Origin of the sequence: Kitasatospora sp. NBC_01300 (genome assembly GCF_041435235.1) — a bacterium.
GTDB lineage: Bacteria > Actinomycetota > Actinomycetes > Streptomycetales > Streptomycetaceae > Kitasatospora.
Genome location: NZ_CP108408.1, coordinates 1535389 through 1592888, shown reverse-complemented (window position 1 = coordinate 1592888; position 57500 = coordinate 1535389). Strand labels below are relative to the sequence as shown.

The following is a 57500-nucleotide window of genomic DNA, read 5'->3' as shown; positions in this document are numbered from 1 at the left end:
CCCGGCCCGAGAGCCCGGCGTGGGATCCCCACCGCGACGGGCGCGTTCCCGGGCCTGGAGTCCCCCGAGCCCGGAGCCCCCCGGTCGGGCGGCCTTCCGCCCGGCCCTTCCCCGCCGCGGCGGGTGGGCTCATGGGTTCAGGCGCGCTCGCCCGTCACCAGCTCCGGACCTGCCGGATGATCCGCCGCTTCAGCCGGACCGTCCTGCTCCCGTCGGGGAACAGCCTCAGCCGGTCGAGCTCCCAGTGCCCGTACTCGGCGTGCTCGGTGAGCAGTTGGCGTGCCGCATTGCGCGTGGTGCCGCGCGGCATGCGCAGCGACTGGTACTCGTACTCCGGTTGCCGGACCGGCTTCGGTGGGGTCAAAACTCTCCTCCTGAGGATCACCTGCACGCAAGCCTACGACCTGCCTCGGACAGTCGGCCCGGGTATTTCCGGTCGTCCTCCCGGCCGTCCGTCCGACCCGGCGGGACGCCCCGGACCGGCCGGGGCGCGCCGACCCGCCTGACAGTGCATCAGTTCCGTTGTTCCTCCGGACGGGATACCCCGATCCCGGCGCGCGAAGCGGCACCCGATCGGCCCCGCGCGGCCCGGCCGCACGCCCTTCGCGCCGGGCATGCGCGGGGACAGAACCACGCGGATCGGACATCAGGGGGGAAGTTGCGGTGAAATCGCGGGTGTAGGTGACAACCGCTGTGCGTACCGACACCGCGGGGAGATAGCGTCTGCACCATGTCTGATGCCGCGCAGCCAACCATTGCCGAGGTACGCGCCGCCGCCGAGGCGGTCAAGGCCGCCATCGACCGTCATCTGGAAGCGGTGTCGAGCCCCAGCGCAGCGGACGATCCCGCTGTGTCCGCCGCTTACGAGCAGCTCGCGACGGCGGCCATCGCCTACGACCAGATCCTCTACGAGGTCTACGACGAGGTCACCCCCTTCGAGATCCCCGGGGACGAGGGTCCGGGCGGCTACCACGGCCCCGAACAGCCGGAGGCGATCAGCGTGCTGATCCGCCGCGACTACCACGTCGCCGACCCCAAGCGGCTGCGCGCCCAGGCCGAGCGGCTCGACGAGTCGCTGACTCCGGGCGGGGGCGGCACCAGCGGGGTGAACGCCGCGATCGGCGTGCTGTTCGGCGAGTACGAGCCGGACGAGATCGCCGCCCGCAGCGAGGAGTTCGGCCTGGAGGAGGCGGACTCGACGCTCTGGGTCGCGGCGGCGGAGCCGACCGAGCCGGGGGAGTGGCTGCCGGAGCCCTTCGAGCACGCCGACCCGCAGATGCTGATCTGCCGGTTCGACGTGAGCGAGGTCTACGACGACGAGGACCCCGACGACTGAACCGTTCGTCGTGCAGACACCCGGAGGGCGGGCCCCACCTGTAGGGGGCCCGCCCTCCGCGCGTTCCGCTGACACGCTCTAGTACGCCGAGGCGGCGTTCTCGGCGAGGATCGCCCGCAGCCGGGTGGTGCGCGGCTGCGCCGGGCGCTCAGTGACGGCCTGGGCGAGCGCCGGGCCCGCCGCGTGCACCACGGACAGGTGCCGCTCGCCGCGGCCGAAGGCGGTGTAGACCCACTGCCGGGTGAGCGCCGGGCCGGCGTCCTCCGGGAGCACCACGACCGCGCCCGGCCAGCGGCGGCCGAGTGCCTGGTGGACGGTCAGCGCCCAGCCGTGCCGCAGCCGGCCGGCCTGGGCGGGCGGGACCGTCCGGCGCGAGCCGTCCGCGTACGCCAGGTGCAGGCCGGTGGCGTCGCCGTCCAGCACCCGGGCCGGGCGGGTGACGCCGGGGGCCGGGGAGTCGACCACCCGGTCGCCCGGGTCGAAGCCGCCGAACCGGCCGGGCCCCGGGTTGAGCCGGGCCTTCGCGGCGGCGTTCAGCGCCCGGGTGCCCGCCGGGCCGCCGTGGCCGGGGGTGAGCAGCACCACCTGCTCGGCGGGGATGCCGAGGGCGCGGGGGATGGAGTCGGTGAGCAGCTGGAGGGCGCGGTGGACGGCTTCGCCGCCGTCCTTCGCGGTCAGGATGACCACCTCCTTGTCCGGCGCCTCGACGGGCTGGAGCTCGCCGATGCCGACGCCGGAGACCAGCTCGCCGATCGGGCCGAAGTCCGGGGTGCGGGAGGCGACCGCCGGGCAGACCTTGGCGGCCAGCAGGTCGGCGAAGAACCGGCCGGGGCCGGCCGACCAGAGCTGGCCGGGGTCGCCGCTGAGCACCAGCCGGGTGCCGTCGGCGAGCGACTCCAGGACGGTGGCGGCCAGTTCGACGTCCAGCAGCGGGGCGTCGAGGACGACCAGGACGTCCAGGGCGAGCGTGCCGTCGGAGGAGCGGCCCGGCCCGGCGGCGCCGGAGAGCAAGTCGGCGAGGGTGATCACGGCGGCCGGGGTGTCGGTGAGTGCGGCGAAGGACTCCCGGCCCTGGTCGGTCCAGGTGGCGGCCCAGGCCCGCAGCCCGAGGCCGCCGGCCGCGGCCAGCAGCGCGGCGGGTTCGGCGCGGGCGGCCTCGCCGCCGGTGTGCAGCACCAGGGCGCTGTCGGCGACGGCCTGGATCAGGGCGGTCGCGGAGGAGGACGGCGCGGCCTCGGCGGCAGCCGCCCACGCGGTCGGGCCGGGCGCGGCGGGGGCCTGCGGAGCGTCCTCCACCGTGGCCTCCGTCGCGTCCTTCGCCGTGGCCTCCGCGGGGGCCGCGCCCGAGTCGGAGTCCGCCTCGGAGTCGGAGTCCGCCTCGGGGTCGGAGCCCGGCGTGGAGTCGGCCGCGGACTCGGCGTCCTCCGCCGGATCCTCCGCATCCTCCGCCGCCGCGTCCTCGTCGCCCGGCTCCGGGTCCTCGCCCGGCACGAAGGTCGACATCAGCCGGACCAGCCCGTCCGCGAGGCTCTCCTCGGCCAGTGCGAGCCGCTCCAGGGCGAGCAGCGTCCGGGTCGGCGGCTCCTCGTCCTCGTCGCCGCCCGCCGCGTGTGCCTCGGGACCGGTCAGCTCCTCCTGGAACGGCATCGCGCGCCCGTCCAGGACGGCGGCCTGGATCGCCGCGGCCGAGTCCGGCAGCCCGTGGCGGTCGAGCCCGGCCGCGATCTCGGCGACCTCGACGGCGGAGTGGCCGCGCAGCGCCGCCTGCTCCAGCAGCCACGGCACCAGTGCCTGGGCGCGGCGCGGGTCGCCGGGGCCGGCGGCGGGGCCGAGCAGGCCGCGGGCGAAGCCGTCCGCGTGTTCGGGGCGGACGCCGGGCAGGGACAGTACGGCCCACGGGTCGGAGCGCAGCTGTTCGGCGGCGCCGTCGCCGAACTCGGCCACTGCGGCGGCCGCGAGATCGGCCGGGGCGCCCCCGGCGATCAGCACCTCGGCGGTGTCCTTGAGCGCCTGCGCGCGCTGCTGGTCGGGCTGCGCGGAGGCCGGGGCCGGGGCCTTGGCGTCCTTGACGTCCTTGGCGCCCTCGGGAGCCGCGGGCCGGCCCTCGCCCTCCGGCGGTGCGGCCTGCGGGCCGACGCTGCGGATCCGCTGCGCCAGCTCGGCGATCGCCGCCGCCTTCTCAGCCGGGCTCGCCGTCTCAGCCGTGATCGCCGTCTCAACCGAGCTCGACTTCTCCGCCGGGCTCGCCGACTGCGCCGGGCTCGCCGACTGCGCCGGGCTCGCCGACTCCGCCGGGCTCGCCGTCTCAGCCGTGATCGCCGTCTCAACCGAGCTCGACTTCTCCGCCGGGCTCGCCGACTGCGCCGGGCTCGCCGACTCCGCCGGGCTCGCCGACTCCGCCGGGCTCGCCGAGACTGCCGAGGTCTCCTCCGGAGCGCCGTTCTCCGTGTCACTCATCGTCCGCTCCAAGAGTCACTCCACTGCGTGTTCAGCTGAACGAGGGGGGCTACAGCTCGCTCCACCCCTGGTCCGGGTAGCGGTGCACCGGTGACGAGATGTCGTCCAGCGCACCACGGATCTCACCCGGAAGCGTAAGCGCCTCCACCGACAGCGCCGCCTGCAGCTGTGCCACCGTACGGGCCCCGACCAGCGCGCTCGCCACTCCGGGCCGGTCCCGGACCCAGGCGAGGGCGACCGCGAGCGGGCTGCTGGCGAGGCCGTCGGCGGCCGTGGCGACGGCGTCGACGATCCGCCGCGAGCGCTCCCCGAGGTACGGCTGGACGAACCCGGACAGGTAGGGCGAGGCGCCGCGCGAGTCCTGCGGGACGCCGTGCCGGTACTTGCCGGTGAGCACCCCGCGCCCGAGCGGTGAGGAGGCGAGCAGCCCGACCCCGGCGTCCGCCGCGGCGGGCAGCGCCTCGCGCTCGATGCCGCGCTGGAGCAGCGAGTACTCCAGCTGGGCCCCGGCCAGCGGTGTGCGCCCGTGGTGGGCGCGCTGCCAGGTGGCGGCCTTGGCGAGCTGCCAGCCGCTGAAGTCGCAGACCCCGACGTACCGGGCGCGCCCGGAGGAGACGGCGATGTCGAGGGCGCTGAGCGTCTCCTCGGCGGGCGTCAGGGGGTCGAAGGAGTGGACCTGCCACAGGTCGACGTAGTCGGTGCCGAGCCTGCGCAGCGAGGCGTCGAGGGCGGCGAGGAGGTGGCCGCGGGAGCCGTCGAAGCGGCGGGCGGACTCCGGCACGCTGCCGGCCTTGGTGGCGATGACGAGTTCGGAGCGGGGGACGAGGTTGTCGGTGAGCCGGGAGATCAGGTACTCGGCGCCGCCGTCGGCGTACACGTCGGCGGTGTCGAGCAGGGTCCCGCCGGCGTCGACGAACTCCTTGAGCTGCTCGGCGGCCTCGTGTTCGTCGGTGTCGCGGCCCCAGGTCATGGTGCCGAGGCCGAGCCGGGAGACCTGGAGACCGGTACGGCCGAGGTGACGTTTTTCCATCGGACGGGCCCTCCACTGGCCGGTGGCACCGGGCGCCCCGGTAGCCCTGAGAACGCGCAGGTGGGGAGAGCGCTCCCCACGTCGGCTGAGCGTAGCGGCCGGTGTCCGGGCAGGGGTGGCGACCCGCAGAACGATCACCGGGCCCGGGCGGCGGCGGGTGTGACCCAGACCACCACTACCGGTCAGTAGCATGACCGGCGAGTGCGCGGCTACCCTCGCCACCAACCCTCACCGACTGGAAGGTTCGGCACATGCGACTCGGAATCAACCTCGGCTACTGGGGTCTCGGCATGGACGCCGACAACATCGCCGTGGCCCAGGAGGCGGACCGGCTCGGCTACTCGGTGTGCTGGGCGGCCGAGGCGTACGGCTCGGACGCCGCGACGGTGCTGAGCTTCGTCGCCGCGAAGACCGAGCGGATCGACGTCGGTTCGGCCATCTTCCAGATCCCCGCCCGCACCCCGGCGATGACCGCGATGACCGCGGCGACCCTGGACACCCTGTCCGGCGGCCGCTTCCGGCTCGGCCTCGGCGTCTCCGGCCCGCAGGTCTCCGAGGGCTGGTACGGGGTGAAGTTCGACAAGCCGCTCGCCCGCACCCGTGAGTACGTGGAGATCATCCGCAAGGCGATGTCCCGCGAGCGGCTGGTCCACGAGGGCGCGCACTGGACGCTGCCGCTGCCCGGCGGCCCCGGCAAGCCGATCAAGCTCACCGTGCACCCGGTGCGCGAGCACATCCCGCTGTACATCGCGGCGATCGGCCCGAAGAACCTGGAGCAGACCGGCGAGATCGCCGACGGCTGGCTCGGCATCTTCTTCTCGCCCGAGCACGCCGCGCTCTCCCTCGACCCGCTGAAGGCCGGCCGCGCCAAGGCGGGCCAGGGCCTGGACGGCTTCGACCTCTGCCCGACCGTCACCATCGCGGTCGGCGAGGACATCAAGGCCGGCGTCGACTCCCAGCGCTCCTACGCCGCGCTGTACATCGGCGGCATGGGCAGCAAGGAGAAGAACTTCTACAACCAGCTCGCCCGGCGGATGGGCTACGAGCAGGCCGCCGACGAGATCCAGGAGAAGTACCTGGCCAAGGACTACGCGGGCGCCGCGGCCGCCGTCCCGCACGACCTGATCGACGCCACCTCGCTGATCGGCGACACCGCCCGGATCGCCGACCGGATGCAGGCCTACGCCGACGCGGGCGTCACCACGCTCACCCTGGCCCCGTCCGGCTTCACCCTGGACGAGCGGATCCAGGCGCTGCGCACCGGCGTCGAGGCCCTGGAGCGCGCCGGCCTGGCGTAGCCGTCCGGGGCCGTCGAGCGGCACTACAGCCAGTCGTGCCGCTTGAACACCCGGTGCAGCACTATGCAGACCACGCCCATCAGGGACAGCACCGCCGGGTACCCCCAGGGCTGGTGCAGTTCGGGCATGTCCTCGAAGTTCATCCCGTAGACGCCCGCGATCATCGTCGGCACGGCGGCCAGCGCCGCCCAGGCCGAGATCTTCCGCATGTCGTTGTTCTGCTGCACGCTGACCTGCGCCAGGTTGGCGTTGAGGATGTCGGACAGCAGCCGGTCCATGCCGTCGACCTGGTCGGTCACCCGGGCCAGGTGGTCGGCGACGTCCCGCAGGTAGGGCAGGGTCTCCGGGCGGATGTACGGTTCGCCGCCGCGGGCCAGGCGCAGCGTCGGTTCCAGCAGCGGGCCGGTGGCGCGGCGGACGGTCATCACCTGGCGCTTGTAGCCGTAGATCCGGCCGGCGGTGTCGCGGCCGACCCGGTTGGGGGCGAAGACGTCCGCCTCCAGTTCGTCCAGGTCGGTCTGGAGCCCGGTGGCCACCTCCATGTAGCCGTCGACGATGGTGTCGCAGACCGAGTGCAGCACCGAGCTGGGCCCGTAGCGCAGCAGTTCGGGCTGCTTCTCCAGCCGGGCCCGCAGGCCGGAGAGCGGGGCGTCGGCGCCGTGCCGGACGGTCATCACGAAGTCCGCGCCGAGGAAGACCATCACCTCGCCGATCGTCACCGCGTGGGCGCCGGGGTGGTAGCCGAGCGTCTTGAGGGCGACGAACAGGGAGCCCTGGTACGGCTCGATCTTGGGGCGTTGGTGGGCGCTGACGGCGTCCTCGACGGCCAGCGGGTGCAGGGAGAACTCCCTTCCGACGTGGTCGAGTTCCTCGGCGGTGGGCTCGAACAGGCCTATCCAGACGAAGCCGCCGGGCCCGGCGGCGCGGGCGGCGGCGAGCGCGCCGGCGAGGTCGTCGGGGGCCTCGATCCGGTGGCCGTCGTGGTAGCTGGCGCAGTGGACGATCATCGGGCCATTGTGGCCCGGGCCGGGGCGCCCGGGGCGGAGCCGGGCCAGGTCGGCCTCGCGGGCCGGTGCTTGCGGCGGCTCAGGACGTCCCGCACCCCACGCCCGAACTCCGCGCCCGCACCCCACCGCCCGCACCCGGTGCCCGCACCCCACGCCGGCACCCCACGCTGGCACCCGACGGCCGCACCTCGCACCGCCACTCCACGCCCGCGCCCGGAGGCCGTAGGCTGAGCCCCATGCCCACCCTGCTGCTCGTCCGCCACGGCCGCTCGACCGCGAACACCGCCGGAATCCTGGCCGGTTGGACGCCAGGCGTGGACCTGGACGACACCGGGCGCGCGCAGGCCGCCGCGCTGGCCGGCCGGCTCGCGGGGATCCCGCTGGTGCAGGCCGTCAGCAGCCCGCTGGAGCGCTGTCGGCAGACCCTGGAGCCGCTGCTGGCGGCCCGGCCCGAGCTGGGCCCGCCCGCCGAGGACGAGCGGCTGGGCGAGTGCCACTACGGCGAGTGGACCGGCCGGCCGCTGGCCGAGCTGGCCAAGGAGCCGCTCTGGCGCACCGTGCAGGACCACGCGGCCGCCGCGGCCTTCCCCGGCGGGGAGTCGTTGCGCGAGCTGAGCCACCGGACGGTCGGTGCCGTCCGCGAGTGGAACGAGAAGATCGCCGCCGAGCACGGCGCGGACGCGGTCTGGCTCGCCTGCTCGCACGGGGACGTGATCAAGGCGGTGGTGGCCGACGCCCTCGGCCTGCACCTGGACCACTTCCAGCGGATCAGCGTCGAGCCCTGCTCGGTCACCGCGATCCGCTACACCCCGCAGCGGCCCTTCGTCCTGAGGATGGGCGACACCGGCGACCTCGGCTCGCTCGCGCCCAGGCCCGGCGCGGCCCCGGCCGCCCCGGCGGGCGACGCGGTGGTCGGCGGCACCAGCTGAGACGGCCGCTCCGCCTGACCCGCATGACTCGCCTGACCTGCCTGGTACGACCCCGGCCCAGGCCCGACCGGCACCACTCGACCTGACCGGAGCCGTCCGGTCCGGAGCCGCCCCACGTGGGCGGGAGGGCCGCCGCACCCCGCTCCGCAACGGCCGGCGGCACCGTCTGAGCTGGCCGGTGCCACAGCGGCTCGGCTCCCCTGCGGGGGCCCGGAGGTCGTAGGGTGACTAACGAGCCCCGCCGCGTGGCGAGCCCGCGCCCGGGCCGCCGTACGGCAGCCCGAGCCATGACGTCCGAACGATCCCTGTGATCCCCACGACCGACACGATCCGGAGCGAGAGCGTGCCCCGTCAGGTCTTCTTCTACGACCAGCCCGAACGGTTCGTGGCCGGCACCGTCGGCCAGCCCGGCGCCCGGGCGTTCTACCTGCAAGCCAGCGCCCGGGGCCGGATCACCAGCGTCCTGCTGGAGAAGACCCAGGTGGCGGCGCTCGCCGAGCGGATCGACGAGGTCCTGGACGAGGCGCTGCGGCGCAGCGGCGGCGACGTCTCCATCCCGGCCGCCGCCCCGCAGGACCTGCTCGACACCGCGCCGCTGGACCTGCCGCTGGAGCAGGAGTTCCGGGTCGGCACCATGGCCCTGGCCTGGGACGGCGTGGACGGCTGCCTGGTGGTCGAGGCGCAGGCGCTGATCGAGGTCGAGGAGGACGACGAGGACGAGGACAGCGCTGCGGCGGTCTTCGAGGACGACGACAACGGCCCGGACATGCTGCGGGTGCGGCTGTCCGGCGCGATGGCCCGGGTGTTCGCCAAGCGGGCGCTGGACCTGGTCTCGGCCGGCCGCAAGCCCTGCCCGTTCTGCAACCTCCCGCTCGACCCGGAGGGCCACCTGTGCCCGCGCGCGAACGGCTACCGGCGCTGAACACCGAGACCCCGCCCCAGGCGGACCCGGCAGCCGCCGCCGCCCTCGCCGCCGACGTGCCCACCGCGCTGGAGCTGCTGCGCGAGGGCGAGTTGACGGTGCACGGGCGCCTCACCGAGGCGTCCAACGCCGCGCTGTACTGCACCGCCACGCACGGTTCGCTGAGCGCGCAGGCCGTCTACAAGCCGGTCGCCGGGGAGCGCCCGCTGTGGGACTTCCCGGACGGCACGCTGGCCGGCCGCGAGGTCGCCGCGTACGAGGTGTCGGCCGCGACGGGCTGGGCGCTGGTGCCGCCGACCGTGCTGCGCGACGGGCCGCACGGGCCCGGGATGGTGCAGCTGTGGGTCGAGCCGGATCCGCAGGCCGAGCCGCTGCTGGCCCTCCAGGACCCGCGCGGCCCGGAGCACGGCTGGCTGCCGATCGTGCGGGCCGAGGTCGGCGGGGGACGCACCGCGCTGCTGGTGCACCACGACGACCAGCGGCTGCGCCGGCTCGCCGTGCTGGACGCGGTGCTCAACAACGCCGACCGCAAGGGCGGCCACCTGATCGCGGCCGCCGACGGCCGGGTCTACGGCATCGACCACGGCGTCACCTTCAACACCGAGGGCAAGCTGCGCACCCTGCTCTGGGGCTGGGCCGGCGAGCCGCTGCCCGCCGAGGCGCTGGAGGTGCTGACCCGGCTCGCCGAGCGGCTGGACGGCGAGCTGGCCGCGCGCCTCGCCCCGCACCTGACCGCCGCCGAACTGGAGGCGACCCGGGCCCGGGTGGCCGGGCTGCGCCGCACCGGCCGGCACCCGCTGCCCTCCGAGGACTGGCCCCCGATCCCCTGGCCCCCGGTCTAGCAGGCTGATGGTCTGGACCTGTCCGCGAACCGGCAGCACACTGCTCCGATGGACGCGTTACGGACCACCCCCACCCCCCGCACCACGCCGGACCTGCCGCTGCACCGGCTACAGGTCCCGCTGCCGCACCTGCTCCCGTTCGCCATCGGGAGCTTCGACACGATCGGCCCGCTGTCCCGGGCGGGCTTCCCGCACCGGCACTCGTTCTACGAGATCGTCCACGTCACCGGCGGCCGCGGCGCCCACGTCCTGGACCTGGTCCACCGGCCGCTGGCGCCACCGCAGTTGTGCGTGATCACACCCGGCCAGGTGCACTACTGGTCGGACGCGGACGAACTCACCGGCCAGGTCGTCCTGTTCAACGAGGACTTCCTGCTCCGCAACCCGCAGGACCTCGCCGCGCTGCGCACCCTGGCCACCCGCCCCGCGCTCGGGCTCGGCGAACAGGCCGGTCCGATCGGCGCATTGCTCGCCGACATGGAACACGAGTACCGCTCCAGGCAGCCCGGCTACCAGGGCGTGCTGCGGGCCAGTCTGCACATCCTGATCGTCCGGGCGCTGCGCGCCGGCCGGCCGGGGGAGCGGCCGTCGCCGCCCGGCCGGCCGACCGAACTGGCCTCCGCCTTCACCCGGTTGATCGCCGGCCCGGGCGGGGTGCGGCACTCGGTGGCGTCCAGTGCGCAGGAACTCGGCGTCTCGCCTGGCCACTTGCAGACCCTGGTCAAGCAGGCCACCGGCCGCACCCCGGGCGGGCTGATCCGGCGCCAGCAGACCCTGGAGGCCAAACGGTTGCTGGCCTGCACGGACCTGACGATTCGTCAGGTGTCGAAGGAGGCGGGCTTCGCCGACCCGGCCTACTTCTGCCGCTTCTTCCGGCGGGAGACCGGGATGACGCCGGGGGAGTTCCGGGCCCGGGTCGACGGAAATCACCACGATCCCCGGATCGCGTCCATCGCGGCGGCCCCGGACTGCCCGTAACTTTGCTGGTGGCCACCGGTGGCCGGTCCGGCGCGCGCGGACGGGCGGCCGGTTCGGCCCTTGTCATGCCCCCACCATGGCAAGGGCCGCCCCCCACATCCCCCACCCCCCACCCGAAGGAGAGGGCGCATGCCCACGCCCGACGGCATGATCAGCCGCAAGACCGTCCTGAAGGCAGCCGCCGCGCTCGGCGCCGCCCCGCTGCTGGTCGGCGGCGGCGTCGCGCTGGCCCGCGAGCAGGCCGGCACCGGCCGGCCCCCCGGCCTCACCCCCGAGTGCCACGACGGCGACGACCCCACCATCGAGCAGACCGAGGGCCCCTACTTCAAGCCCAACTCCCCACTGCGCAGCTCCATGGTCAACGACGGCCCCGGCACCCGGCTGACCGTCAGCGGCTACGTCTTCGGCCGTGCCTGCCGACCGATCTCCGGCGTCCTGCTGGACTTCTGGCAGGCCGACGACAACGGCGCCTACGACAACAGCGGGTTCACCTTCCGCGGCCACCAGTTCACCGACGCGAACGGCGCCTTCAAGCTGGACACGATCGTCCCCGGCCTCTACCCGGGCCGCACCCGGCACCTCCACGTCAAGCTCCAGGCGCCCGGCCGCCCGGTGCTCACCACCCAGCTCTACTTCCCCGGCGAGCCGCGCAACAACACGGACACCATCTACGACGCCCGGCTGCTGATGAACGTCCGCCAGAACGGCCCGGGCCGTGAGGGCAGCTACGACTTCGTCCTGGACGTGCCGCAGACCCCGGGCACGCCGAGCCCGACCCCCACCGCCACTCCGACCGGAACCCCGACCGGAACCCCCACCGGAACCCCCACCGGAACGCCCACGCCGCCGAGCGGCAGTTGGAGGCCGGGGGCCTCGTACAACGCGGGCGACCGCGTCACCTACTCCGGTGCCTCCTACGTCTGCCTCCAGGCGCACACCGCCATGGTGGGCTGGGAGCCGCCGAACGTGCCGGCCCTCTGGCAGCGGTCGTAGCGGCTCCGGCCGCGTCCCCCGAGGTGCCGGGCGCCCGGTCGGCGGCAGGGTCGACCGGGCGCTCAACCGTGTCCGAAAGCCTGCCCGAAGCCTGCGGAAAGCCTGCCCGAAGCCTGCCCAACGCCCGCCCGAAGCCTGCCGTACGCCTGCCGGAAACAACGTCGGTCCCGTCAAGGCCCGTTCCTTATCAGTCGGGAAGCGGTCCGGCAATGACAGGAAGCGAATCCAGTCGATCTTGTGTACTGGTTAGGCTTTCAAATGTTCGCAAGGTTAAAGTCGGTTCCATGCATGCCTGGCCCGCCTCCGAGGTTCCCGCCCTGCCTGGTCAGGGGCTCCCCCTCCGTATCTTCGACACCGCAGCGGGCACGGTCCGTGAGGTCGTGCCGCAGGACGGCACCGCCCGGATCTACGTCTGCGGCATCACCCCCTACGACGCGACCCACATGGGCCACGCCGCCACCTACAACGCCTTCGACCTGGTGCAGCGCGTGTGGAAGGACGCCGGCCACGACGTCCTGTACGTCCAGAACGTCACCGACGTGGACGACCCGCTGCTGGCCCGGGCAGTCGAGACCGGTCAGGACTGGGTGGCCCTCGCCGAGCGCGAGACGGCCCTGTTCCGCGAGGACATGACCGCCCTGCGGCTGCTCCCGCCGGCCCACTACATCGGCGCCGTCGAGTCGATCCCGTGGATCGTCCCGCTGGTCCAGAAGCTGCTCGCCAGCGGCGCCGCCTACCAGGTGGACGGCGACATCTACTTCTCGGTCGAGTCCGACCCCCGCTTCGGCCAGGTCTCCGGACTCGACCAGGAGGCCATGCGCCCGGTCTTCGCCGAGCGCGGCGGAGACCCGGACCGCCCGGGCAAGCGCCACCCGCTGGACGCCCTGCTCTGGCTCGCCGCCCGCCCGGGCGAGCCCGCCTGGGAGACCGAACTCGGCCACGGCCGCCCCGGCTGGCACATCGAGTGCGTCGCCATCGCGCTGCAGTACCTCGGCATGTCCTTCGACATCCAGGGCGGCGGCAGCGACCTCTCCTTCCCGCACCACGAGATGGGCGCCTCGCACGCCCAGGTCGCCACCGGCGCCCACCCGTACGCCAAGGCGTACGTGCACGCCGGCATGGTCGGCCTGGACGGCCACAAGATGTCCAAGTCCCGCGGCAACCTGGTCTTCGTCTCGGCGCTGCGCCGTGAGGGCGTCGACCCGGCGGCGATCCGCCTGGCGCTGCTCTCGCACCACTACCGCGAGGACTGGGAGTGGACCAAGGCGACCCTGGACGAGGCCGTCGAGCGCCTCGCCCGCTGGCGGGCCGCGGTCTCCCGGCCGGACGGCCCGGCCGCCGAGCAGCTGCTCGACGAGGTCCGTACGGCGCTCGCGGACGACCTGGACGCGCCCGCCGCGCTGGCCGCCGTCGACCGCTGGGCCGAGCGGCAGGAGGCCGGGGGCGGCACCGACATGGGTGCGCCCGGCCTGGTCAGCCGCACCGTGGACGCCCTGCTCGGCGTCGCGCTGTAGCACCTACTCCCTCAACACGCCGAAGGGGCGTCCGGACCGAAGTCCTGACGCCCCTTCGGCGTTGTCCGGGGCGGGCCCCGGGGCGGCGACTACTCCTCGTCGCCGTCCTGGCTCTCCCGGGCCGCGCCCGGGGACTCCGGCTCGGCCGGCCGCTCCGCCGTGGCGTGCCCGGCCACCGGCTTCTCGCCGGTCGGCCCGACGTTCTCCCGACGGCGCAGGTAGCGCTCGAACTCGCGGGCGATCGCGTCGCCGGAGGCCTCCGGCAGCTCCGCGGTGTCCTGCGCCTCCTCCAACTGCTGGACGTACTCGGCCACCTCGCTGTCCTCGGCGGCCAGCTGGTCCACGCCCAGCTGCCAGGCCCGGGCGTCCTCGCCGAGCTCGCCCGGCGGGATGCGCAGGTCCAGCAGATCCTCCAGCTTGTTGACCAGGGCCAGCGTCGCCTTGGGGTTCGGCGGCTGCGCGACGTAGTGCGGCACGGCCGCCCAGAGCGTCACGGCCGGGACCCCGGCGTGCGTGCAGGCCTCCTGGAGCACCCCGACGATGCCGGTCGGGCCCTCGTAGCGGCTCTCCTCCAGGTCCAGCCGGCGGGCCAGCTCCGGGTCGGAGGTGACCCCGCTGACCGGCACCGGGCGGCTGTGCGGGGTGTCGCCGAGCAGCGCGCCCAGGATCACCACCAGCTCGATGCCGAGCTCGTGCGCGAAGCCGAGCAGCTCGTTGCAGAACGAGCGCCAGCGCATGCTGGGCTCGATGCCGCGCACCAGGACGACGTCCCGGGTGGTCGGCTCGGTCACCCGGATCACCGAGAGCCTGGTGGTCGGCCAGGTGATCCGGCGGATGCCGCCGTCCAGCCAGACCGTGGGCCGGTTGACCTGGAAGTCGTAGTAGTCCTCCGCGTCCAGGGCGGCGATCACCTTGCCGCCCCAGGTGTCGTCCAGATGTGCCAGGGCTGCGGAGGCGGCGTCGCCCGCGTCGTTCCAGCCCTCGAAAGCGCAGACCATCACCGGGTCGATCAACTCGGGAACATCTTCCAGCTCGATCACCCAGCGTCTCCCTCCGGTCGGCGGTCGAACCTGCGCCGCCTCGGCTGGCCTGCCGGGGCGCCGACGGGTCGGCTGCCGACTGTCGAACCTCTCGTCACCCATGGAACGCCTCGCCCCATGGTCCCTACCTGCCCAGCCTACGGGCTTTGATGCGCACCGCGGCCGGGCACCGGGACAGTCTGGGGGAGCGTGCCGCCCCGATCCAGCGGATATCCGGACGGTCCTGGCTGACGGGTCGTCAGTTCATCCGGGGCGGGCGCGGACGGTGTCCGAGCGGCGACGCGGCGCGACGACGCACCCTTCCCGCAGGCGCCGTTCCCGCACGCACGCTTTCCGCGCGCGCCGCTCCCGCACCCGCCGCCGGAACCCCTCAGGCGTCCACCCACCCGCGCCGGTACGCCGCCCAGTGCTCCGGGGTGGCGGCGAAGTCCACGTACAGCGCGACGCCGAAGTTCCGCCGCCCCGGGTCCTGGCGGCCCAGGCCCAGCCGGACGCCCCGGACGGCGGCCGGCACGGTCTCGGCGTCACCCCGATGGCCGTGCCGGTCGTCCCAGAAGAACGGCAGGCCGATCAGCAGGTCCACCCCGGCCGGGGTGGCCTCCAGCGCCAGTTCGGTCTGCAGGGCGACGTAGCCGCCGTACAGCGGCTCGGTCGGCATGCTGGTGTCGTACGCCATCACGGCGACCTGGTCGACCCGGCGGGCGGTCTCGGTGAAGTACGCCTGGTCCCACCACTTGCCGTGGTCGGTGAGCAGGATCCCGGCGGTGTGCAGGCCGGGCACCGGGTCGAGCTGCGGGGCCGCCACCGAGAGCGCGGCGCCGCGCCCGGCCGTGACCGGGCGGACCTGGTCGAGCAGGGCCAGCCAGCCGGCGCTGCCGGGCCGGATCGGTTCCATGTCGAAGTGCACGCCGTCGAAGCCGAGGTCCAGGACCTGCCGGGCGGAGGCGGTGACCCGGTCCCGGGTGGGGGCGTCCTCCAGGTCCAGGGCGTCCTTCTCCGGCTTGACCTCGTCGCCCAGCCAGCTCTGCACCCGGACGTCCGGCAGCGCCCGGTGCACCGCGTCGGTGAACCAGCGGCCCCGGGGGTGGACGGCGGGCGGCAGCGAGCCGTCGTGCTCCAGCGGGCCGGTGTGCACGTACAGGTCGCGGACGCCGGTGCCGGCCAGCTGCCGCACCAGCGCGGCGACGTCGGCCTCGCCCTTGCGGCCGTCCACCCAGGCGTGGCCGAGCCAGAGCGCGTCCCGGCCGCGGGTGCGGGCCTCGGCGGACGGGTCGCCGGTGTAGTGCAAGCGGATCGCGACGAAGGCCGAGCCGAGTGCGGCCGCCGGCACGGCCGCCGCGAGGCCCAGCACCAGCAGTGCCCGGCGCCACCGGGACCAGCTCCGCCAGCGCTTGCGCAACGCCCGGAACGGGGCCGCCAGGGCCCCCGTGACGCGTCGCGCGACGGTCGGGAATCGGCCCACGCGGTTGCTCCCCCCTTGCGGTCGAACGATCAGGATACGGAATGCGACCGCAGGCCGGGGCGCGGGCCGGATACCCTGGCCACGTGCGGGCCCGAGTAAGCGGGCCCGCAAAGCCGACAGCCGTCGCACCAGGGAGAAGCCCCATGGCCACTGCAGCCAATCCGTCCATCACTCAGCAGAGCCGCGCGAACGCTTTGCGTGAAGCGCTCGCCACCCGGGTGGTGGTCGCCGACGGTGCAATGGGCACCATGCTCCAGGCACAGGATCCGACGCTGGAGGACTTCCAGAACCTGGAGGGCTGCAACGAGGTCCTCAACGTCACCCGGCCCGACATCGTGCGCTCCGTCCACGAGGCCTACTTCGGGGTCGGCGTGGACTGCGTCGAGACCAACACCTTCGGCGCCAACTTCTCCGCACTCGGCGAGTACGAGATCGCGGAGCGTATCTTCGAGCTGTCCGAGTCCGGCGCCCGGATCGCCCGCGAGGTGGCCGACGCCCACGCCGCCGACGGCCGCACCCGCTGGGTGCTCGGCTCGATCGGCCCCGGCACCAAGCTGCCCACCCTCGGCCACGCCCCGTACGAGACGCTGCGTGACGGCTTCCAGCAGAACGCGGCCGGCCTGATCGCCGGCGGCGCCGACGCGCTGCTGGTCGAGACCAGCCAGGACCTGCTGCAGACCAAGGCCGCCATCCTGGGCTCCAAGCGCGCCCTCGCCGAGGCCGGGCTGGACCTGCCGGTGCTGGTGCAGGTGACCGTGGAGACCACCGGCACCATGCTGCTCGGCTCCGAGATCGGCGCCGCGCTGACGGCCCTGGAGCCGCTCGGCGTCGACTACATCGGCCTCAACTGCGCCACCGGCCCGGCCGAGATGAGCGAGCACCTGCGCTACCTGGCCAAGAACGCGCGGATCGGCCTGTCCTGCATGCCGAACGCGGGCCTGCCGGTGCTCGGCAAGGACGGCGCCCACTACCCGCTCTCCCCGTCCGAACTGGCCGACGCGCACGACGTGTTCACCCGCGAGTACGGCCTCTCGCTGGTCGGCGGCTGCTGCGGCACCACGCCCGAGCACCTGCGCCAGGTGGTCGAGCGGGTGCAGGGCCGGCCGGTCACCCCGCGCACCCCGCAGCCGGAGTCCTCGGCGTCCTCGCTGTACCAGGCGGTGCCGTTCCGCCAGGACACCTCGTACCTGGCGATCGGCGAGCGCACCAACGCCAACGGCTCGAAGAAGTTCCGCGAGTCGATGCTGGCCGGCGACTGGCAGGCCTGCGTGGAGATCGCCCGCGACCAGATCCGGGACGGCTCGCACCTGCTGGACCTGTGCGTGGACTACGTCGGCCGCGACGGCGTCGCCGACATGAAGGAGATCGCCGGCCGGCTGGCCACCGCCTCCACCCTGCCGATCGTGCTGGACTCCACCGAGCCGCAGGTGCTGCGGGCCGGCCTGGAGGCGCTCGGCGGCCGCGCGGTCCTCAACTCGGTCAACTACGAGGACGGCAACGCCCCGGACTCGCGCTTCGGCCGGATCGCCTCGCTGGCCCGCGAGCACGGCGCCGGCCTGATCGCGCTGACCATCGACGAGGAGGGCCAGGCCCGCACCGCCGACAAGAAGGTCGAGATCGCCGAGCGGCTGATCGCCGAGCTGACCGCCGACTACGGCGTCGACGAGGGCTCGATCCTGGTGGACTGCCTCACCTTCACCCTGGCCACCGGCCAGGAGGAGTCCCGCCGGGACGGCATCGAGACCATCGAGGCGATCCGCGAGCTCAAGCGCCGCCACCCGGACGTGCAGACCACGCTGGGCCTGTCCAACATCTCCTTCGGCCTCAACCCGGCCGCCCGGGTGGTGCTGAACTCGGTCTTCCTGCACGAGTGCGTGGAGGCCGGCCTGGACTCGGCGATCGTGCACGCCTCCAAGATCCTGCCGATCGCCCGGATCCCCGAGGACCAGCGCGAGGCCGCCCTCGACCTGGTCTACGACCGCCGCCGGGACGGCTACGACCCGCTGCAGCACCTGCTGGAGCTGTTCGACGGCGTCTCCTCGGCCTCGGTCAAGGCGTCCAAGGCGGAGGAGCTGGCCGCGCTGCCGCTGGACGAGCGCCTGCAGCGCCGGATCATCGACGGCGAGCGCAAGGGCCTGGAGGCCGACCTGGACGAGGCGCTGGCCGGGCGGCCCGCGCTGGAGATCATCAACGACACCCTGCTGGCCGGCATGAAGGTGGTCGGCGAGCTGTTCGGCTCCGGCCAGATGCAGCTGCCGTTCGTGCTCCAGTCCGCCGAGGTGATGAAGACCGCGGTGGCCCACCTGGAGCCGTACATGGAGAAGTCCGACAGCGAGGGCAAGGGCACCATCGTGCTGGCCACCGTCAAGGGCGACGTCCACGACATCGGCAAGAACCTGGTGGACATCATCCTGTCCAACAACGGCTACAACGTGGTCAACCTGGGCATCAAGCAGCCGGTCTCGGCGATCCTGGACGCCGCGCAGGAGCACAAGGCGGACGTGATCGGGATGTCCGGCCTGCTGGTGAAGTCCACCGTGATCATGAAGGAGAACCTGGAGGAGCTCAACCAGCGCAAGCTGGCCGCGAGTTACCCGGTGATCCTGGGCGGCGCCGCGCTCACCCGGGCCTACGTCGAGCAGGACCTGCACGAGATCTACGAGGGCGAGGTCCGCTACGCCCGGGACGCCTTCGAGGGCCTGCGGCTGATGGACGCGCTGATCGCGGTCAAGCGCGGCGTGCCCGGCGCGAGCCTGCCGGAGCTCAAGCAGCGCCGGCACGCCCGGGTCGAGGTGGTGGAGGAGCCGGAGGTCAACCTCGGCCAGATCCGCTCGGACGTCACCGTCGACAACACCGTGCCGACCCCGCCGTTCTGGGGCGACCGGATCGTCAAGGGCATCCCGTTCGCCGACTACGCCTCCTGGCTGGACGAGGACGCGCTGTTCAAGGGCCAGTGGGGCCTGAAGGCGGCCCGCAGCGGCGAGGGGCCCTCGTACGAGGAGCTGGTGGAGACCGAGGGCCGGCCACGGCTGCGGATGTGGCTGGACCGGCTGCAGACCGAGGGCTGGCTGGAGGCGGCCGTGGTCTACGGCTACTACCCGGCCAACTCCAAGGGCGACGACCTGATCGTCTTCCACGAGGACGGCACCGAGCGCACCCGCTTCACCTTCCCCCGCCAGCGGCGCGGGCGCCGGCTCTGCCTGGCCGACTTCTTCCGCCCGGAGGAGTCCGGCGTGCGGGACGTGGTCGGCCTCCAGGTGGTCACCATGGGCAACCGGATCTCGGAGGCGGCGAACGAGCTGTTCGCCGACAACTCCTACCGCGACTACCTGGAGCTGCACGGCCTGTCGGTGCAACTGGCCGAGGCGCTGGCCGAGTTCTGGCACGCCCGGGTCCGCTACGAGCTGGGCTTCTCCGGCGAGGACCCGCAGGACGTCAAGGACATGTTCGCGCTCAAGTACCGGGGCGCCCGCTTCTCGCTCGGCTACGGGGCCTGCCCGGAGCTGGAGGACCGCGCCAAGATCGCCGAGCTGCTGAAGCCCGAGCGGATCGGCGTGGTGCTCTCCGAGGAGTTCCAGCTGCACCCGGAGCAGTCCACCGACGCGATCGTCATCCACCACCCGGAGGCGAAGTACTTCAACGCCCGGTAACCCCGGCGCCTCGTTCCGTTCGCTCTTTTCGGGCGAACCGGGCGTATCCTGGATGATCCTGAACGGGCCGGTCCGCTCACCAGCGGGCCGGCCCGCGCCATCCCCGGGGGGTGCTCGAACGCGCCCGGGGGGTACCGACGGAAGGACTCCCGCCATGACCACCTCCACCGCCGCCCGGATCCTCGACCACGGGGACGGCCGCGGCCTGCAGGCGGTGCTGCTGGACATGGACGGGACACTGGTGGACACCGAGGACTTCTGGTGGCAGGCCGAGGTCACCCTGTTCGCCGAGCTGGGCCACGCGCTGACCGACGAGGACCGGGCCCAGGTGGTCGGCGGTCCGATGACCCGGGTGATCGACTACCTGGTCGGCACCACCGGGGTGGACCTCGCCCCGGCGGACCTGACGGTGCTGATCAACCAGCGCTTCGTCGACCTGCTCGCGGGCGGCGTGCCGCTCATGCCGGGCGCCGAACGCCTCCTCAACACCCTGGCCGCACACGGGATCCCGGCCGTCCTGGTGACCGCCTCGCACCGGCACGTGGTGGACATCGTGCTGCGCTCGCTGGGCTCCCACCACTTCGCCTTCACGGTCGCCGGGGACGAGGTGCCGCGCACCAAGCCGCACCCGGACCCGTACCTGGAGGCGGCCCGGCGGCTGGGCGCGGACCCGGCCCGCTGCGTGGTGGTCGAGGACGCGCCGACCGGGGTGCGAGCGGCCGAGGCGGCGGGCTGCCCGGTCGTCGCGGTGCCCTCGGTGGCGCCGATCGAGCCGGCCCCGGGGCGGCTGGTGCGCTCCTCGCTGGAGCAGGTCGATCTTGAACTGATGCGCTCGCTGGTCGCTTCTCGGGTGTGATTGTCATCTCATTGCGAGGGTGCTCTACTCGCCGGTAGGCGGCCGGATCCGGCCGCCGCCGACGGCCGCCCGGGGAGAAAAAGGGCATTGCCTGACAACTCGTCGGGTGTTTCGCGATGCCCTCAACCACCGTGTCCCAAACGTCATCTGCACGGGTATCGGTCGTGCGTGTTCGATATGGCACGCTACTTCAGTTCGTTCCCCTCCCTCGCGCCCTGCCACCGCCGACGACGGGCAACCCCGTCCCGCCCGCGGTCGTACGGGCGCCAGGCCCGCGCACGCCTTCCGCACCGGGAGCGCCCTCGACGCGGGCCGCCGGCCCCGGTCGGACCGCACCCAGAAGGACGCGCCCCGTGAAGACTTCAGCTGAACGCCTGGCAGCACTCGGCTGCGCCGGTCTTGTCGCCGTGACGGCGGCAGGCTGCGGATCGGTCACCGACGCCGTCAAGGGGGACGGCGGCAAGGCGATCGTCATGGGCACCACCCAGCTCACCGGTGTACTGGACCCGGCCGCCGCCTACGACTCCGGCTCCTGGCTGCTGCTGCGCAACACCTTCCAGTCGCTGCTCACCTTCCCGGCCGCCTCCAGCGCCCCCTCCCCGGACGCCGCGCAGTCCTGCGAGTTCACCGCGGGCGACGCCACCCAGTACCACTGCACCATGCGGACCGGCCTGAAGTTCTCCAACGGCCACCCGCTGACCGCGGCCGACGTGGTGTTCTCGATCGAGCGCACCAAGAAGATCAACGACCAGAACGGCGCGGCCCCCCTGCTCTCCTCGATCAGGAGCGTCGAGGCCAAGGGCGACACCGAGGTGATCTTCCACCTCTCCACGCCCGACGCCACCCTGCCGGCCAAGCTGGCCGGCCCGGCCGGAGCCATCCTCGACCACCAGGCCTACCCGGCCGACAAGGTCGTCCCCAACGACAAGCTGATCGGCTCCGGCCCGTACCGCTTCGAGACGGTCGAGGTCATGGGCGGCAACGGCGACACGGCCAAGCAGCTGGGCAAGGTCGTCCTGGTGCCCAACGACAAGTACAGCGGCGAGGCCAAGCTCCGGAACAGCAAGTTCACCATCCGGTACTTCGACAAGCCCGCCGACCTGAAGGTCGCGCTGGACAAGGGCGACGTCGACCTCACCGACAACAGCCTGGACCCGAACACCGCCGCCCAGATGCACTCCGACCAGCAGGGCGGCAAGACCGACCTCCAGGTCGTCGAGGGCGACAGCAACGACACCCGCTCGCTGGTCTTCAACACCAAGGACCCGGTCGCCGGCAACGTCGCCGTCCGCCAGGCCGCCGCCCAGCTGCTCGACCGCAAGTCGCTCGCCCGCGACGTCTTCGCCCGGACCGTCCAGCCGCTGTACGCGATGGTCCCGGCCGGCGTCACCGGCCACACCACGGCCTTCTTCGACCGCTACGGCGACCAGGACAGCGGCAAGGCCAAGAAGATCCTCACCGACGCCAAGGTCCAGCTCCCGGTCAAGCTCACCCTCACCTGGTCGCGCTCGCGGGCCGGCAGCGCCGAGCCCGAGACCCTGAAGAAGCAGCTGGAGGCCGGCGGCCTGTTCCAGGTGACCGTCCAGACCGAGCCGGACTGGGACAAGTACCGGGCCGGCTGGTCCGAGGGCCGCTACCAGGCGTACCTGATCGGCTGGTTCGCCGACTACCCGGACCCGGACAACTACATCGCCCCGCTGCTCATCGACGGCGGCGCCTACCACCACGGCTGGGACGACCCGAGGATCAGCCAGAAGCTGGTGCCGGACGGCCTCAAGCAGGCCGACCGCAGCGCCGCGGTGGCCGGCTACGCCCAGATCCAGCAGATCGTCGCCGAGAACGCGCCGCTCATCCCGCTGTACCAGAACAAGGGCTTCTTCGCGTCGCGTTCGTACATCACCGGCGTCGAGTCGACCATCGACACCACCGGCGTGTTCCGCTTCTGGGAGATCAGCCGCAGCCCCGGCAAGTAGCCGACCGGACGACACCCCTCGACACGGCGGCCCGCCCGCCTTCCCCCTGGGTGCACGGGGAAGGCGGGCGGGCCGCCGGCACGTTCGGCCGGAAAGGGCCTACAGGGCGCCCGGGCGCACCAGCCCGCTCTCGTACGCGTACACCGCCGCCTGCACCCGGTCGCGCAGCTGGAGCTTGGTCAGCACGTGGCCGACGTGCGTCTTCACGGTGGTCTCGCTGACGAACAGTTCGGCCGCGATCTCCGCGTTCGAGAGCCCGCGCGCCACCAGCTTCAGCACCTCCAGCTCACGCTCGGTCAGCGCGCTCAGCGCCTGCGGCGGCGCCTCCTCGCCCGAGGGCAGCTTGGTGGCGTACATGTCCAGCAGCCGGCGGGTGATGCTCGGCGCCAGCATCGCCGCGCCGTCCGCCACCACCCGGATCGCCTGCACCAGTTCCTCCGCCGGGACGTCCTTCAGCAGGAAGCCGCTGGCGCCCGCGCGCAGCGCCTCCACCACGTACTCGTCCAGGTCGAAGGTGGTCAGCACCAGCACCTTGGCCGGGCCGTCCCGCCCGGGGCCGGCGATCCTGCGGGTCGCCTCGACGCCGTCCATCCTGGGCATCCGGATGTCCATCAGCACCACGTCGGGCTGCAGCGCCCGCACCTGGTCCAGCGCCTGCTGACCGTCGCCGGCCTCACCGACCACGACCAGGTCGGACTCGGCCTCCAGGATCATCCGGAAACCGGTGCGCAGCAGCGGCTGGTCGTCGACCAGCAGCACTCGGATCGTCACTAGGACTCCTTGCTCATCTGATCCCCCGTGGGATCGTCTTCGTCAGACGTACGCGACAGCGGCAGCGGGTACGGCGGGGGAGTGCCGCCGAACTCCGGGCAACTGGCCTGGTGGTCGCACCAGTCGCAGAGGCGGTTGCGGGTCGCCGGGAACTCCCCGGTGGCCACCGCGTGGGTGATCCGCTCCCAGAGCGCCCGCAGCTTGCGCTCCACCGCGAGCAGGTCGGCCTCGTCCGGGTCGTAGCTGACCACGTCCCCGCCCCCGCCGAGGTAGACCAGCTGGAGCCGCTTGGGGACGACACCCTTCCAGCGCCACACCACGAGCGCGTAGAACTTCATCTGGAACATCGCCTTGCCCTCGAAGTCCCGCGAGGGCGCCCGGCCGGTCTTGTAGTCCACCAGCCGGACCTCGCCGCTCGGGGCGACGTCCACCCGGTCGATGTAGCCGCGCAGCAGCAGCCCCGACTCCAGGGCCGTCTCCACGTACAGCTCGCGCTCCACCGGGTGCAGCCGGGTCGGGTCCTCCAGCCGGAACCACTGGCCGACCAGCTTCTCGGCGTCCGCCAGCCAGCGGGCGAGCGCCGCGCCGTCCGGATCGTCCGGGAACAGCGAGCCCAGCTCCGGGCGCTCGCCCAGCAGCCGCTCCCACTGCGGGCGCAGCAGGCCCAGCGCCCGCTCCGGCGTCCGCTCGGTCGCGGGGCTGTCGAAGAGCCGCTCCAGCACCGCGTGCACCAGCGTGCCCCTGGTCGCCGCCGCGCTCGGCGGCTCCGGCAGCCGGTCGATCACCCGCAGCCGGTACAGCAGGGGACAGGTCAGGAAGTCCCCCGCCCGGGACGGGGACAGGCCGGTCGGGGGCGCCGCCGGGCGCGCCGGGGCCCCGGCGGCGCTGGTGGTGTCGGTCTGCTGCATGTCTCCGACCCTATTGCCCTTCGCTGTCATCCCGCTGCCACGGTGCTGCCACACCGCGCGGCACAGTGGGTATGAAGCCTGACAGAGGGCCGCACGCCCCCGGAGCGCCGCGATCACGTAGCGTGGCGCACCGGGGCACGACGGGCAGACGACCGAAGGGATCACGGTGAGCGACAGCAGGGGGCAGCAGACCTCCGAACAGCCACCGCAGGACGACGGCGGCCGCCCGGCGGGGCGACCGCCCCGGCCGCCCGAGCGCGGCAGCGGCCTCCTGGTGGGCCGCCCCTTCGGCGTGCCCATCTACGTGACCCCCTCCTGGTTCGTCATCGCCGCGCTGATCACCTGGGTGTTCGGCGGCCAGCTCGGCGACGTCCTGCCGGACCTCGGCGCCGCCCGCTACCTGCTCGCGTTCTTCTTCGCGGTGGCCTTCTACGCCTCCGTCCTGGTGCACGAGCTCGCCCACACCCTGGTCGCGCTTCGCTACAGGCTCGGTGTACGGCGGATCCAGCTCCAGTTCTTCGGCGGCGTCTCGGAGATCGAGAACGAGGCCGAGAGCCCGTGGCGCGAGTTCTGGCTGGCCTTCGTCGGCCCGCTGCTCTCGCTGGTGCTCGGCGGCGTGTTCTTCCTCGCGATGCAGGCCGTGGAGCTCTCCACGGTGCCCGGGGTGCTGCTCACCGGGCTGATGGTCTCCAACCTGGTGGTCGCCGCGTTCAACCTGCTGCCCGGCCTGCCGCTGGACGGCGGCCGGATGCTGCGCGCGGTCGTCTGGGCGATCAGCGGCAAGGCGATGACGGGCACGGTCGCCGCCGCCTGGGTCGGCCGGGCGCTGGCCGTCGTGGTGCTGGTCGGCCTGCCGCTGTTCAGCGCCGCCCGCGGGATCGAACGCACCACGACCGACACCCTGGTGGACGCGGTGCTGGCCGCCGTCCTCGCCGCGATCATCTGGAACGGCGCCACCGGGAGCCTGCGCAACGCCCGGCTCAAGGAGGTGCTGCCCGGCCTGCGGCTGCGCGAGCTCGCCCGCCGGACCGTCGAGGTCACCGCCGACACCCCGCTCGGCGAGGCGCTGCGCCGGGCCCGCGAGGCCCAGGCCGGCGCGGTCGTGGTGGTGGACGGCCGGGGCGACCCGATCGGCATCGTCCGCGAGTCCGCCGTCCGCGCGGTGCCCGAGCACCGCCGCCCGTGGGTCGCCGTCGGCCCGCTCGCCCGCGACCTCGAACCCGGCCTGCGGCTGGACGCCGACCTCGGCGGCGAGGACCTGCTGCGCGCCGTCCAGGCCACCCCGGCCGGGGAGTACCTGGTGGTCGAGGCGGACGGCCGGGTGTTCGGCGTCGCCGCGCTCACCGACATCGAGCAGCGCCTCACCGCCGCCGTCGCCGGCCGGTGATCACTCTGGTCGGGCGGACCGCCCGCTTCCCTTAGGATTGACCGCATGTCCGAACCGACCGGTGCCACCCGCCGACGCGGGCCCTTCCAGGTCGGGGACCAGGTCCAGCTGACCGACCCCAAGGGCCGCCACTACACGTTCACGCTCCAGGCCGGGAACCAGTTCCACACCCACAAGGGTGCGTTCCCGCACGACGAGCTGATCGGCGCCCCCGAGGGCACGGTCGTGCGCACCACGGGGAACGTCCCGTACCTCGCGCTGCGCCCCCTGCTCCCCGACTACGTCCTGTCCATGCCGCGCGGCGCCGCCGTGATCTACCCCAAGGACGCGGGGCAGATCCTGGCCATGGCCGACATCTTCGCCGGCGCGCGCGTCGTCGAGGCCGGTGTCGGCTCGGGCGCGCTCTCCACCTACCTGCTGCGCGCCGTCGGCGACACCGGCATGCTGGCCTCGTACGAGCGCCGGCAGGACTTCGCCGACATCGCCAAGGGCAACGTCGAGCGCTACTTCGGCGGGCCGCACCCGGCGTGGAAGCTCACCGTCGGCGACCTCCAGGACAACCTGGTCGAGGCCGACGTCGACCGCGTCATCCTCGACATGCTCGCCCCCTGGGAGTGCCTGGACGTCGCCTCCAAGGCGCTCGTCCCCGGCGGTCTGATCTGCTGCTACGTGGCCACCACGACGCAGATGTCCAAGACCGTCGAGGCACTGCGCGACCACGGCACCTTCACCGAGCCGCAGGCCTGGGAGACCATGGTCCGCACCTGGCACCTGGAGGGCCTGGCCGTCCGCCCGGACCACCGGATGATCGGCCACACCGGCTTCCTGCTCACCGCCCGGCGCCTCGCCGACGGCGTCGAGCCGCCGCTGCGCCGCCGCCGCCCGGCCAAGGGCGCGTACGGCGAGGACTACGACAACGGGGGCTCGGAGCCGAGCCTCCAGGAGCGCGCCGCGGCCCGTGCCGCCGCCCGCGCCGTCGAGACCGAGCAGACCGAGCAGCCCGACCTGGGCTGACCGGGAGCGCTTCCCAGGGGTGGTACGAGCCTGCTCGTGCCACCCCTCGGCATTCCGGCCGCCGGCGTGTGGGACGATGCTCGCGCACGCAGACCAGCTCCTGGGAGCACTGGAGGGGACGCCTGGTGGAGACCGCGGTCGGGACGACGGCTGGACAGCAGACACCGCGGGGCCGCACCGGGCCCGGGCACGCGCGAACCGCCCCCTGGCACTGGGCCCTGGCCCTGGCCGGCTGCGGCGCGGTGGTGGCCGCGGCCCTCGCCGCCGGCCCCGCCACCGGCACCCCGGTGCCCGTCCACGGCACTCCCAAGGCCCTCGGGGCGAGCGCCGCCCCCGACCCCGCCAAGGCCCAACTCCCGCTCGACTGCGGCCCGTTCCCGGTCGCGACGGCCATCAGCATGCCGGCCGACCTGGGCGACGGACGGCCCGGCACGGTCGTCGCCGCGCACTGCGCGGCCGAGAACGGCACCCCGCCGGACGCCGTCTACCTGCTCGGGTTCGGCCCCGGCGACCGCCCGGTGGTGCTGGCCACACTCCTCTCCGAGCGCGAGAACCTCACCCTCGGCCGGCTCGCGCTGCGCTCCGACGGCGCCATCACCGGCCACGCGCAGGGGTATTCGAGCGACGAGGTGCCGCGCTTCCGTCCCGACATCTCACTCGACCTCACCTGGATGCGCAAGGGCGGCGGCTGGGAGCGCTCCCAGACCGCCGCCCCGGTCAGCCAGACCTGAGGGGGAGGACGCGTCAGTCCGCGTCCGGCCCGTACACCTCGACCCGGTCGGTGACCCGGCGCACGTGGATGCAGTCGCCGGGGCACTCCTTCGCCGAGTCCACCACGTCCTGAAGGATCGTCAGCGGCACCGGGGCGGTCTGCCCGGGCTGCTGGCGCAGCTCGTCGTCCGGCCCCTTCACGTAGGCGAGGCCGTCGATGTCCAGCTCGAAGACCTCGGGTGCGTACTGCACGCAGATGCCGTCGCCGGTGCACAGATCCTGGTCGATCCACACCTCCAGCTGTTCGGCCGCCGCGGCCGTCTGCTCGGTTACCGACATGGTCCCCTGCCGTTTCTGTCCCGGGTCGCCCCTTTTCCGGGGGCAATCCCGCCATTCGTACAACGATCGGACCCAGGCGCCCGGTCGCGATCGGATATCACTTCGCTCGACGATACATCTGGCCCGCTTTGGGTGGTGAGCGGTGGGTATCCCCTTAGCAGAGGGGAAGCACGCTGGGGCGAAGATCGGACACGCCCGTTCCATCTTTCTTGATCTAGGGGTTTACGGACCCCTGGTCCCAGGTAGGGTCTGGAAGCGTCCAGCTCCCCGGAGGAGGTGAGGACCGTGGCAGCCCACGATGACGACTACAACCGCAGCACCGGCAGGCCCGCTCGTGGTTCCGACGAGGCCGCTCAGGTCTCGTTCCTTGAGCAGGAAATCGCTGTGCTGCGCCGCAAGCTCGCCGACTCGCCGCGCAATTCGAGGATCCTCGAAGAGCGGATCGTCGAGCTCCAGACCAACCTGGCCGGAGTGTCCGCCCAGAACGAACGGCTCGCCTCCACCCTGCGAGAGGCCCGCGACCAGATCGTGGCCCTCAAGGAGGAAGTGGACCGGCTGGCACAGCCCCCGGCAGGGTTCGGCACCTTCCTCGAGGCCAACGAGGACGGCACCGCCGACATCTTCACCGGGGGGCGCAAGCTCCGCGTGAACGTCAGCCCCAACGTCGCCCTCGACGAACTGCGGCGCGGCCAGGAAGTGATGCTCAACGAGGCCCTCAACATCGTGGACGCGATGGCCTTCGAGCGCATCGGCGAGATCGTCACCCTCAAGGAGATCCTCGAGGACGGCGAACGCGCCCTGGTCGTCGGCCACACCGACGAGGAGCGGGTGGTGCGCCTCGCCGAACCGCTGCGCGAGCTCACCGTCCGGGCGGGGGACGCCCTGCTGCTGGAGCCCCGCTCCGGCTACGTGTACGAGGTCGTGCCGAAGTCCGAGGTCGAGGAGTTGGTCCTCGAAGAGGTCCCGGACATCGACTACCGCCAGATCGGCGGACTGAGCAACCAGATCGAGCTGATCCGGGACGCGGTCGAGCTGCCCTACCTGCACGCCGACCTCTTCAAGGAGTACGAGCTGCGCCCGCCCAAGGGCGTGCTGCTCTACGGCCCGCCCGGCTGCGGCAAGACGCTGATCGCCAAGGCGGTCGCCAACTCGCTGGCCAAGAAGGTCGCCGAGGTCACCGGACGCCCCCAGGGGAAGAGCTACTTCCTCAACATCAAGGGCCCCGAACTGCTCAACAAGTACGTGGGCGAGACCGAGCGGCAGATCCGCCTGGTCTTCCAGCGGGCTCGGGAGAAGGCGAGCGAGGGCACCCCCGTCATCGTCTTCTTCGACGAGATGGAGTCGCTGTTCCGCACCCGCGGTTCCGGCGTCAGCTCGGACGTGGAGAACACCATCGTCCCGCAGCTGCTCGCCGAGATCGACGGTGTGGAGGGCCTGGAGAACGTCATCGTCATCGGCGCCTCGAACCGCGAGGACATGATCGACCCGGCGATCCTGCGGCCCGGCCGCCTGGACGTCAAGATCAAGATCGAGCGCCCGGACGCCGAGGCCGCGAAGGACATCTTCTCCAAGTACCTCAAGGAGTCGCTGCCGTTCCACCCGGACGACCTCAAGGAGCACGACGGCTCCCTGGGCACCACGGTGGCCGCGATGATCCAGTCGGTCGTGGAGCGGATGTACTCCGAGACCGAGGAGAACCGCTTCCTGGAGGTCACCTACGCCAACGGTGACAAGGAGGTCCTGTACTTCAAGGACTTCAACTCCGGCGCCATGATCCAGAACATCGTCGACCGCGCGAAGAAGATGGCCATCAAGGACTTCCTCGACCACGGTCAGCGCGGTCTGCGCGTCTCCCACCTGCTCGCCGCCTGCGTGGACGAGTTCAAGGAGAACGAGGACCTGCCGAACACCACCAACCCGGACGACTGGGCCCGCATCTCCGGCAAGAAGGGCGAGCGGATCGTCTTCATCCGCACGCTGGTCACCGGCAAGCAGGGCGCCGAGTCCGGCCGCTCGATCGACACTGTCGCCAACACGGGGCAGTACCTGTAAGCACGCGGTGAGACCGGGCCGCCCGGCGGTCCCCGGAACAGCACGCACCCCGTCCGGCTGTGGCGCCTCGCGGCCCCGCAGCCGGACGGCGCGTCTCGGGGTCCGCCCGTCGGCGCCGGGTTCTAGGCTCGACCCACCGATCGCGGGCAGAACGCCGGCGCCGGTGTTGTTTAGCGGTACGTCGGCGTGCTCCGCCCGTGGGGGGCGGCGCACCGGGCAAGGAGGGCCGCATGACCGTACGGCGCGTGATGGGCATCGAGACCGAGTACGGGATCTCCGTGCCCGGGCACCCCAACGCCAACGCCATGCTCACCTCGTCCCAGATCGTCAACGCGTACGCGGCGGCGATGCACCGGGCGCGGCGGGCCCGCTGGGACTTCGAGGAGGAGAACCCGCTGCGTGACGCCCGGGGCTTCGACCTGGCGCGCGAGGTGGCGGACGCCAGCCAGCTGACCGACGAGGACATCGGCCTGGCCAACGTCATCCTCACCAACGGGGCCCGGTTCTACGTGGACCACGCGCACCCCGAGTACAGCTCGCCCGAGGTCACCAACCCGCGCGACGCCGTGCTCTGGGACAAGGCCGGCGAGCGGATCATGGCCGCCGCCGCGCAGCGCGCGCTGGAACTGCCCAACGGGCAGAACATCCACCTGTACAAGAACAACACCGACAACAAGGGCGCCTCCTACGGCACCCACGAGAACTACCTGATGAAGCGGGCGACGCCGTTCGCCGACATCGTCCGCCACCTCACCCCGTTCTTCGTCTCCCGCCAGGTGGTCACCGGCGCCGGCCGGGTCGGCATCGGCCAGGACGGCTCGACGCACGGCTTCCAGATCAGCCAGCGGGCCGACTACTTCGAGGTCGAGGTCGGCCTGGAGACCACGCTCAAGCGCCCGATCATCAACACCCGGGACGAACCGCACGCCGACGCGGAGAAGTACCGCCGGCTGCACGTGATCATCGGGGACGCCAACCTCTCCGAGATCTCCACCTACCTCAAGCTGGGCACCACCTCACTGGTCCTGTCGATGATCGAGGACTCCTTCATCGCCTCCGACCTCGCCGTCGACCAGCCGGTGCGCACCCTGCACCGGGTCTCCCACGACCCCACGCTCAAGCACCTGATCACCCTGCGCAACGGGCGCAAACTCACCGCCGTCCAGCTCCAGCTGGAGTACTTCGAACTGGCCCGCAAGTACGTCGAGGACCGCTTCGGCACCGACGCGGACGAGCAGACACTGGACGTGCTGGCCCGCTGGGAGGACGTCCTCGGGCGGCTGGAGCGCGATCCGATGTCGCTCTCCAGGCAACTGGACTGGATCGCCAAGCGGGAGATCCTGGAGGGCTACCGCAGCCGGGACGCCCTGGGGTGGGAGAACCCGCGGCTGCACCTGGTCGACCTCCAGTACAGCGACGTACGGCCCGACAAGGGCCTCTACAACCGCCTGGTGGCCCGCGGCCGGTTCGAGCGGCTGGTGACCGAGGCGGAGGTCGAGCGGGCCGTCTCCAAGCCCCCGGAGGACACCCGGGCGTACTTCCGCGGGCGCTGCCTGGAGCAGTACGCCGACCACGTCGCCGCGGCCTCCTGGGACTCGGTGATCTTCGACCTGCCGGGCCGGGACTCGTTGCAGCGGGTGCCCACGCTGGAGCCGCTGCGGGGCACCCGCAACCACGTCAAGGAGCTGCTGGACCGCTGTCGCACCGCGGAGGACCTGCTGCGGGTCCTCTCCGGCGGGTAACTTTTCGATCACCATGGGTGAACGTCCGCCGAATGGGAATCATCCGGGGTGGCAGCGGGTGTTGGACAGGAAGCGCCACCGGCAAACCGGGAGCGGCAGTCGCACCTTGTGTATAGGGTCGGTGCAGCAAGCAACGACCAAACCGTGCCAGAAGAATCGAGCGGGGTGAGGGAAATGGCGAGCAAGGACACCGGCGGCGGCCAGCAGCGGGCGAACCGCTCCTCCGAGGAGGTCGAGGAGCAGGCCGCGGAAACCCAGAATTCCGACGACCTCAAGGAACGCCAGGAAAAGCTGAGCGACGACGTCGACGCGGTGCTGGACGAAATCGACGAGGTCCTCGAGTCGAATGCGGAAGATTTCGTCCGCGGATTCGTGCAGAAGGGCGGGCAATAGCCCGTCCCCGGTATTCGGGAATTCACGGTCGTGCCCGTCGAGGGCGGTCGGGCGGCGAGGGCCGCCCGGCCGTCCGGCACCGGCCCCCTGCGCGCGTGGACAGTGATCGCCGGGCGGGTAGGGTGCGGGCAACGCGAGCTTCAAGCTACCTGGAAGGAATCGTGTGGAAGCCAACACTCGTGGCACCGGGCGTCTACCGGCTGCCTTCCTGACCCCGGGGTCCTCCTCCTTCGTGGACTTCCTCGCCGAGCACCGGCCGGAGCTGATCCCCGGCCACCGCGGGCTCCCCGCGGGGACCGTGGTCGACGCCCCGCACGGGACCACCATCGTGGCCGCGGTGTTCGACGGCGGCGTGGTGATCGCCGGTGACCGCCGGGCGACGATGGGCAACGTGATCGCCCAGCGCGACATGGAGAAGGTGTTCCCGGCCGACGAGTACAGCGCGGTCGGCATCGCCGGGACCGCCGGCCTCGCCATCGAGATGGTCCGGCTGTTCCAACTGGAGCTGGAGCACTACGAGAAGATCGAGGGCGCGGTGCTCTCGCTGGAGGGCAAGGCGAACCGGCTCACCGCGATGATCCGGGGCAACCTGGGCATGGCGATGCAGGGCCTGGCGGTCGTCCCGCTGTTCGCCGGCTACGACCTGGACCTCGGCCGCGGCCGGATCTTCAACTACGACGTCACCGGCGGGCGTTCCGAGGAGCGCGGCTTCGCCGCCACCGGCTCGGGCTCGGTCTTCGCCCGCGGCTCGATGAAGAAGCTCTACCGCGACGGCCTGACGGCCGACCAGGCCGCCACGCTGGTCGTCCAGGCGCTGTACGACGCGGCCGACGACGACTCGGCCACCGGCGGCCCCGACCTCGCCCGCAAGATCTTCCCGATCGTCTCGCTGATCACCGAGGACGGCTTCCGCCGGCTCACCGACGCGGAGGTCACCGAGATCGCGGTCGCGATCACCGACGAGCGCCGCTCGCACCCCAACGGCCCGCAGGCCCCGCTGCTCTAGCCATCACCTCTCAGGAAAGGGACGACCGCCGGTGTCGACACCGTTCTACGTCTCGCCCCAGCAGGCCATGGCGGACCGCGCGGAGTACGCCCGCAAGGGCATCGCGCGCGGCCGCAGCGTGGTCGTGCTCACCTACGCCGACGGCATCGTCTTCGTCGCGGAGAACACCTCCAGGGCGCTTCACAAGGTCTCCGAGATCTACGACAAGATCGCCTTCGCGGCGGTCGGCCGCTACAACGAGTTCGAGAACCTGCGCATCGGCGGCGTCCGCTACGCCGACCTGCGCGGCTACTCCTACGACCGGGCCGACGTCACCGCCCGGGGCCTGGCCAACGTCTACGCCCAGACGCTCGGCACCATCTTCTCCTCGGTCGGCGAGAAGCCCTACGAGGTCGAGCTGATCGTGGCCGAGGTCGGCCGCACCGCGGACGAGGACCAGATCTACCGCCTCACCCCGGACGGCTCGATCGTCGACGAGAAGAACTACGTCGTGGTCGGCGGCAACGCCGACTCGATCGGCAACTACCTGGGCCAGCGCCACCGGGCCGGGATGAGCCTCACCGAGGTGGTCCGGGCCGCCGTGGACTCGCTCGCCCGCGACCCCAACGGCGGCAGCCCGCGCGCCCTCACCCCGGAGCAGCTGGAGGTGGCCGTCCTCGACCGCCAGCGGTTCCAGCAGCGCAAGTTCAAGCGCATCCTGGGCAACCAGCTCGCCCGGCTGCTCGACGGCGACCAGTCCGCCGAGTCGGACGACGAGGACAACCCGGCGGACACCGCGCCGGAGTAGCAGTGCCTGCGGAGTCCCGTACGGCGGCCGGAAGGAGGCCGTACGGGGCTCCGGTGCCCCTGCGGCGGCCCAGTCGTCGTGGAGGCGGTTTCGGACAGCTCCGACACAGAATGGAGTGCTCATGGACCGCCGGATTTTCGGGCTGGAGAACGAGTACGGCGTGACCTGCACGTTCCGCGGGCAGCGCAGGCTGTCGCCGGACGAGGTGGCGCGGTACCTGTTCCGCCGGGTCGTCTCCTGGGGCCGCAGCAGCAACGTCTTCCTGCGCAACGGCGCCCGGCTGTACCTCGACGTCGGCTCCCACCCCGAGTACGCCACCCCCGAGTGCGACGACGTGGTCGAGCTGGTGACGCACGACAAGGCGGGCGAGCGGATCCTCGAAGGGCTCCTGGTCGACGCCGAGCGGCGGCTGCACGAGGAGGGCATCGCGGGGGACGTCTACCTGTTCAAGAACAACACCGACTCGGCCGGCAACTCCTACGGCTGCCACGAGAACTACCTGGTGGCCCGGCACGGCGAGTTCTCCCGGCTGGCCGACGTGCTGATCCCCTTCCTGGTGACCCGCCAGCTGATCTGCGGCGCCGGCAAGGTGCTGCAGACCCCGCGCGGCGCGGTCTACTGCGTCAGCCAGCGCGCCGAGCACATCTGGGAGGGCGTCAGCTCCGCCACCACCCGCTCCCGCCCGATCATCAACACCCGCGACGAGCCGCACGCGGACGCCGAGCGCTACCGCCGGCTGCACGTGATCGTCGGCGACTCCAACATGTCGGAGACCACGACGCTGCTCAAGGTCGGCGCCACCGACCTGGTGCTGCGGCTGATCGAGGCCGGCGTGGTGATGCGCGACCTCACCCTGGAGAACCCGATCCGGGCGATCCGCGAGGTCAGCCACGACCTCACCGGCACCCACCAGGTGCGGCTCGCCAACGGGCGCGAGGCCAGCGCGCTGGACATCCAGGAGGAGTACTACACCAAGGCGCTGGAGTTCGCCGACCGCAAGGGCATCAACACCGGCACCATCGGCCAGGTGCTCGAACTGTGGGGCCGGACCCTGGAGGCCGTCCGCACCGAGAACCTGGACGACGTGGCCACCGAGATCGACTGGATCATGAAGTACAAGCTCATCGAGCGCTACCGCGAGAAGCACCAGATGAGCATGTCCAACCCGCGGGTGGCCCAGATCGACCTGGCGTACCACGACATCCACCGCCGGCGCGGCCTGTTCTACCTGCTCCAGGGCAAGGGCCAGGCGAAGCGGGTGACCACCGACCTCAAGACCTTCGAGGCCAAGTCCATCCCGCCGCAGACCACCCGGGCCCGGCTGCGCGGGGACTTCATCCGCCGGGCGCAGGAGCAGCGCCGGGACTTCACGGTGGACTGGGTGCACCTGAAGCTGAACGACCAGGCGCAGCGCACGGTGCTCTGCAAGGACCCGTTCCGCTCGGTGGACGAGCGGGTGGAGAAGCTGATCGCCGGGATGTGAGCCCCGCGGGGGATCCCAGATCTGTGATCAAGGCGGTGTCCGGCCCCGGTGGTGTCTACCGGGGCCGGACACCGTCCGGGCATACGCTGTCCGTCGAAGTCAGGAGAGCCGACCTCGATCGACAGTTAGGACCACCGTGCGCCGCACCGCCGGTTTGCTACTCACCCTGCCCCTGCTGCTGGCGGTCGCCTGCAGCAGTTCGCCCAAGGCGGCCGGCCCGGCGACTCCGTCCGCGGCGAGCGCGCCTCCGACGGTGCCCGCGCCGGTCGGCGAGGCGTCGCCGATGCCCACGCTCTCGGGGGGCGGTTTCGGCAGCAAGGCCACCATCACCCTCCCGGAGGGCCAGCCCGGCGGCCAGTTCGTGGTGAACACCGTCACCGAGGGCGAGCGGTCGACGGTCAACAAGGGCGACTGGGTGACGGTCAACTACACCGCGAAGGACTGGACCACCGGCAAGGACCTGCCCAGCTCGTACGACCCGAACGGGAAGCCTCAGCTCTACCAGGCCGGCAGCGGACAGCTCGTGCCGGCGCTGGACCAGAGCGTGATCGGCAAGAAGGTCGGCAGCCGGCTGCTGGTGGTCGCCCCGCCGGCGGCGGCCTTCGGCGAGCAGGGCAGCACCCAGCTCGGCGTCAGCAAGGGCGACACCGTGGTGTTCGTCCTGGACATCATGGAGAGCCTGCCGCAGGACTCCACGCTGACCGGCGCCATGACCCCGCCGCCGGCGACGATGCCGCAGGTCAAGGACAACGGCAAGGCCCCGGTGACGATCACCGTGCCGGCCGGGCAGGCCGCGCCCACCGACCTGGAGCAGGCGGTGCTGATCAAGGGCGAGGGCAAACAGGTCAAGAGCGGGCAGACCCTGGTGGTGCAGTACACCGGGGTGCTCTGGAACAACGGCCAGCAGTTCGACGCCTCCTGGACGCACGGGGGCGCGCAGGCGGTGCAGATCGGCACCGGCAGCGTGATCGAGGGCTGGGACAAGGCGCTGGTCGGCCAGACCGTCGGCAGCCGGATCCTGCTCGTGGTGCCGCCCGCGCTCGGCTACAAGGACCAGGCGCAGGGCTCGGTGCCGGCCAACTCGACGCTGGTCTTCGTGATCGACGTCCTGGAAGCCGTTTAGGGAAGCGGCTTAGGGAAGCGGTTTAGGGCGGACACGCTCTAGGAAGTCCCCCCTGGGATTCCGTACGCTTGGGCGGACGCTCGTACAACGAAGCGTCCGCCCTCATCCTGAGCTGTCATACTGCCCTCGCACTGTGGCAGGCGCCGCCCGGCGTCGAGGTCCGGGGCGGACGGTGCGACGGCAGACCGGCAGTCAGCACGCCGGTCGCAGACCTGGAAGACCTCGTGGCGAGATGGATGGGGAGTCATGACTGAGAAGACGCCGAGCCCGGGCGGGGCCGGCACCGCGGCGAACGACAGCTCTGCGGGTGACCCGGCCGCCTCGCGTCCCGGCGGCCCGCTCCCGGGGGACGGCGAGTCGATCGTCGTCCCGCCGTCGATCCTGAAGCAGCAGGCCGGCTGGGCGCAGCCCGGCGAGCAGCCGCGGGCCTCGGGCGGGACCAAGACGGACGACACCCCGCAGATCTTCGCCTCCACCGTGCGTCGGGGCGACACCTCGGAGGCCGGGTACGACGAGAACCCGCCCGGGGTGGGCCGGCTGGGCGTGATCCTCGGCACGGTGCTGGCCGTGCTGCTGGCCGGCAGCGCCGTGACGCTGTACCTGGTGAACAAGGACGGCAAGTCGGACACCGCCGCCAAGCCGGCGGACGCAGCCAAGAGCGCGCCGCCCACGCCGACCGCCGACCCGGTGCCGCCGATCAAGGACAGCGCCAAGGTGCTGCCCACCGTCACCGGTGACTTCGGCAAGAAGGCCGAGATCCAGGTGCCGGGCGAGGCCTCCGACGGCTCCTTCGTGGTGAAGGTGCTGACCGAGGGCACCGGCCCCAAGGTGGACAAGAACTCCTGGACCTCGGTGGACTACACCGCCAAGGACTGGACCACCGGCAAGGACATCCCGAGCTCGTACGACAACAACGGCAAGCCGCAGATCTTCCAGGCCGGCACCGACGCGCTGATCCCGGCGCTGGACCAGGCCGTGGTCGGGAAGAAGGCCGGCAGCCGGGTCCTCGTGGTGGCCCCGCCGGCCGCCGCGTTCGGCTCCCAGGGCAAGGCCGACATGTCGATCGGGGCGAAGGACGACCTGATCTTCGTGATCGACATCCGCAACGCCAACGCGCCCGACTCCGTGGTGAGCGGCACCGTCACGCCGCCGCCCGCGGACTTCCCGCAGGTCAAGGACAACGGCAAGAAGCCGGCCGAGATCACCCCGGTGGCCGGCGCGAAGGACCCGACCGAGCTGAAGTCGCACGTCCTGATCAAGGGCACCGGGCCGGCGGTGGAGAAGGGCGAGAAGGTCGTCGTCCAGTACACCGGCGCGCTGTTCAAGGACGGCAAGATGTTCGACTCCTCGCTCAGCAAGGGCCAGGCGTTCTCCTTCCCGGTCGGCGGTGGCCAGGTCATCCAGGGCTGGGACCAGGGGCTGGTGGGCCAGACCGTCGGCAGCCGGGTGGAGCTGGTGATCCCGGCCGCGCTGGCGTACGGCGACAAGGGCCAGGGCGACATCCCGCCCGGCGCACCGCTGGTCTTCGTGGTGGACATCCTGGACGCCGGTCAGGGCTGATCCACTTTCGGGTGACAATGGTGTGCGTGTGACCTTCAGGTCCGGCCGCGTGGCCGGACCACCCCGGGCGGTGGGCGCCCGTACCGTGGTCCGGGAACGGACCGGGGTGCGGGCGCCCGCCGCTTGGTCGTGACTGCAATGCGAAACGTGAGAAGAGGGACTGTGAGCGTCAACCTCAACGAGAAGCCCGAGATCGACTTCCCGATCGGCGACGCCCCGGCGGACCTGCAGATCCGCGACATCGTCGTCGGTGACGGCGAGGAGGCCAAGTCGGGCCAGGTCGTCAAGGTCCGCTACGTCGGCGTGACCTTCGAGACCGGTGAGGAGTTCGACTCCAGCTGGAACCGGGGCACCGCCCCGTTCTCGTTCCCGCTGGGCGCCGGCCGCGTCATCAAGGGCTGGGACCGCGGTGTCGCCGGGATGAAGGTCGGCGGCCGCCGCGAGCTGACCATCCCGTCGCACCTGGCCTACGGCAACCAGTCGCCGACCCCGCTCATCCCGGCGGGCTCGACCCTGATCTTCGTGGTCGACCTGATCGGCGTCTGAGTCGTTCCAGAGCGTGGGCCGAACCCCGACCGGGGTTCGGCCCACGGTCGTCTCCGGAGGCGGCTTTTGCACTGCGTACCGCTACCGGTACGGTCGGTCCCGCCGGGTGACGACCGCCCGGCGGGCGCACCCCGCGCACCCCGCGCACGCGCGGCACACCGGAAGGGTCAGCGATGGCGATCGCCAAGGCAGAGCGGCTGATGAATCTCGCCCTGTGCCTGATGAACACCAGACGTCCGCTCTCCAAGAAGGAGCTGCGGGAATCCATCGAGGCGTACCGCGAGGCCTGGCAGAACAGCAGCGAGGACGCCTTCAACCGGATGTTCGAGCGGGACAAGGACGACCTGCGCGAACTCGGCCTGGTGATCGACGTCGACGAGAGCGCCCTGGACGGCGAGCTCGGCTACCTGGCCCGCGCCGACCGCAACCGGCTGCCCGAGATCGCGCTGGACGCCGAGGAGGCGGCCGCGCTGACCCTGGCCGCCCGGGTCTGGCAGCAGGCCAAGATGTCCGGCGCGGCCAGCGGCGCGCTGCAGAAGCTGCGCGCCGCCGGGGTGCCGTTCGCCGAGCCCGAGGGCCGGACCGCCCTGGAGCCGCGCATCCCCGCCCGGGAGGCCGCGTTCGAGCCGCTGCTCACCGCCGCCCGGGACCGCCGCCCGGTCGGCTTCGAGTACCGCAAGGCCGGCGCCGCCGCCGGCGAGCTGCGCACCGTCGAGCCGTGGGCGCTGGAGTGCTGGCGCGGGCACTGGTACCTGGCCGGGTGGGACCGCGACCGCGGCGACGCCCGGGTGTTCCGGCTCAGCCGGATCACCGGCAAGGTCCGGGCCAGGACCGGCGCCTTCCTCGGCACCGTGCCCGAGCACGTCGACGTCCGCGCGACCGTCGCCAAGTTCGCGGGCGAGGGCGCCACCGCCACCGCCACCGTCCGGGTCCGCCGGGGAGCGGGCTTCCCGCTGCGCACCAAGGCGCTGAGCAGCGCGCGGGTGGACGACGGCTGGGACGAGCTGGAGATCCCGTACGGCAACGGGCTGGGCGCCGACCTCGCCGAGTTCGGGCCGGACGTGCTGGTGCTCGGGCCCGAGGAACTGCGGGCCGACGTGATCGACCGGCTGCGGGCCGTGGCCGGGCTGGACGTGGTGAACGGAAGCGGAGAGGTTCAGGCGTGAGCAACGCGATCGACCAGACGCGGCGGATGCTGTCGCTGGTCACCTACCTGCGCGAGCGCCCCGGCGCCGAGGTCGCCGAGGTGGCCCGCGCGTTCGGGATCTCCGAGCGCGAGCTGATCGGGGACCTCAACGTGCTGCCGATGTGCGGCACCAGCTTCCGCGGCGGCGACCTGCTCGACATCGACACCGACGGCGAGCGGATCTGGTGGCACAACGTCGACGACGTGGCCCAGCCGCTGCGCCTCGCCGCCGACGAGGCCACCGCGCTGCTGGTCGCCGCCCGTGCGGTGGCCGGGCTGCCCGGCCTGCGGGCCGGCGACCGGGAGGCGCTCACCCGGGCCGTCGTCAAGATCGAGAACGCGGCGGGCGAGAGCGCCGCCGGCAGCGCCCGGGTCGGCGTGACCTTCGAGGCGGAGGGCCACGTGTTCGCCGACATCGACCGCGCGCTCAGCGAGGGGCGCCGGCTGTGGCTGCGCTACTACTCGCACGGGCGCGGCGGGATGACCGAGCGCGAGGTCGACCCGATCCGGCTGCTCACCGAGGGCCACACCTACCTCGAGGCCTGGTGCCGCACCTCCGAGGACCACCGGATGTTCCGGCTGGACCGGGTCGCCGAGATCCGGGTGCTGGACGTCCCCGCCGACCCGCCGCGGCGCGAGCCGCGCGACCTGAGCGGCGGGCTGGTCAACCCGTCCGCGGACGACCCCGAGGTGGTCGTCGAGGTCTCCTCCGGCGGGCGCTGGGTGGCCGAGTACTACACCCACGACCGGGCCGAGGAACTGCCCGACGGCGGGCTGCGGATCACCCTGCGCAGCGCCGACCCCTCCCAGCTGCGCCCGCTGGCGCTGCGGCTGGGCCGGGACGGCCGGATCGTCTCGCCGCCCGGGCTGGCCGGGCAGGCCCGCGCGGCCGCCCTGGAGGCGCTGGCCGCGTACGGGGAGCAGACCGTCGCCGACGGGGAGGGGCGGGTCTGATCGGTGGAGCCCGGGACCAGATTCAAGGTGTACTGCTCCGAGTGCCGGGAGAAGGTCGAGCTCCCGGCGGAGGAGTTCCGGCTGACCCTCGGTCGCACCCCGGCCCAGGCGCACTACAGCTTCGGCTGCCCGCTCTGCGGGGCGGCGGTGCGCAAGCCGGCCGGGGAGAAGATCGTCGCGGCGCTCATGGGGGCCGGGGTGCGCACCATGCGGCTCGTCCCGGCCGAGGGGTAGCGGGCGCTCTCCTGCGGACCGGGCCGGGGGGCCGGGCCCGATAGGGTGGGGCGCATGTCCTGGATGCTCGTCGCCGCCGTCCTGCTCGCCACCGCGGGCCTGCTGGTCCTCGGGGTGCTCGCGATCCGGCTCTGGCTGGACGTGCGGGCGCTGGCCAAGGGCGTGGACGCGGCCTCGCGGGCGCTGGCCGAGGCGGCGGGGGAGCTGGCGGAGGCCGTACCGGGCCGGTAGGCCGTCCGGCGGTGCCCTTCCGGTGCTGCCCGCCGGGTAGGCCGTCCGGAAGTGGCAGTCCGGTGGTGCCAGTCCGGTGGTGCCCGTTCGGTAGCACGGGAGGGCCGTCGGTGGTACGGGGGCTGCTGCGGGGAGGCCGGGGCGGGTTACGCTCTCAGATGGCTCCTGCAGATGGCTCCTGAACTGCGCACCGGGGCCGCTGTCCTGTTCGGGCGGCCGTCGTCGTGGCGTCATCCGCAGCGGTTACCATCCGCGGCGGGGGGCCCGACGGGTCGCCATGAGTGAAGGTGGTCGCGCAATGCGCATCTCGATGACCGCGATCGTGGTGGTCGTGATTTTCGCCGTCCTGCTGTTCGGCGCCAAGCGGCTGCCCGACCTGGCTCGCTCGCTCGGGCAGTCGATGCGGATCCTGAAGAGCGAGGCCAAGGCCATGCGCTCGGACGGCGCCGAGGAGGATTCCGCCGCGACGCCGCCCCCGGCGCCCCGGGTCGACGGCGGTTCGGCGACGACCGCGGCCAGGACCATCCAGGCGGCTCCGGGCGCCTCGGGCACCGCCCGCCCGGTGGCCGAGCCCGCCGCCGGGCCGTCCGCGGCCGACGGCGACCGCCCGCACTGAGCGCGGCGCACGTGACGAACGCGACCACGGAGGCCCGTCGACCGGCGGGCCTCGACGCACGAGTTGAGGACCGGGGTTGAGCAAGCTCTCCAAGGCGTCGAAGGCGTCCAAGGATCCTGAGGGGCGGATGGCCCTCACCGACCACCTGAGGGAACTGCGCAACCGCGTGGTCAAGTCGGTCCTGGCGATCGTGGTGATCACCATCGTGGCGGCGATCTACCACAGGCAGATCGAGAACTTCCTGCTGGAGCCGCTGCCGCGCTGCACACCGGAGACCGCCGACCAGTTCAAGGGCAAGTGCGCCCAGGTCTCCAACATCGGTCTGACCGCCGGTTTCACCTGGATGCTCAAGGTGTCGCTGACGGCCGGTGTGGTCGCGACCGTGCCGATCTGGCTCTACCAGGTCTGGGCCTTCGTGGCACCCGGTCTGCACCGGCACGAGAAGAAGTACGCCGTCATCTTCATGCTGTGCGGGGCGCCGCTCTTCCTGGCCGGTGTGGGCTGCGCCATCCTCGTGCTGCCGACCACCGTCGACGTGCTGATCTCGTTCACCCCGGACAAGACCACGCCGATCCTGCCGCCCGAGGACTACCTCGACATCGCCACCCGGATGGTGCTGGTCTTCGGCCTGGCCTTCGAGTTCCCGCTGCTGCTGGTCATGATGAACATGGTCGGCATGGTCAGCGGCAAGCGGCTGCTCGGCTGGTGGCGCGGCATGGTCATGGGCATCACGGTCTTCGCCGCCTTCGCCACCCCGAGCGCCGATCCGGTGAGCATGCTCACGCTGGCCGCGCCGATCTGGGCGTTCTACTTCCTCGCGGTGGGCATCGCGATCTACAACGACAAGCGCAAGGAGCGCCGCAACCCCGACGCCGGACTGAGCGACGAGGAGGCCTCGGAGCTGGACCTCTCGGTGCAGCCGGTGGCCGGTACGGAGATGGTCCAGGCCTCGGCCGCGCCGACGGCGGGCGCCCCGGTGCCGGCCGCCCGTCACGAGCAGATCGACGACATCACCTGAGCCGGTAGCGCACCCTGAGGCCCCGGCCCGCCGCCCGACGCGGTGGGCCGGGGCCTTTGTGCTGCTCCGGCCCGGTTTCGGGATTCGGCGGATGGTCTTGGCATGGTGGATGGCATGTGACATATTACTGACGTGCTCAAGACCCAGAGACCTCCCCTGGATGTCGTCGTGGTCGGCGCCGGCGTGGTCGGCGCCGCCTGCGCCTACTACGCGGCCCGCGCCGGGCTCGCCGTCGCCGTCGTCGACCGCGGGCCGGTGGCCGGCGGCACCACCGGCGCCGGCGAGGGCAACCTGCTGGTCTCCGACAAGGAGCCCGGGCCCGAACTCGACCTCGCCCTGCTCAGCACCCGGCTCTGGCACGACCTCGCCGAACACCTCGGCGCGGCCGTCGAGTACGAGCCCAAGGGCGGCGTGGTGATCGCCTCCACCCCGGCCGGGCAGGACGCCCTACGGGCCTTCGCCGTCGGCCAGGCCGCCGTCGGCGTCACCGCCGAGGAGATCCCCGCCGAGCGGCTGCACGAGCTGGAGCCGCACCTCGCCCCCGGCCTCGCCGGCGGCTTCCACTACCCGCAGGACGCCCAGGTCCAGCCCGCCCTCGCCGCCGCCCACCTGCTGCGCGAGGCCCGCCGGATGGGCGCCGAGCTGATCACCGGGGAGACGGTGACCGCCGTGCACCGGGGGCCGGACGGCGCCGTGCGCGGGGTGCGGACCGACCGCCGCCGACTCGACGCCCCCGCCGTCGTCAACGCGACCGGCACCTGGGGCGGCGAACTGGCCGGGCTGGCCGGGGTGCACCTGCCGGTGATGCCCCGCCGCGGCTTCGTCCTGGTCACCGAGCCGCTGCCGCGGATCGTCCGGCACAAGGTCTACGCCGCCGACTACGTCGCCGACGTCGCCAGCGGCTCGGCCGGGCTGCAGACCTCCGCCGTGGTCGAGGGCACCCCCGGCGGGCCCGTGCTGATCGGCGCCAGCCGCGAACGGGTCGGCTTCGACCGCACCCTCTCCCAGGAGGTGCTGCGGCGGCTCGCCGCCCAGGCCGCGGCGCTCTTCCCGGTGCTCGCGGACGTCACCGTGATGCGCACCTACCGGGGCTTCCGCCCGTACCTGCCGGACCACCTGCCGGCCATCGGCGAGGACCCCAGGGTGCCCGGGCTCTACCACGCCTGCGGGCACGAGGGCGCCGGCATCGGGCTGGCTCCGGCGACCGGCCTGCTGATCAGCGAGCAACTGACCGGCAAGCAGCCGGAACTGGACCTCGCGCCGTTCCGGCCGGACCGCTTCGCGGCGGACGCCGGGGCCTGAGCCCGGGCTCCTCGACCGCCGCCAGCCTGCCGACCACGCTCGTTCGTCGACCGCCCCCGCCGTGTCGACCGCCCTCGTTCGTCGACCAACCCCGGAACGGAGAAGCCGCCGATGCGCCGCACCCCCGCCGACCTGGTCCGGGCCGAACCCGGCCCCGCCCACCACATCGAGTTCGACGGCCGACCCGTCCCGGCCCTGCCCGGACAGTCGATCGCCGCCGCGCTCTGGGCCGACGGCGTGCTCGCCTGGCGCACCACCCGGGTCGGCGGCCGGCCGCGCGGGGTGTTCTGCGGCATCGGCGCCTGCTTCGACTGCCTGGCCACCGTCGACGGCCGCCCCAACCAGCGCACCTGCCTGCTCCCCGCCGAACCCGGCACCACCGTCACCACCCAGGAGGGCAACGGCCGTGCCGACCTCGCCGTCTGACCGGACCGCCGCCGAAGCGGCCCGACGCCCCGACCTCGCGGTGATCGGCGCCGGCCCGGCCGGGCTCGCGGCCGCCGTGACCGCCGCCGACCTCGGGCTGCGCTGCGTCCTGCTGGACGCCGGCCGCGGCACCGGCGGGCAGTACTACCGGCACCCCGCGCCCGGCCTCGGCGCCGCCCGCCCGGACCGGCTCCACCACGGCTGGTCCGTCTACACCGGACTGGCCGACCGGCTCGCCGCGCACGAGCGGGCCGGGCGGGTCCGCTTCCTCGGCGGCCACCAGGTGTGGGCGCTGGAGCGGACCGGCGACGGCTTCGCCGTGCACGTCACGCGCGGACCGGAGGCCACCGACCGGGCCACCGTCCCGGCCGCGTCCGTGCTGCTCGCCACCGGTGCGTACGAGCGCCAGCTGCCCTTCCCCGGCTGGACGCTGCCCGGGGTGGTCACCGCGGGCGGCGCACAGGCGATGCTCAAGGCCGGGCTGGTGCTGCCCGGGCGGCGGATCGTGGTGGCCGGCAGCGGGCCGCTGCTGCTCGCGGCGGCGTCCTCGCTGGTCACCGCCGGGGCCGAGGTGCCCGCAGTCGTCGAGGCCACCGACTACCTCGGCTACGCCCGGCGCCCCGGCGCCCTGGCGGCCGTCCCCGCCAAGCTCGTCGAGGGCGCCGGGCACGGGAGCACGCTGCTGCGGCACGGCGTACGGCTGCGCCCGCGCAGCGCCGTCGTCGAGGCGCACGGGACCGAGCGGGTCACCGCCGTCACGGTGGCCCGGCTGGACGCCGACTGGCGGCCGGTGCCCGGCACCGAACGCCGGATCGCCTGCGACGCCGTCGCCGTGGGCCACGGGCTGCTGCCGCAGATCGACCTGGCCACCGAACTGGGGGCGGCCACCAGGACCGCCCCGGACGGCGCGGTCGGGCTCCAGGTCGACGCCCGGCTGCGCACCACCGTGCCCGGCCTCTGGTCGGCGGGGGAGACCAACGGCGTCGGCGGCGCGGACCTCGCGATCGTGGAGGGCGAACTGGCCGCGCATGCCGTGGCCGACCGGGCGCCGAAGCCGGTACTGCTGCGTCGCCGGGCCCGGCTGCGGAACTTCGCCGACCTGATGGCCGCGGCCCACCGGCCCGGCCCCGGCTGGACCGGCTGGCTGCGCCCGGACACCGACGTCTGCCGGTGCGAGGAGGTGCCGGTCTCGGCGATCCGGGAGGCCGTGGACGAGCTGGGCGCGGGCGATCCGCGCACCGTCAAGCTGCTCACCCGGGCCGGGATGGGCTGGTGCCAGGGCCGGATGTGCGGTCCGGCCGTGGCCTGCCTGGCCGGCTCGGGTGAGCCGGGGCCGGACCGGCGGCCGCTGGCCTGCCCGGTGCCGTTGTCGCAGCTGGCGGCCGGGCCGTCCGAGTCGTTCGGGCAGTCCGAGCCGTTCGGCGAGGCCGGCGACTCGGCCTGAGGTCCGTCGAACACGCGGGCCGGGGACTCTTGTCTCCGGCCCATCTCCTCTAATAAAATGTCACACCTCACCAAGGAGCTCACCGTGTCCAACACCCCACACGACACCACCCGGCCCTGGCGCGGCATCATGGTCGCCACCACGATCCCGCTGCGCCCGGACCTCTCCGTCGACTACGACGCGTACGCCGAGCACGTCCGCTGGCTGATCGAGTCCGGCTGTGACGGCGTCGTCCCCAACGGCTCGCTGGGCGAGTACCAGACGCTCACCGCCGAGGAGCGCGCCCGCGTCGTCGAGGTGGCCGTCGAGGCGGCCGGCGACGGCTCCCGGGTGATGCCCGGCGTGGCCGCCTACGGCAGCGCCGAGTCCCGCCGCTGGGCCGAGCAGGCCGCCGAGGCCGGCGCCGGCTCCGTGCTCCTGCTGCCGCCGAACGCCTTCCGGGCCGACCACGCGTCCGTCCGGGCGCACTACGCCGAGGTGGCCAAGGCCGGACTGCCCGTCGTCGCGTACAACAACCCGATCGACACCAAGGTCGACCTCGTCCCCGCGCTGCTCGCCCAGCTGCACGGCGAGGGCTCGATCGTCGCGGTCAAGGAGTTCAGCGGCGACGTCCGCCGGGCCTACGAGATCGCCGAACTGGCCCCCGGGCTGGACCTGCTGATCGGCGCCGACGACGTGCTGCTGGAGCTGGCGCTGGCCGGCGCGGTCGGCTGGATCGCCGGCTACCCCAACGCCCTGCCGGAGGCCAGCGTCGCGCTGTACCGGGCCGCCGTGGCGCACGAGCTGGACACCGCGCTGCCGCTGTACAAGTCGCTGCACTCGCTGCTGCGCTGGGACTCCAAGACCGAGTTCGTCCAGGCCATCAAGCTGTCCATGGACATCGCCGGGCGCACCGGCGGCCCGGTCCGCCCGCCGCGCCAGCCGCTGACCCCGGACGTCGAGGCGGCCGTCCGCGCGGCCACCGAGAAGGCGCTGGCCGAGGGCCTGGCATAACCGGGAGACCTCGCCAGGCCGGCTGAGGGGGCAGCCGGCCCGGCCCCCACCCACCCGATCCCGCGTACGGTCACCACCTCCGTACGCCCACTCCGACGGGAGTCGTCAGAGCCATGCGCAGCCGTCACGTGTTCCACGCCGTCGACTCGCACACCGAGGGCATGCCGACCCGGGTCATCACCGGCGGCTTCGGCGTCATCCCCGGCGCCACCATGGCCGAGCGCCGGGTGCACTTCCAGCAGCACCTGGACCACTTCCGCACCCTGCTGATGTACGAGCCGCGCGGCCACGCCGCGATGAGCGGCGCCATCCTCCAGCCGCCGACCCGGCCGGACGCCGACTTCGGCGTGCTCTACATCGAGGTCTCCGGCCTGCTGCCGATGTGCGGCCACGGCACCATCGGCGTCGCCACCGTGCTGGTCGAGACCGGCATGGTGCCGGTGGTCGAGCCGGTCACCACGGTGCGGCTGGACACGCCCGCCGGGCTGGTGATCGCCGAGGTGCGGGTCGAGGACGGCGCCGCCACCGCCGTCACCATCCGCAACGTGCCGTCCTACTCGGCCGCGCTGGACGCCAAGATCGAGGTGCCCGGGTACGGCACGATCGGCTACGACCTGGCGTACGGCGGCAACTTCTACGCCGTCCTGCCGCTCGCCGAGTTCGGGCTGCCCTTCGAGCGCGAGCGCAAGCAGGACATCCTGGAGGCCGGGCTGGCCCTGATGGCCGCCATCAACGCGAGCCCCGACCGCCCGGTGCACCCGGAGGACCCGTCCATCCACAGCTGCCACCACGTCCAGCTGCTCGCCCCCGGCTCCACCGCCGAGCACTCCCGGCACGCGATGGCCATCCACCCCGGCTGGTTCGACCGCTCGCCCTGCGGCACCGGCACCTCGGCCCGGATGGCACAGCTGCACGCGCGCGGCGAACTGCCGCTGGGGCGCGACTTCCGCAACGACTCCTTCATCGGGACGACCTTCATCGGGCGCCTGGTCGAGGAGACCGAGGTGGCCGGGCGGCCCGCCGTGGTGCCCACCGTCACCGGGCGGGCCTGGGTCACCGGCACCGCCCAGTACTTCCTCGACCCGCGTGACCCGTTCCCGGCCGGGTTCCTGTTGTAGAGCTGTCTGAGGCTGTTTGAAAGAGGAGCCGGCCCCTGGGGGAGGGGCCCGCTCCGACGTCCGCTGAACCACCTTCGAAGGGCTGCTGGTCGTGACCATCACCTCGTACAACCCCGCCGACCCCGCGGACCTCGTCGTCGCCGTCGAGGAACCCGGCGCCGAAGCCGTCCGGGCCGCCGTCGCCCGGGCCAGGGCCGCCCAGCCCGGCTGGCTCGCGGCCGGCGCGGGCGCCCGGTCCGCGGCGCTCGGCCGGCTCGCCGAAGCGGTCGAGGCGCACGCGGACGAACTGGCCGGGCTGATCGTGCGCGAGGTCGGCAAGCCGCTCGCCGAGGCACGCGGCGAGGTCGCCCGCACCGCGGCGATCTGGCGCTACTACGCGCAGGCGCCGTTCGCGCCGTCCGGGGCGGTGCACGAGACCGCCGCCGGGCCCGGGCTGCTGCTCACCCGGCGCCGCCCGTACGGTGTCGCCGGGCTGATCGCGCCGTGGAACTTCCCGCTGGCGATCCCCACCTGGAAGGCCGCGCCGGCGCTGGCGGTCGGCAACACCGCGGTGCTCAAGCCGGCGCCCGAGGCGACCGCCTGCGCGCTGCGGCTGGCCGAACTGGCCGCCGGGGCCGGGCTGCCCGAGGACGTGTTCACCGTGCTGCCGGGCGGCGCCGAGGAGGGCGCGGCGCTGGTCGACACGGTCGACGTGGTCTCCTTCACCGGCTCGACCGGCGTCGGCCGGGCCGTGGTGCGGGCCGCCACCGAGCGCGGCGTGCCGGTGCAGGCCGAACTCGGCGGGCTGAACGCCGCGCTGGTGCTGCCGGACGCCGACCTCGGGCAGGCCGCCGCCCACCTCGCCGCCGCCATCGCCGGGTACGCGGGGCAGAAGTGCACCGCCACCAGCCGGGTGATCGCGGTCGGCGCCGCGTACGAGCCGCTGCGCGACGCGCTGGTCAAGGCGCTGGAACTGGTCGACGACACGGTCTGCGGGCCGGTCATCAACGCCGCCGCCCGGGACCGGCTGACGGCCGCCGTCGACTCGGCCGTCGCCGCCGGGGCCACGCTGCTCACCGGCGGCCGGGCACCCGAGCGGGACGGCTGGTACCTCGAACCGGCGCTGCTCACCGACGTGCCGGCCGAACACCCGCTGGCCCGGGAGGAGTTCTTCGGCCCGATCGCGCTGCTGCACGCCGCCGCCGACCTCGACGAGGCGATCGCGCTCGCCAACGACACCCCGCACAGCCTCTCCACCTCCGTGCACAGCCGCAGCCTGGACGTGGCGCTCGCCGCCGCCGACCGGCTGGACGCGGGCATGATCCGGGTCAACGCGCCGTCCAGCGGCGTCGACTTCCACCTGCCGTTCGGCGGCGCCAAGGGCGCAGCCCACGGCGAGCGCGAACAGGGCCAGGCGGCGCTGGACTTCTACACCGTCAGCCGCACGGTCAGCCTGCTGCCGGGCGGGGGCGCGTGATGCTCGTCCGCACCGTCGACTACCACGCGGCCGGTGAGCCGTTCCGGATCGTGCTGGACGGCGTGCCCGCGATCCCCGGCGACAGCGTCGCCGAGCGGCGGGCCATCGCGCTCGGCGCCGGCGGCAGCGCGACCGCGCCCCGGCCGAGCGCGCTGGACGACGCCCGGCAGCTGCTCAGCCGCGAACCGCGCGGCCACGCCGGGATGTACGGCGGGTTCCTGGTGCCGCCGGACGACGACGAGGCGCACTTCGGGGTGCTGTTCTGGCACAAGGACGGCTACTCGACGGCCTGCGGGCACGGCACCATCGCGCTCGGCGCCTGGGCGGTGGACTCCGGGCTGGTCGCGGCCCCCGCCGACGGCGTGGCCCGGGTGCGGATCGACGTGCCGTCCGGCCGGGTCACCGCGCTGGTGCACCGGGCCGGCGGGCGGACCACCGGCGTCACCTTCCGCAACGTGCCCACCCGGGTCGCCGCCCTGAAGTTGCCGTTGGCCACTTCACGGGGCACCGTGGAGGTCGCGGTGGCGCACGCGGGCGCCTGCTACGCCTCGGTGCCGGCGGCCGCCCTCGGCCTCGCGGTCGAGACCGCGCAGCTGTCCGAACTCACCGCCGCCGGGCGGGAGATCAGGGAGCTGCTGGCCGGCGCGGAGGCGGTGGCGCACCCGAGCGACCCGCTGCTGTCGGGGGTGTACGGGGTCATCCTGTTCGACGAACTCGTCTCGGAGGACGGTGTGTTGAACCAACGGAACGTCACCGTCTTCGCGGACGGGCAGATCGACCGCTCGCCCTGTGGCTCCGGGACCTCCGCCCGGCTCGCCGTCCTCGCCGCCGAGGGCCGGCTCGCGCCGGGGGAGGAGCTGCGGCACGAGTCCGTCATCGGGACGGTCTTCACCGGCCGCGTCCTGCCCGGCGGCGACCCGCTGGACGGCGGCGTCGTCACCGAGGTCACCGGCAGTGCGCACCGCACCGGCGAGCACGCGTTCGTCCTGGAACCGGACGACGACCTGGGCGCGGGGTTCCTGCTGTGACCGCGCCTGCGAACCCTCCTGTGAACCCGCCGGCGAACCCTCCTGTGAACCCGCCGGCGAACCCTCCTGTGAACCCGCCGGCGAAGCCTCCTGTGGACCCGCCTGCGAACCCTGCTGCGCCGCTTCCTGCGCCGCCTCTTGTGCCGCCCGGTACGGCGGCTGAGCCGCTCCAGTACGCCGTGCCGGGCGTCGGCGGGGTCGGGCCCGCGGCTGCGGTGGCGGCGCTGGAGCAGGTGCTGCTCGACGGGTTCGACCCGGAGCCCGCACCGGCCCGCTCGGCCGTCCCCGTCCCGGCCGGCGAGCTGCTGATGATGCCGGCCGCCGCCGGCCCGTACGCCGGGGTGAAGATCGCCGGGGTCACGCCCGCCAACCCCGGCCGGGGGCTGCCCCGGATCACCGGCAGCTACCTGCTGCTCGACGGGCCCACCCTGCAGCCGCTCGCCCTGTTCGACGGCGCCGCGCTCACCACGCTGCGCACACCCGCCGTCACCGCCGTCGCGCTGCGCCGGCTGGCCGCGCCGGACGCCGCACACCTGGTGCTGTTCGGCTCCGGGCCGCAGGCGTACGGGCACCTGGACGCGCTGCTGGCCGTCCGGCCGCTGACCAGGCTCACCGTGGTGGCGCGGGACGCCGGACGGGCCGGGGCCCTCGCCGCGTACGGGCGGGAGCTCGGGCTGGCGGCCGGGGTCGGCGGGCCGGAGGCGGTCGCCGAGGCGGACCTGGTGGTCTGCTGCACCACCGCGCGCACGCCGCTGTTCGACGGCGCCCTGGTGCCCGCGCACGCCGCCGTCGCGGCCGCCGGCTCGCACGAGCCGGACGCGCGGGAGGTGGACGAGGTGCTGGTCGGGCGGGCCGAACTGTACGTGGAGGCACGGACGGTGGCGGCGCGCGAGGCCGGCGACCTGATCATGGCGGGCGTGGCCGGCCGGCAGGTGTGGAACCTGGCCGAGCTGGTGCGCGGCGACGCGCTGGTGCCGGATGGGCGGCCGCGGTTCTTCAAGAGCGTCGGCATGGCGTGGGAGGACCTGGCGGTCGCGGCGGAGGTGTACCGGAGCACCGGGGCCGGCTGACCTTCAGTCCCCGAGGAAGTGGAGCCAGCTCCCCGGGGTGGCGGCGCAGTGGGCGAGCAGGTTGCGCAGGTCGCGGACGGCCGCCCGCTCTTCCTCGGTGGTGCAGCGGGCGAGCAGGACGGTGGCCTCCTCGAAGGCGGCGCCGGCGTCCTGCTCGTTGAACCGGGTGTCGCCGTACGGGTCGATCCGGCCGAGCCGTCCGGGCCGGTGGTCGGCCGGCCGGGCGTGCGCGGCCAGGGCGGCGGCGAGGGCCGGGCCGTGGTCGACCGAGAGGTGCAGCAGGGCCGGGGCGGACCGGCCGCCCTTGTCCGGCCGGCCGTCGTACAGGGCGATCTCGATTCCCAAGTCCGTTGCTCCTGGCGGGTGTCGGGGGCTGCGAAGCGGGAGTCGGCCCGGCGGGAAGGGATCCCCCGCCGGGCCGACTCCGTATGAGCGGGGCGGGCGACAGGTCGTGCGCCGCCGGTCGTTGTCACGGCCGGCGGCCGCTGCCACCATGGGTTTCGGCCGGGGCCTCGGGTGCTGAGGGACCGTTCGAATCGTGGAATGTTGCGCACTCAACGTAACGTGACATTGTACGCTGGTGTTCTGCACCCACCCGGAGGAACACCATGGCCGACCTCAAACCCCGCACCCTGATCTCCGTACAGGAGCGGCTTCGCGACCAGGTCGCCCACGCGCTCCGGGCGGCCCTGATCTCCGGCGAACTGCGCCCCGGCGTCGTCTACTCCGCACCCGCGCTCGCCGCCGACTTCGGCGTCTCCGCCACCCCCGTCCGCGAGGCCATGCTCGACCTCGCCCGCGAAGGCCTCGTCGAGGCCGTCCGCAACAAGGGCTTCCGGGTCACCGAGCTCACCGAGCGTGACCTCGACGACTACACCGAGATCCGTGCCCTGATCGAGGTCCCCACCGTCGGCCGGGTGACGCGCACGGCGACCAAGGAGCAGCTGGAGCGGCTGCGCCCGCAGGCCGAGGAGATCGTCGCGGCCGCGCGCAAGCACGACCTCATCGGGTACCTGGAGGCCGACCGGCAGTTCCACCTGGACCTGCTGGGGCTGGCCGGCAACGCCCGGCTGGTCGACGTCGTCAGCGACCTGCGGAAGCGCTCGCGGCTGTACGGCCTCAACCGGCTCGACGAGCGCGGCGAGCTGACCTCCTCGGCGGAGGAGCACCTGGAACTGCTCGACCTCATGCTGGCCGGCGACGCCGAGGCGGCCGAGGCCTGCATGACCCGCCACCTCAGCCACGTCCGCTCGCTGTGGGCGGGGCAGGACGAGGCGGCGGAGGAGGCCCGCCCGGCGCTGAAGCTGCGGGCGCGGTAGCTCCTTCGGGTGAACACTGAGGACCAGGCACCCAGAGACGCCTGCGGTCTACGATGATGCTCTCGACATCGGCAGTCAGGAGGAATTCCATGTCCGCCGCCGCAGTGGAAGAACCCATGGAGCAGTTCACGCTGCTCGAGGCCGCTGACCTGATTTCCAGCAAGCTGGTCGGCTACCGGGTCGAGATCATCGGGGGTCAGATCACAGTGACGCCGCCGCCTGACGGCCAGCACGGGGATGCGCTGACCACCATTAGCTTCCCCCTCCTGCTCGCCGGTCTCCATGGCGAGACCACCCGGGTGATCCAGGGGATGGGACTCTGGTTGCCGGATGGACCGTTCGATTTTGCTGTTCCGGACATGTCGGTGGTTGATGCCGACTATGCCGACCACAAGATCGAACACAACAGCTACGATCCGTCGGTCTTCCGCCTCGTGCTCGAAGTCACCTCGTCGAATCTCAGTGACGACCTCAAGCGGAAGCCCAGTGCTTACGCTTCGGCAGGTGTGCCCGTCTACGTCATTGCGGATCGAACCAACCAGCGGGTCATGGTGCTGACCGACCCGAACGACGGCGAGTACCGGGTGCACGCCGTCCACCATCCCGGGCAGTCATTTGCGTTGCCGGAGTCGATCGGGGCGTCGGTGACGCTCAAGGTGGACGACGTGCTCGGACCGCTGAAGTAGCTCAGGCCGCCGCGGGCACTGTCAGGCGGCCGTCGTGGACTTCGGCGATCTGGTCGACGGCCGTCAGGTGGGTGCGGTCGTGGGTGACCAGGACGGTGGCGGTGGCGCGTCGGTGGGTGAGGTCGGTGATGAGGTCGAGGACGGCGGCGCCGCGTTCGTGGTCGAGGGCGCTGGTGGGTTCGTCGATCAGCAGGACGGTGGGGTCGTTCATCAGCGCGCGGGCGATGTTGACGCGCTGGCGCTGACCGCCGGAGAGCTGGTGCGGGCGGCGGGCGGCCTGGTCGCGCAGGCCGACGGCGCCCAGCAGGTCCAGGGCCCGGGGGAGGGCGGTGCGCGGGGAGCGGCCGTCCAGGTGGGCCATCACCTGGAGCTGTTCGACGGCGGTGAGCGAGGGCAGCAGGTTGGCCTGCTGGAAGACGATGCCGATCCGGGTGCGGCGCAGCGCGGTCAGTTCGGCGCGGCCGAGGCCGGTGGTGTCGGTGCCGTCCAGCACGACCCGGCCGGAGTCCGGGGTGATCAGGGTGGCGGCGACCGCCAGCAGGCTGGACTTGCCGGAGCCGGACGGGCCGACGACGGCCGTGATCGAGCCCTTGGGGACGGTCAGCGACACGTCGTCCAGCGCCGTGAGCCGGCCGTCGCCGTCCGGGTAGGTGAGGGTGATGCGGTCGAGGGTCAGGCTCATCGGGCACTCCCCAGGGCGGTCAGCGGGTCGACGGAGGTGATCCGGCGGATGGACAGGGCGGCGCCGACCGCGCCGAGCGCGATCATGACGGCGGCGGGCAGCAGCAGGGTGGGCGCGTCGAGGACGAAGGGGACGGCGGAGCGGATCAGCGCGCCGGCGCCCAGGGCGAGCGCGGTGCCGACGGCGGTGCCGAGCACCAGCAGCAGGACGGCCTGGCCGAGGGCGTCGCGCAGCAGGTAGCGGGTGGAGGCGCCGAGGGCCTTGAGCACCGCGACGTCGCCGCTGCGCTGGATCGTCCAGACGGTGAAGAAGGCGCCGATCACCAGGGCCGAGATGGCGAACAGGAAGCCGCGCATCAGCTGGAGCGAGCCGTTCTCGGAGGTGTAGGAGCCGATCGCGGCGAGGGAGTCGTCGCGGGTGAGGGTCTCGGTGCCGTGGCGGGCGTCGGCGCCGTGCAGGTCGGCGCCCTTGGCGGTGGTGAGCGCGATGACGGTCGCGTGGCCGGAGCCGCCGGGGACGGCCTGCTGCCAGTCGGTGAGGCTGGTCCAGATCACCGGGGTGTGGCTGTACGCGGCGTCGCCGTCGACGGCCGCGACCTGGAGGCGGTGGCCGGCCAGGGTGAAGTCGGCGCCGGGGGCGAGGTCGCCCAGGTTCTTGGCGGCGGTCTTCGACAGGACGGCCTGGCCGGGGGTGATCCGGGCGCCCTGCGGGGCGAGCGCGGAGCCGTCCGGGACGCCGAAGGCGGACAGCGCCGTGGTGCGGGTCCCGGCGGCGGCCTTCGTGGTGGTGATGCCCAGCGGCTGGGCGGAGGTGACGCCCGGCTCGGCCGCCCAGGCCTGCCACTGCTCGGGGGTGACCTGGGAGTCGGTGAAGGAGAGCTTCTGCCCGTCGGCGGGCTTGCCGAACACCAGGTGGTCGGCGGACAGGCCGGTGATCGCGGAGATGTTCTGCCGGCCGAGTCCGGCGGTCAGTCCGGACAGCAGACCGACCAGTACGGTGATCAGCACGATGACGGTTCCCATCAGGGCGAACCGCCCCTTGGCGAACCCCAGATCCCTCCAGGCGACGAACACGGTGGGCCTTCCTGCTGAACGAGTGATTCCGACGCTTCCACCGTCCCGGAGAAGGGGCCCCGCGGGCATCGCACCGCGGATTGCATCCTCGGCATCAAAGGGCAGAAGCGGAGTTCAACCTTTTGATTGATGCCGGGGCCCGGTTCGGAACCTAGGCTGGACTGATGGCGACCGAACGATCCCGCACCACCCCCGTCGCCCGCGTCCTCCAGGTCTGCCTGCACCTGCTCGTGGCGGGCCTGCTCGCCCTGGCCGTCGCCCGCGCCGTCGTCGGCCGGGACGGCGACCCGGCGTCCGTCGCCGCCGCGGCCACCGCGATGGCCGCGGTGTACGCCGTCGGGCCCCGGCTGGCCGCCGTCCGCCGTTCGCGCCGGGCCGCCGCGCTGTGGCTGGCGCTGCTCGGCGTCACCTGGGTGGGCGTGCTGATCGCCACCCAGGACGGGGTGTGGCTGGCGTTCCCGCTGTACTTCCTGGAACTGCACCTGCTCGGGCGGCGCGGCGGCCTCACCGCCGTCGGGCTGACCGCGGCCACCGCCATCGCCGCCTGGTCCTGGCACCAGCACACCTTCAGCCTGCCCGCCGCGATCGGGCCCGCGCTCGGCGCGGCCGTCGCCACCGCCACCGTGCTCGGCTACCAGGCGCTGTACCGGGAGAGCGAGGAGCGCCGCCGGCTGATCGACGAACTCACCGCCGCCCGCGCCGACGCCGCGGCCGCCCACCACACCGCCGGGGTGCTCGCCGAACGCGAGCGCCTCGCCCGGGAGATCCACGACACCCTCGCGCAGAGCCTCAGCTCCATCCAACTGCTGCTGCGGGCCGCCCAACGGGCCCTGCCGGAACGCACCGAGGCCGCCTCCGGGTACGTCGAGCAGGCCCGGCAGGCCGCCCAGGACAGCCTGGACGAGGCCCGGCGGTTCGTCCGCGCGCTCACCCCGCCCGCGCTCGACGGCGACCCTCTGCCGGTCGCGCTGGAACGGCTGTGCGCCACCACGGCGGCGCACAGCGGCCTGCCGGTGAAGCTGCACGTCTCCGGGGACCCGGTACGGCTGCCGGTGCCGCAGGAGGTCGCGCTGCTGCGGATCGCGCAGTCCGCGCTCGGCAACACCGTCCGGCACGCGCACGCCTCGCACGCCGAGGTGACGCTCAGCTACATGGAGGGCGAGGTGGCGCTGGACGTGTTCGACGACGGGGCCGGCTTCGACCCGGCGGCGGTCGCCGGGCGCAGCGGAGGGGACGGCGGGTTCGGGCTGCCGTCGATGCGGGCCCGGGCGCGGGCGCTCGGCGGCACCTTCACGGTGGAGTCGGCGCCCGGCGGGGGCACGGCGCTCGCGGTGCAGCTGCCGGTGACGGAGGGCGGGGCGTGAACGGGCGGAGCGAAGGTGGACGGAGCGAAGGCGGGCAGGGAGAAGGCGGGCAGGGAGAAGGCGGGCAGGGAGAAGGCGGGCGGGGAGAAGGCGGGCGGGGCGTGAACGGGCGGAACGAGGGAGGGCAGGGCGTGAACGAGCGCAGTGACGGCGGGAGCGGCGCGGTGATCCGGCTGCTGCTGGCGGACGACCACCCGGTGGTGCGGGCCGGGCTGCGGGCCGTCCTGGAGGGCGAACCGGACTTCACCATCGCCGCCGAGGCCGCGACCGCCGAACGGGCCGTCGAACTGGCCGCGGCGGGCGGGGTCGACGTGGTGCTGATGGACCTCCAGTTCGGGCTCGGCTCGGCCATGAACGGCGCCCAGGCGACCGCCGCGATCACCGCCCGGCCGGGCGCGCCCCGGGTCCTCGTCGTCACCACCTACGAAACCGACGCCGACACCCTGCCCGCGCTGGAGGCCGGCGCCACCGGCTACCTGCTCAAGGACGCCCCGCCGGAGGAACTGGCCCAGGCCGTCCGGGCCGCCGCCGCGGGCCGCTCGGCGCTGGCGCCCAGCGTCGCCGACCGGCTGCTGGAACGGATGCGGACGCCGGCGGCGGCACTCAGCGCGCGGGAGACCGAGGTGCTGGGGCTGGTCGCGGACGGGCTGACCAACCAGCAGATCAGCCAGCGGCTGCACCTGAGCCAGGCCACGGTGAAGTCCCATCTGGTGCACGTCTACACCAAGTTGGCGGTGGACTCGCGGACGGCGGCGGTACGGGCGGCGCGCGGGCGGGGGCTGATCCGCTGAGCGTAGGGTGGGCCGGGTTCGAACCGTTCCCGGAGTGGAGGACCCCGATGGCCGTGCGTCTCGATGAACTTTCCGTGCCGGTGATCGGCGCGCCGATGGCGGGCGGGGCGTCCACCCCGGAGCTGGTGGCGGCGGTGAACCGGGCCGGCGGGCTGGGGTTCCTCGCCGCCGGGTACCGGAGCGCCGCCGCGATGGCCGAACAGGTCGCGCTGGTCAGGGAGTTGACCGGTGGGCCGTTCGGCGTGAACCTGTTCGTCCCGGCCCCGCCCGGCGATCCGGCGGCCGTCGCCGCCTACCGGGAGCGGCTGCGGCCCGAGGCCGAGCGGTGGGGCGTCGCGCTGCCCGAGGAGATCGGGCCGGACCGGGACGACTGGGAGGCCAAGCTCGCCGTGCTGCTGGC

54 protein-coding genes (1 of these 54 running past the window's edge) are annotated in these 57500 nt (G+C 73.1%); 42 read left to right on the top strand and 12 right to left on the bottom strand.

The window, feature by feature from the left end:
• Positions 1-154 precede the first annotated feature (154 nt).
• Positions 155-364 (bottom strand): DUF5703 family protein, encoded by a 210-nt coding sequence (locus OG556_RS06950; protein WP_033350848.1) that lies wholly within the window; start codon positions 362-364, stop codon positions 155-157.
• A 366-nt stretch (positions 365-730) separates the two neighbouring features.
• On the opposite strand from OG556_RS06950, the gene OG556_RS06945 reads away from it, so the two are divergent.
• The gene (locus OG556_RS06945; RefSeq protein ID WP_063346931.1) at positions 731-1336 is read left to right on the top strand and encodes a hypothetical protein; all 606 of its coding nucleotides are present in this window, start codon (positions 731-733) and stop codon (positions 1334-1336) included.
• 78 nt (positions 1337-1414) lie between these two features.
• Here the strand turns inward: OG556_RS06945 and OG556_RS06940 are convergent, their stop codons facing one another.
• Both OG556_RS06940 and OG556_RS06935 read right to left on the bottom strand, forming a co-directional pair.
• Positions 1415-3793 (bottom strand): helix-hairpin-helix domain-containing protein, encoded by a 2379-nt coding sequence (locus tag OG556_RS06940; RefSeq protein ID WP_371516326.1) that lies wholly within the window; start codon positions 3791-3793, stop codon positions 1415-1417.
• A gap of 49 nt (positions 3794-3842) precedes the next feature.
• Positions 3843-4823, bottom strand: a complete 981-nt coding sequence (locus OG556_RS06935; RefSeq protein ID WP_371516325.1) for an aldo/keto reductase — start codon at positions 4821-4823, stop codon at positions 3843-3845.
• A 251-nt stretch (positions 4824-5074) separates the two neighbouring features.
• Between OG556_RS06935 and OG556_RS06930 the strand changes: the two genes are divergently transcribed.
• On the top strand, positions 5075-6121 hold the full coding sequence (locus tag OG556_RS06930; protein WP_371516324.1) for an LLM class F420-dependent oxidoreductase: 1047 nt from the start codon (positions 5075-5077) through the stop codon (positions 6119-6121).
• Positions 6122-6144: 23 nt separating this feature from the next.
• On the opposite strand, the gene OG556_RS06925 is transcribed toward OG556_RS06930, so the two are convergent.
• Positions 6145-7128: a magnesium and cobalt transport protein CorA gene (locus OG556_RS06925; RefSeq protein WP_371516323.1), complete on the bottom strand. Its 984-nt coding sequence runs from the start codon at positions 7126-7128 to the stop codon at positions 6145-6147.
• A gap of 236 nt (positions 7129-7364) precedes the next feature.
• Here OG556_RS06925 and OG556_RS06920 point away from each other — a divergent pair, with 236 nt between their 5' ends.
• The 6 genes from OG556_RS06920 (at position 7365) to mshC (ending at position 13306) form a co-directional block, all read left to right on the top strand.
• A complete protein-coding gene (locus OG556_RS06920; protein ID WP_371516322.1) occupies positions 7365-8057 on the top strand; it encodes a histidine phosphatase family protein in 693 nt (230 codons plus the stop codon).
• A gap of 343 nt (positions 8058-8400) precedes the next feature.
• Positions 8401-8979 carry a DUF3090 domain-containing protein gene (locus OG556_RS06915; RefSeq protein ID WP_371516321.1) on the top strand — a complete coding sequence of 193 codons (579 nt, stop codon included), beginning with the start codon at positions 8401-8403 and terminating at the stop codon, positions 8977-8979.
• 56 nt (positions 8980-9035) lie between these two features.
• Positions 9036-9821 carry an SCO1664 family protein gene (locus OG556_RS06910; RefSeq protein ID WP_371522604.1) on the top strand — a complete coding sequence of 262 codons (786 nt, stop codon included), beginning with the start codon at positions 9036-9038 and terminating at the stop codon, positions 9819-9821.
• A 48-nt stretch (positions 9822-9869) separates the two neighbouring features.
• Positions 9870-10799, top strand: coding sequence for an AraC family transcriptional regulator (locus OG556_RS06905; RefSeq protein ID WP_371516320.1), 930 nt, complete (start codon positions 9870-9872; stop codon positions 10797-10799).
• A 129-nt stretch (positions 10800-10928) separates the two neighbouring features.
• Positions 10929-11792 carry a carbohydrate-binding protein gene (locus OG556_RS06900; protein ID WP_371516319.1) on the top strand — a complete coding sequence of 288 codons (864 nt, stop codon included), beginning with the start codon at positions 10929-10931 and terminating at the stop codon, positions 11790-11792.
• Positions 11793-12076: 284 nt separating this feature from the next.
• Complete coding sequence (mshC, locus tag OG556_RS06895; protein ID WP_350878003.1) at positions 12077-13306, top strand: cysteine--1-D-myo-inosityl 2-amino-2-deoxy-alpha-D-glucopyranoside ligase; 1230 nt, start codon at positions 12077-12079, stop codon at positions 13304-13306.
• 89 nt (positions 13307-13395) lie between these two features.
• Here the strand turns inward: mshC and OG556_RS06890 are convergent, their stop codons facing one another.
• Both OG556_RS06890 and OG556_RS06885 read right to left on the bottom strand, forming a co-directional pair.
• Positions 13396-14346, bottom strand: a complete 951-nt coding sequence (locus OG556_RS06890) for a PAC2 family protein (protein WP_350878002.1) — start codon at positions 14344-14346, stop codon at positions 13396-13398.
• Between the two features lie 370 nt (positions 14347-14716).
• Positions 14717-15808 carry a hypothetical protein gene (locus OG556_RS06885; protein ID WP_371516318.1) on the bottom strand — a complete coding sequence of 364 codons (1092 nt, stop codon included), beginning with the start codon at positions 15806-15808 and terminating at the stop codon, positions 14717-14719.
• 143 nt (positions 15809-15951) lie between these two features.
• On the opposite strand from OG556_RS06885, the gene metH reads away from it, so the two are divergent.
• The 3 genes from metH to OG556_RS06870 all read left to right on the top strand — a co-directional run bounded on the left by metH (position 15952) and on the right by OG556_RS06870 (position 22287).
• Positions 15952-19458: a methionine synthase gene (gene metH / locus OG556_RS06880; RefSeq protein ID WP_371516317.1), complete on the top strand. Its 3507-nt coding sequence runs from the start codon at positions 15952-15954 to the stop codon at positions 19456-19458.
• A gap of 154 nt (positions 19459-19612) precedes the next feature.
• The gene (locus tag OG556_RS06875; protein ID WP_371516316.1) at positions 19613-20314 is read left to right on the top strand and encodes an HAD family hydrolase; all 702 of its coding nucleotides are present in this window, start codon (positions 19613-19615) and stop codon (positions 20312-20314) included.
• Positions 20315-20667: 353 nt separating this feature from the next.
• Positions 20668-22287, top strand: coding sequence for an ABC transporter substrate-binding protein (locus tag OG556_RS06870; RefSeq protein ID WP_371516315.1), 1620 nt, complete (start codon positions 20668-20670; stop codon positions 22285-22287).
• 99 nt (positions 22288-22386) lie between these two features.
• On the opposite strand, the gene OG556_RS06865 is transcribed toward OG556_RS06870, so the two are convergent.
• Together OG556_RS06865 and OG556_RS06860 are read right to left on the bottom strand one after the other, a co-directional pair.
• Positions 22387-23058 (bottom strand): response regulator transcription factor, encoded by a 672-nt coding sequence (locus OG556_RS06865; protein WP_063346919.1) that lies wholly within the window; start codon positions 23056-23058, stop codon positions 22387-22389.
• Positions 23058-23966: a RecB family exonuclease gene (locus OG556_RS06860; RefSeq protein ID WP_063346918.1), complete on the bottom strand. Its 909-nt coding sequence runs from the start codon at positions 23964-23966 to the stop codon at positions 23058-23060. Before OG556_RS06860 ends, OG556_RS06865 begins: the two co-directional genes overlap by 1 nt.
• Positions 23967-24132: 166 nt before the next feature.
• Between OG556_RS06860 and OG556_RS06855 the strand changes: the two genes are divergently transcribed.
• The 3 genes from OG556_RS06855 (at position 24133) to OG556_RS06845 (ending at position 27098) form a co-directional block, all read left to right on the top strand.
• Positions 24133-25353, top strand: a complete 1221-nt coding sequence (locus tag OG556_RS06855; protein WP_371516314.1) for a site-2 protease family protein — start codon at positions 24133-24135, stop codon at positions 25351-25353.
• A 45-nt stretch (positions 25354-25398) separates the two neighbouring features.
• Positions 25399-26367, top strand: coding sequence for a tRNA (adenine-N1)-methyltransferase (locus OG556_RS06850; protein WP_371516313.1), 969 nt, complete (start codon positions 25399-25401; stop codon positions 26365-26367).
• A gap of 125 nt (positions 26368-26492) precedes the next feature.
• On the top strand, positions 26493-27098 hold the full coding sequence (locus OG556_RS06845) for a hypothetical protein (RefSeq protein ID WP_371516312.1): 606 nt from the start codon (positions 26493-26495) through the stop codon (positions 27096-27098).
• A 13-nt stretch (positions 27099-27111) separates the two neighbouring features.
• Here the strand turns inward: OG556_RS06845 and OG556_RS06840 are convergent, their stop codons facing one another.
• The gene (locus tag OG556_RS06840; RefSeq protein ID WP_350877992.1) at positions 27112-27417 is read right to left on the bottom strand and encodes a ferredoxin; all 306 of its coding nucleotides are present in this window, start codon (positions 27415-27417) and stop codon (positions 27112-27114) included.
• A 285-nt stretch (positions 27418-27702) separates the two neighbouring features.
• Between OG556_RS06840 and arc the strand changes: the two genes are divergently transcribed.
• The 23 genes from arc to OG556_RS06725 all read left to right on the top strand — a co-directional run bounded on the left by arc (position 27703) and on the right by OG556_RS06725 (position 51185).
• Positions 27703-29469: a proteasome ATPase gene (gene arc, locus OG556_RS06835; protein WP_363583904.1), complete on the top strand. Its 1767-nt coding sequence runs from the start codon at positions 27703-27705 to the stop codon at positions 29467-29469.
• Between the two features lie 230 nt (positions 29470-29699).
• On the top strand, positions 29700-31211 hold the full coding sequence (gene dop, locus OG556_RS06830) for a depupylase/deamidase Dop (protein WP_208869055.1): 1512 nt from the start codon (positions 29700-29702) through the stop codon (positions 31209-31211).
• 174 nt (positions 31212-31385) lie between these two features.
• Complete coding sequence (locus tag OG556_RS06825; RefSeq protein WP_031069167.1) at positions 31386-31604, top strand: ubiquitin-like protein Pup; 219 nt, start codon at positions 31386-31388, stop codon at positions 31602-31604.
• A 163-nt stretch (positions 31605-31767) separates the two neighbouring features.
• Entirely contained in the window at positions 31768-32610 is an 843-nt protein-coding gene (gene prcB / locus OG556_RS06820) for a proteasome subunit beta (protein WP_371516311.1), read from the top strand.
• Positions 32611-32641: 31 nt separating this feature from the next.
• Positions 32642-33397, top strand: coding sequence for a proteasome subunit alpha (gene prcA, locus OG556_RS06815; RefSeq protein WP_350877989.1), 756 nt, complete (start codon positions 32642-32644; stop codon positions 33395-33397).
• 121 nt (positions 33398-33518) lie between these two features.
• Positions 33519-34880: a Pup--protein ligase gene (gene pafA, locus OG556_RS06810; protein ID WP_371516310.1), complete on the top strand. Its 1362-nt coding sequence runs from the start codon at positions 33519-33521 to the stop codon at positions 34878-34880.
• Positions 34881-35016: 136 nt separating this feature from the next.
• Positions 35017-36003 (top strand): FKBP-type peptidyl-prolyl cis-trans isomerase, encoded by a 987-nt coding sequence (locus OG556_RS06805; RefSeq protein ID WP_371516309.1) that lies wholly within the window; start codon positions 35017-35019, stop codon positions 36001-36003.
• A gap of 246 nt (positions 36004-36249) precedes the next feature.
• Positions 36250-37563 carry an FKBP-type peptidyl-prolyl cis-trans isomerase gene (locus OG556_RS06800; RefSeq protein WP_371516308.1) on the top strand — a complete coding sequence of 438 codons (1314 nt, stop codon included), beginning with the start codon at positions 36250-36252 and terminating at the stop codon, positions 37561-37563.
• 162 nt (positions 37564-37725) lie between these two features.
• Positions 37726-38109 carry an FKBP-type peptidyl-prolyl cis-trans isomerase gene (locus tag OG556_RS06795; RefSeq protein WP_350877985.1) on the top strand — a complete coding sequence of 128 codons (384 nt, stop codon included), beginning with the start codon at positions 37726-37728 and terminating at the stop codon, positions 38107-38109.
• A 173-nt stretch (positions 38110-38282) separates the two neighbouring features.
• Positions 38283-39275: a helix-turn-helix transcriptional regulator gene (locus tag OG556_RS06790; protein ID WP_371516306.1), complete on the top strand. Its 993-nt coding sequence runs from the start codon at positions 38283-38285 to the stop codon at positions 39273-39275.
• 26 nt (positions 39276-39301) lie between these two features.
• The gene (locus OG556_RS06785; RefSeq protein ID WP_350878052.1) at positions 39302-40249 is read left to right on the top strand and encodes a WYL domain-containing protein; all 948 of its coding nucleotides are present in this window, start codon (positions 39302-39304) and stop codon (positions 40247-40249) included.
• A gap of 3 nt (positions 40250-40252) precedes the next feature.
• Complete coding sequence (locus tag OG556_RS06780; RefSeq protein ID WP_371516305.1) at positions 40253-40483, top strand: hypothetical protein; 231 nt, start codon at positions 40253-40255, stop codon at positions 40481-40483.
• A gap of 54 nt (positions 40484-40537) precedes the next feature.
• Positions 40538-40714: a hypothetical protein gene (locus tag OG556_RS06775; protein ID WP_159398379.1), complete on the top strand. Its 177-nt coding sequence runs from the start codon at positions 40538-40540 to the stop codon at positions 40712-40714.
• A 298-nt stretch (positions 40715-41012) separates the two neighbouring features.
• Positions 41013-41330, top strand: a complete 318-nt coding sequence (gene tatA, locus OG556_RS06770; RefSeq protein WP_371516304.1) for a Sec-independent protein translocase subunit TatA — start codon at positions 41013-41015, stop codon at positions 41328-41330.
• 127 nt (positions 41331-41457) lie between these two features.
• Positions 41458-42348, top strand: a complete 891-nt coding sequence (gene tatC, locus OG556_RS06765) for a twin-arginine translocase subunit TatC (RefSeq protein ID WP_371522601.1) — start codon at positions 41458-41460, stop codon at positions 42346-42348.
• A 132-nt stretch (positions 42349-42480) separates the two neighbouring features.
• Positions 42481-43650: an NAD(P)/FAD-dependent oxidoreductase gene (locus tag OG556_RS06760; RefSeq protein ID WP_371516303.1), complete on the top strand. Its 1170-nt coding sequence runs from the start codon at positions 42481-42483 to the stop codon at positions 43648-43650.
• Positions 43651-43761: 111 nt separating this feature from the next.
• Entirely contained in the window at positions 43762-44076 is a 315-nt protein-coding gene (locus OG556_RS06755; RefSeq protein WP_063346903.1) for a (2Fe-2S)-binding protein, read from the top strand.
• The gene (locus OG556_RS06750) at positions 44057-45520 is read left to right on the top strand and encodes an NAD(P)/FAD-dependent oxidoreductase (protein WP_371516302.1); all 1464 of its coding nucleotides are present in this window, start codon (positions 44057-44059) and stop codon (positions 45518-45520) included. The genes OG556_RS06755 and OG556_RS06750 overlap by 20 nt, the downstream gene beginning before the upstream one ends.
• A gap of 57 nt (positions 45521-45577) precedes the next feature.
• The gene (locus OG556_RS06745) at positions 45578-46513 is read left to right on the top strand and encodes a dihydrodipicolinate synthase family protein (protein WP_371516301.1); all 936 of its coding nucleotides are present in this window, start codon (positions 45578-45580) and stop codon (positions 46511-46513) included.
• 113 nt (positions 46514-46626) lie between these two features.
• Positions 46627-47631, top strand: coding sequence for a proline racemase family protein (locus OG556_RS06740; protein ID WP_371516300.1), 1005 nt, complete (start codon positions 46627-46629; stop codon positions 47629-47631).
• 85 nt (positions 47632-47716) lie between these two features.
• Complete coding sequence (locus OG556_RS06735) at positions 47717-49087, top strand: aldehyde dehydrogenase (protein WP_371522599.1); 1371 nt, start codon at positions 47717-47719, stop codon at positions 49085-49087.
• Entirely contained in the window at positions 49087-50115 is a 1029-nt protein-coding gene (locus OG556_RS06730; RefSeq protein WP_371516299.1) for a proline racemase family protein, read from the top strand. The genes OG556_RS06735 and OG556_RS06730 overlap by 1 nt, the downstream gene beginning before the upstream one ends.
• A gap of 140 nt (positions 50116-50255) precedes the next feature.
• Positions 50256-51185 carry an ornithine cyclodeaminase family protein gene (locus OG556_RS06725; RefSeq protein WP_371516298.1) on the top strand — a complete coding sequence of 310 codons (930 nt, stop codon included), beginning with the start codon at positions 50256-50258 and terminating at the stop codon, positions 51183-51185.
• A 3-nt stretch (positions 51186-51188) separates the two neighbouring features.
• Here OG556_RS06725 and OG556_RS06720 read toward each other — a convergent pair whose 3' ends face one another.
• Positions 51189-51530, bottom strand: coding sequence for a hypothetical protein (locus OG556_RS06720; RefSeq protein ID WP_371516297.1), 342 nt, complete (start codon positions 51528-51530; stop codon positions 51189-51191).
• Positions 51531-51793: 263 nt separating this feature from the next.
• On the opposite strand from OG556_RS06720, the gene OG556_RS06715 reads away from it, so the two are divergent.
• Both OG556_RS06715 and OG556_RS06710 read left to right on the top strand, forming a co-directional pair.
• Positions 51794-52504 (top strand): GntR family transcriptional regulator, encoded by a 711-nt coding sequence (locus tag OG556_RS06715; protein ID WP_063346897.1) that lies wholly within the window; start codon positions 51794-51796, stop codon positions 52502-52504.
• 89 nt (positions 52505-52593) lie between these two features.
• The gene (locus tag OG556_RS06710) at positions 52594-53190 is read left to right on the top strand and encodes a Uma2 family endonuclease (RefSeq protein WP_371516296.1); all 597 of its coding nucleotides are present in this window, start codon (positions 52594-52596) and stop codon (positions 53188-53190) included.
• A 1-nt stretch (position 53191) separates the two neighbouring features.
• Here the strand turns inward: OG556_RS06710 and OG556_RS06705 are convergent, their stop codons facing one another.
• Together OG556_RS06705 and OG556_RS06700 are read right to left on the bottom strand one after the other, a co-directional pair.
• Positions 53192-53872 carry an ABC transporter ATP-binding protein gene (locus OG556_RS06705; protein ID WP_371516295.1) on the bottom strand — a complete coding sequence of 227 codons (681 nt, stop codon included), beginning with the start codon at positions 53870-53872 and terminating at the stop codon, positions 53192-53194.
• Positions 53869-54945, bottom strand: a complete 1077-nt coding sequence (locus tag OG556_RS06700; RefSeq protein WP_371516294.1) for an ABC transporter permease — start codon at positions 54943-54945, stop codon at positions 53869-53871. Before OG556_RS06700 ends, OG556_RS06705 begins: the two co-directional genes overlap by 4 nt.
• Positions 54946-55109: 164 nt before the next feature.
• On the opposite strand from OG556_RS06700, the gene OG556_RS06695 reads away from it, so the two are divergent.
• The 3 genes from OG556_RS06695 to OG556_RS06685 form a co-directional block, all read left to right on the top strand.
• Complete coding sequence (locus tag OG556_RS06695) at positions 55110-56309, top strand: sensor histidine kinase (RefSeq protein WP_371516292.1); 1200 nt, start codon at positions 55110-55112, stop codon at positions 56307-56309.
• Positions 56310-56440: 131 nt separating this feature from the next.
• Positions 56441-57100, top strand: a complete 660-nt coding sequence (locus OG556_RS06690) for a response regulator transcription factor (RefSeq protein ID WP_371516291.1) — start codon at positions 56441-56443, stop codon at positions 57098-57100.
• 47 nt (positions 57101-57147) lie between these two features.
• Positions 57148-57500 carry the start of a nitronate monooxygenase gene (locus tag OG556_RS06685; RefSeq protein ID WP_371516290.1) on the top strand. It continues 670 nt past the right edge of the window, so 353 of the gene's 1023 nt are visible here — the first part of the coding sequence; its start codon is at positions 57148-57150; its stop codon lies beyond the right edge, outside the window.

Bases quoted from the DNA above. Each gene is read 5' to 3' on its own strand.
- OG556_RS06945 (WP_063346931.1), top strand. From the start codon at position 731: ATGTCTGATGCCGCGCAGCCAACCATTGCCGAGGTACGCGCCGCCGCC.
- OG556_RS06940 (WP_371516326.1), bottom strand. From the start codon at position 3,793: ATGAGTGACACGGAGAACGGCGCTCCGGAGGAGACCTCGGCAGTCTCG.
- OG556_RS06935 (WP_371516325.1), bottom strand. From the start codon at position 4,823: ATGGAAAAACGTCACCTCGGCCGTACCGGTCTCCAGGTCTCCCGGCTC.
- OG556_RS06930 (WP_371516324.1), top strand. From the start codon at position 5,075: ATGCGACTCGGAATCAACCTCGGCTACTGGGGTCTCGGCATGGACGCC.
- OG556_RS06925 (WP_371516323.1), bottom strand. From the start codon at position 7,128: ATGATCGTCCACTGCGCCAGCTACCACGACGGCCACCGGATCGAGGCC.
- OG556_RS06920 (WP_371516322.1), top strand. From the start codon at position 7,365: ATGCCCACCCTGCTGCTCGTCCGCCACGGCCGCTCGACCGCGAACACC.
- OG556_RS06905 (WP_371516320.1), top strand. From the start codon at position 9,870: ATGGACGCGTTACGGACCACCCCCACCCCCCGCACCACGCCGGACCTG.
- OG556_RS06900 (WP_371516319.1), top strand. From the start codon at position 10,929: ATGCCCACGCCCGACGGCATGATCAGCCGCAAGACCGTCCTGAAGGCA.
- mshC (WP_350878003.1), top strand. From the start codon at position 12,077: ATGCATGCCTGGCCCGCCTCCGAGGTTCCCGCCCTGCCTGGTCAGGGG.
- metH (WP_371516317.1), top strand. From the start codon at position 15,952: ATGGCCACTGCAGCCAATCCGTCCATCACTCAGCAGAGCCGCGCGAAC.
- OG556_RS06875 (WP_371516316.1), top strand. From the start codon at position 19,613: ATGACCACCTCCACCGCCGCCCGGATCCTCGACCACGGGGACGGCCGC.
- OG556_RS06860 (WP_063346918.1), bottom strand. From the start codon at position 23,966: ATGCAGCAGACCGACACCACCAGCGCCGCCGGGGCCCCGGCGCGCCCG.
- OG556_RS06850 (WP_371516313.1), top strand. From the start codon at position 25,399: ATGTCCGAACCGACCGGTGCCACCCGCCGACGCGGGCCCTTCCAGGTC.
- OG556_RS06840 (WP_350877992.1), bottom strand. From the start codon at position 27,417: ATGTCGGTAACCGAGCAGACGGCCGCGGCGGCCGAACAGCTGGAGGTG.
- dop (WP_208869055.1), top strand. From the start codon at position 29,700: ATGACCGTACGGCGCGTGATGGGCATCGAGACCGAGTACGGGATCTCC.
- OG556_RS06825 (WP_031069167.1), top strand. From the start codon at position 31,386: ATGGCGAGCAAGGACACCGGCGGCGGCCAGCAGCGGGCGAACCGCTCC.
- pafA (WP_371516310.1), top strand. From the start codon at position 33,519: ATGGACCGCCGGATTTTCGGGCTGGAGAACGAGTACGGCGTGACCTGC.
- OG556_RS06800 (WP_371516308.1), top strand. From the start codon at position 36,250: ATGACTGAGAAGACGCCGAGCCCGGGCGGGGCCGGCACCGCGGCGAAC.
- OG556_RS06790 (WP_371516306.1), top strand. From the start codon at position 38,283: ATGGCGATCGCCAAGGCAGAGCGGCTGATGAATCTCGCCCTGTGCCTG.
- OG556_RS06785 (WP_350878052.1), top strand. From the start codon at position 39,302: ATGCTGTCGCTGGTCACCTACCTGCGCGAGCGCCCCGGCGCCGAGGTC.
- OG556_RS06775 (WP_159398379.1), top strand. From the start codon at position 40,538: ATGTCCTGGATGCTCGTCGCCGCCGTCCTGCTCGCCACCGCGGGCCTG.
- tatA (WP_371516304.1), top strand. From the start codon at position 41,013: ATGCGCATCTCGATGACCGCGATCGTGGTGGTCGTGATTTTCGCCGTC.
- tatC (WP_371522601.1), top strand. From the start codon at position 41,458: ATGGCCCTCACCGACCACCTGAGGGAACTGCGCAACCGCGTGGTCAAG.
- OG556_RS06755 (WP_063346903.1), top strand. From the start codon at position 43,762: ATGCGCCGCACCCCCGCCGACCTGGTCCGGGCCGAACCCGGCCCCGCC.
- OG556_RS06745 (WP_371516301.1), top strand. From the start codon at position 45,578: ATGTCACACCTCACCAAGGAGCTCACCGTGTCCAACACCCCACACGAC.
- OG556_RS06740 (WP_371516300.1), top strand. From the start codon at position 46,627: ATGCGCAGCCGTCACGTGTTCCACGCCGTCGACTCGCACACCGAGGGC.
- OG556_RS06730 (WP_371516299.1), top strand. From the start codon at position 49,087: ATGCTCGTCCGCACCGTCGACTACCACGCGGCCGGTGAGCCGTTCCGG.
- OG556_RS06715 (WP_063346897.1), top strand. From the start codon at position 51,794: ATGGCCGACCTCAAACCCCGCACCCTGATCTCCGTACAGGAGCGGCTT.
- OG556_RS06710 (WP_371516296.1), top strand. From the start codon at position 52,594: ATGTCCGCCGCCGCAGTGGAAGAACCCATGGAGCAGTTCACGCTGCTC.
- OG556_RS06705 (WP_371516295.1), bottom strand. From the start codon at position 53,872: ATGAGCCTGACCCTCGACCGCATCACCCTCACCTACCCGGACGGCGAC.
- OG556_RS06695 (WP_371516292.1), top strand. From the start codon at position 55,110: ATGGCGACCGAACGATCCCGCACCACCCCCGTCGCCCGCGTCCTCCAG.